This is a genomic window from Streptomyces sp. NPDC025806, assembly GCF_055558275.1.
Map to the genome: position 1 here is coordinate 132536 of NZ_JBVHMU010000014.1, position 57671 is coordinate 190206.

Consider the following 57671-nt stretch of genomic DNA (forward strand, 5'->3'; position numbering starts at 1 on the left):
GGGCAGGCCGTCGGGCTGCCAGCCGCCGTGCCAGAGGTTGAGGACCCGGTCGTCGCGGAAGGCCTCGGGGGCGGTCGCGAGGCAGCGCCGCCAGGCATCGTCCCAGGACGTTCCGGCTTTGAGGGTGGTCGGGGTGGCGGGTGTGGTGAGGGTGGTGGTGGCCATTATTCGGTCTCCGCTCACGGTGCACAGTCGGGGCGGGGGACGTCTCATGGCGTGCGGTCGAGACATCTCTGGAGGGGTGTACGTGTGGGGGTGGGGCCGGGAGGTGCCCGCTCGGCACCTCCCGGAGCGCGCGGGCGTTCGGGAGGCGCCGGGGTCAGCTCTCGGCTTCAAGCCGGTCGAGCACCAGGCGGGCGGTCTCGGTCGGAGTCGCGCCGACGCGGACGCCGGCCGCCTCCAGTGCCTCCTTCTTGGCCTGGGCGGTGCCGGAGGAGCCGGAGACGATCGCGCCGGCGTGCCCCATGGTCTTGCCCTCGGGCGCGGTGAACCCGGCGATGTAGGCGACGACGGGCTTGGTGACGTGGTCGCGTACGTACGCCGCGGCGCGTTCCTCCGCGTCACCGCCGATCTCGCCGATGAGCACGACGAGTTCGGTCTCCGGATCGTTCTCGAAGGCTTCCAGGCAGTCGATGTGGGTGGTGCCGATGACGGGGTCGCCGCCGATGCCGACGCAGGTCGTGAAGCCGATGTCGCGCAGCTCGTACATGAGTTGGTAGGTGAGCGTGCCCGACTTGGAGACGAGGCCGATGCGGCCGGGTTTGGTGATGTCGGCGGGGATGATGCCGGCGTTGGACTGTCCGGGGCTGATGAGGCCGGGGCAGTTGGGGCCGATGACGCGGGTGCCTTTGCGGCGCGCGTGGGCGTGGAAGGCGACGGCGTCGTGGACGGGGATGCCCTCGGTGATGACGACGGCGAGCGGGATGCCCGCGTCGGCCGCTTCGAGGACGGCGGCCTTGGCGAAGGCGGGCGGGACGAAGACGACGCTGACGTCGGCGCCGGTGGCGCGCATGCCCTCGGCGACGCTCCCGAAGACGGGGACGGCGCGGTCGTCGAAGTCGACGGTGCGGCCGGCCTTGCGGGGGTTGACCCCGCCGACCACGTCGGTGCCCGCGGCCAGCATGCGCCGGGTGTGCTTCATGCCCTCGGCCCCGGTCATGCCCTGGACGAGGACCTTGCTCTCCTTGGTGAGATAGATGGCCATGTCCGGGCTCCTTAGCGGGAAGAGACGGCCAGGTCCGCGGCGCACTGCGCGGCGCCGTCCATGGTGGTGGCCTGCTGGACGAGGGGGTGGGCGCGTTCGTCGAGGATGGCGCGGCCGCGGGCGGCGTTGTTGCCGTCGAGGCGGACGACGAGCGGTTTGACGAGGCGGACGCTGTCGAGGGCCTTGACGATGCCGTCGGCGACGGCGTCGCAGGCGGTGATGCCGCCGAAGACGTTGACGAAGACGGACTGGACGGCCGGGTCGGACAGGATGACGTTCAGGCCGTCGGCCATGGTCCGGGCTGAGGCTCCGCCGCCGATGTCGAGAAAGTTGGCGGGGCGTGCGCCGCAGCCGGCGACGACGTCGAGGGTGGACATGACGAGCCCGGCGCCGTTGCCGATGATGCCGACCTCGCCGTCGAGCTTCACGTAGTTGAGGCCCTTGGCCGCCGCCTCGGCTTCGAGTGGGTCGTCGTGGGTGACCTCGTTCGCGCCCCAGCGTTCGCGCCGGAAGCGGGCGTTGTCGTCGAGGGTGACTTTGCCGTCGAGCGCGAGGATCTGACCCTGCGCGGTGCGCACGAGGGGGTTCACCTCGACGAGGACGGCGTCCTCGCGGGTGAGGACGCCCCACAGGCGCACGAGGACGTCGGCGGTCTGCGCCGGCAGTCCGGCCGCCTCGGCGATCTCGGCGGCCTTGGCGCCGGTCACGCCCTCCGCGGGGTCCACCGGGATCCGCGCGACGGCCTCGGGCCGGGTCGCGGCCACCTCCTCGATGTCCATGCCGCCCTCGGCGGAGGCGATGGCGAGGAAGGTGCCGGCCGCGCGGTCGAGCACGTAGGAGACATAGAACTCTGTCTCTATGTCGACGGGTTGGGCCAGCATGACGCTGCGCACGGTGTGGCCCTTGATGTCCATGCCGAGGATCTGACGTGCCGTGAGTTCGGCGGCGGCCGGGTCGGCGGCGAGTTTGACGCCACCCGCCTTGCCGCGGCCTCCGGTCTTCACCTGCGCCTTGACGACGACGCGGCCGCCGAGCCTGCGGGCGATCTCCCGGGCCTCCTTGGCGGACGTGGTGACCTCGGCCCGGGGCACCAAGATGCCGTGTTCCTCGAAGAGTTCCCTTGCCTGGTGTTCGTACAGGTCCATTCCGGCTCCTGACTCGAAAGTGCCGCACGCCCCCTGGACACCACCCACCGGATGCGGGATAACAAGGTTCATACAGTATTCGTCGACTGTATGCAATGTACGAGCGACGCACGAGAACCCGTGCCTCAGTCGTGCTCGGCACGGCTCGCGGTGTCGCTCCAATCCCCCAGGAAGGGACGGGACTTCGCCATGCCCCAGTCCAATGCGGACAACGGCCAGGAGCAGATCTCAGGTGGGCACCTGGTCGCCAAGGCACTCAAGGCGGAGGGTGTGGAGGTCATCTACACCCTCTGCGGCGGCCACATCATCGACATCTACGACGGCTGCGTCGACGAGGGCATCGAAGTCGTCGACGTACGTCACGAGCAGGTCGCCGCGCACGCCGCCGACGGATACGCGCGGCTGACCGGCAAGCCCGGATGCGCCGTCGTGACGGCGGGCCCCGGCACCACGGACGCCGTCACCGGCGTCGCCAACGCCTTCCGGGCCGAGTCACCGATGCTGCTCATCGGCGGCCAGGGCGCCCACACACAGCACAAGATGGGATCGCTCCAGGACCTGCCGCATGTCGACATGATGACGCCCATCACCAAGTTCGCCGCGACCGTGCCGGACACCGCGCGGGCCGCCGACATGGTGTCCATGGCGTTCCGCGAGTGCTACCACGGTGCTCCCGGGCCGTCCTTCCTGGAGATCCCGCGCGACGTCCTGGACGCCAAGGTGCCCGTCGAGAAGGCGCGCGTGCCCGAGGCCGGCCGGTATCGCGCCTCCACCCGGTCGGCCGGCGACCCCGAAGCGATCGAGAAGCTCGCCGACCTGCTGGTCCACTCGGAGAAGCCGGCGATCCTGCTCGGCGGCCAGGTGTGGACGACCCGCGCCACGGAGTCGGCCATCCAGCTGGTGCGCACCCTGAACGTGCCCGCCTACATGAACGGCGCCGGACGCGGCACCCTGCCGCCCGGCGACCCGCACCACTTCCAGCTGTCGCGCCGCTACGCGTTCTCCAACGCGGACCTCATCATCATCGTCGGCACGCCCTTCGACTTCCGCATGGGCTACGGCAAGCGGCTCTCCCCCGACGCGACCGTCGTGCAGATCGACCTCGACTACCGCACGGTCGGCAAGAACCGCGACATCGACCTCGGCATCGTCGGCGACGCGAACCTCGTCCTCCAGCAGGTCACCGAGGCCGCCTCCGGGCGCGTCAACGGGGGCGCGGCCAAGCGCAAGGAGTGGCTCGACGAGCTGCGCGCCGCCGAGCAGACGGCGCTGGAGAAGCGGCTGCCGAGCCTGCGCTCCGACGCCTCCCCCATCCACCCGTACCGGCTCGTCAGCGAGATCAACGACTTCCTCACCGAGGACTCGATCTACATCGGCGACGGCGGCGACATCGTCACCTTCTCCGGCCAGGTCGTGCAGCCCAAGTCTCCCGGCCACTGGATGGACCCGGGACCGCTCGGCACCCTCGGCGTCGGCATCCCCTTCGTGCTCGCCGCCAAGCAGGCACGGCCCGACAAGGAGGTCGTGGCCCTCTTCGGCGACGGCGCCTTCTCCCTGACCGGCTGGGACTTCGAGACGCTGGTGCGCTACGACCTCCCCTTCGTCGGCATCGTCGGCAACAACTCCTCGATGAACCAGATCCGGTACGGCCAGAAGGCCAAGTACGGCGAGGAGCGCGAGCGCGTCGGCAACACCCTCGGTGACGTCCACTACGACAAGTTCGCCCAGATGCTGGGCGGTTACGGCGAAGAGGTCCGCGACCCCGCCGACATCGGCCCGGCCCTGCGCCGCGCCCGCGAGTCCGGCAAGCCGTCCCTGATCAACGTGTGGGTCGATCCGGACGCGTACGCCCCCGGAACCATGAACCAGACCATGTACAAGTAGGGAGGTGCCCGGGATATGACATCCGCGACCAAGGCGCTCGAAGGCATCCGCGTCCTCGACATGACCCACGTCCAGTCGGGCCCCTCCGCGACCCAGATCCTCGCGTGGCTCGGCGCCGACGTGGTCAAGCTGGAGGCGCCGTCCGGCGACATCACGCGCAAGCAGCTGCGTGATCTCCCCGACGTCGACTCCCTCTACTTCACGATGCTCAACTGCAACAAGCGGAGCATCACCCTCAACACCAAGTCGGAGCGCGGCAAGGAACTCCTCACCGAGCTGATCCGCCGCTCCGACGTGATGGTCGAGAACTTCGGCCCCGGCGCCGTCGACCGCATGGGCTTCACCTGGGAACGCATCCAGGAGATCAACCCGCGCATCGTCTACGCCTCCATCAAGGGCTTCGGCGAGGGCCCGTACACCAACTTCAAGGCGTACGAGGTCGTCGCGCAGGCCATGGGCGGCTCCATGGCGACGACCGGCTTCGAGGACGGACCGCCGCTCGCGACCGGGGCCCAGATCGGTGACTCCGGGACCGGCATCCACGCCGTCGCCGGCATCCTGGCCGCCCTCTTCCAGCGGGAGAGCACCGGGCGCGGTCAGCGGGTCAACGTGGCCATGCAGCACGCCGTCCTGAACCTGTGCCGCGTCAAACTGCGCGACCAGCAGCGGCTCACGCACGGCCCGCTGGCCGAGTACCCGAACGAGGACTTCGGCGACGAGGTGCCGCGCTCGGGCAACGCCTCCGGCGGCGGGCAGCCCGGCTGGGCCGTCAAGTGCGCGCCGGGCGGCCCGAACGACTACGTGTACGTCATCGTGCAGCCCGTGGGCTGGCAGCCGCTGAGCGCGCTCATAGGCCGCCCTGAGCTCGCCGACGACCCCGAGTGGGCGACGCCGGAATCGCGGCTGCCGAAGCTCAACAAGATGTTCCAGCTCATCGAGGAATGGTCCTCGACGCTCCCCAAGTGGGAGGTCCTGGAGAAGCTCAACGCGCACAACATCCCGTGCGGCCCGATCCTCTCCACCAAGGAGATCATCGAGGACGCCTCCCTCGTGGCGAACGACATGGTCGTCGAGGTCCCGCACCCGCAGCGCGGCTCCTTCACGACCGTCGGCTCCCCGCTCAAGCTCTCCGACTCCCCCGTGGACATCACCAGTTCGCCCCTTCTCGGTGAGCACAACGAGGAGGTCTTCGTCGGCGAACTCGGCCTCGGGGACGAGGAACTGCGTCTGCTCAAGTCGAACGGAGTGATCTGATTGATGGCCGAGGACCGGACGCTGACGGTGCGGGCGCTGCTCGACACCGTGCGGGCCGAGGGGCGCACGGCGCTCACCGCTCCGGAGGGGAAGGTGATCGCCGACGCGTACGGGATCGCCGTCCCCGGTGAGGAGCTGGCCACCGACGTGGACGCGGCCGTCGCCGCGGCGGCGCGTTTCGGCAAGCCCGTCGTGCTGAAGATCGTCTCCCCCGACATCCTGCACAAGACCGACGCCGGCGGTGTCGTGGTCGGTGTGGAAGGCGCGGCCGCCGTACGCGAGGCGTTCTGCCGGATCGTGAAGAACGCGCGGGCCTACGCGCCGGACGCCCGCGTCGAGGGCGTCCAGGTGCAGGAGCTGCTGCCGACGGGCGCGGACTCGCAGGAGGTCATCGTCGGGGCCGTCACCGACCCCACCTTCGGCAAGGTCGTCGCCTTCGGGCTGGGCGGCGTGCTGGTGGAGGTGCTCAAGGACATCACCTTCCGGCTCGCCCCCGTGACCCCGGACGAGGCGGTCGGGATGCTCGACTCCATCGGTGCGGCGGAGGTCCTGCGCGGGGTGCGGGGCGCCCGGGGCGTGGACCGGTGGGCGCTCGCCGAGCAGATCCGGCGCGTCTCCCAACTGGTCACGGACTTCCCGGAGATCGCGGAGGTCGACCTCAACCCGGTGATCGCGACACCGGAGGGCGCCGTCGCCGCGGACATCCGGGTGATCCTCGCCGAGGGCGTGCCCCCGCAGCGCCGCACGTACACGCGCGTGCAGATCCTGGCATCCATGAAGCGGCTCATGCAGCCGCGCTCCGTCGCCGTGATCGGCGCGTCCAACGAGCAGGGCAAGATCGGCAATTCGGTGATGCGCAACCTCGTCGACGGCGGGTTCTCCGGCGAGATCCATCCGGTGAACCCCAAGGCCGATGACATTCTGGGCCGCAAGGCGTACAAGAGTGTCACGGACGTGCCCGGTGAGGTGGATGTGGCGGTCTTCGCGATCCCTGCCAAGTTCGTGGCGGCGGCCTTGGAGGAGGTGGGGCGCAAGGGCATCCCGAACGCGGTGTTGATCCCGTCCGGTTTCGCCGAGACCGGCGAGCACGAGCTCCAGGCGGAGATCGTGGCCATCGCCGAACACCACGGGGTGCGCCTGCTGGGCCCGAACATCTACGGCTACTACTCGACGTGGCAGGACCTGTGCGCCACGTTCTGCACGCCGTACGACGTGAAGGGCGGGGTGGCGCTGACCTCGCAGTCCGGCGGCATCGGGATGGCGATCCTCGGCTTCGCGCGGACGACGAAGACGGGCGTCTCGGCGATCGTCGGGCTCGGCAACAAGTCGGACCTGGACGAGGACGATCTGCTCACCTGGTTCGGCGAGGACCCCCACACGCAGTGCATCGCCATGCACCTGGAGGACCTCAAGGACGGGCGCGCCTTCGTGGAGGCCGCGCGCGCCACCGTGCCCAAGAAGCCCGTCGTCGTGCTCAAGGCCGGACGCACGGCCGCCGGCGCGAAGGCCGCGGGCTCGCACACCGGCGCGCTCGCGGGCGACGACGCCGTGTACGACGACATCCTGCGGCAGGCAGGCGTCATCCGGGCCCCGGGCCTGAACGACATGCTGGAGTACGCGCGGGCGCTGCCCGTGCTGCCGACACCGCAGGGCGACAACATCGTCATCATCACCGGAGCGGGCGGCTCGGGTGTGCTGCTCTCGGACGCCGTGACCGACAACGGGCTGCGGCTGATGGAGATCCCGGACGACCTCGACGCGGCCTTCCGGCAGTTCATCCCGCCGTTCGGAGCCGCGGGCAACCCCGTCGACATCACGGGCGGCGAGCCGCCGTCGACGTACGAGGCGACGATCCGCCTCGGGCTCGAGGACCCGCGCATCCACGCACTCGTGCTGGGCTACTGGCACACCATCGTCACCCCTCCCATGGTCTTCGCGGAGGTAACGGCCCGCGTCGTCCAGGAGTTCCGCGAGCGCGGGATCGAGAAGCCGGTCGTCGCGTCGCTGGCCGGGGACGTCGAGGTCGAGGAGGCGTGCCAGTACCTCTTCGACCGCGGGGTCGTCGCGTACCCGTACACGACCGAGAAGCCGGTCGCGGTGCTCGGGGCCAAGTACCGGTGGGCCCGTGCGGCAGGGCTGTTGGGGGGCGGTCGATGAGGTGAGCGATGGCGGGTCCGGCCGGCGGTGCGCGCCGGCCGGACCCAGGACCCGTGCGCACACGAAAGCATTTTGGACAGGGGGCGCTGGCCAGATCTTTCGACGCAAGGGATGCGACCGTCATGACCGCAACCGAACTGTCAAGTTCCGTCCCTTACAGGGAGGTGACGGACGCCAACGGCCGGGTCTACCGGGTTGGCGAGCGCGACATCGACATCATGGGGCGCAAGCGCAAGTGGATGGTGATCCTGCCCTGGGTGGGCATGATGGGGATCTCCTCCGCCGAGTACGCGTTCGCGTCCGCGGAAGACACTCTGCACACCGCGCACAGCTGGAACAGTCAGCACATCTTCTGGATGATGACGGTCTGGGTCTTCTTCCAGGCCGCGGTCGCCTTCCCGGCGGGAAGGCTGCGTGAGAGCGGCAGGCTGCCGGCCCGCTGGGCGATGATGCTCGGCGCGCTGGGCACGCTGCTCGGCTATCTGTCCCTCGCCTACGCGCCGCACGTCGTGTTCGCCTACATAGGCTTCAGCGTCTTCAGCGGTATGGGCGCCGGCATGGTGTACGCCACGTGCGTCAACATGGTCGGCAAGTGGTATCCGGAGCGCCGGGGCGGCAAGACGGGCTTCGTGAACGGCGGATTCGCCTACGGCTCCGTGCCGTTCGTGTTCCTGTTCACCGGTTTCATGGACCTGACCAACTTCCGCTGGGTGCTGGTCTCCGTGGGTCTGCTCCTGGCCACGATGGTCGCCACCGCCGGCTTCTTCTTCCGGGACCCGCCGAAGAACTGGTGGCCCGCCGAGATCGACCCGCTCAATCCCCCGGAGGACCCGCGGGCCCGCCGTTCTCTGCAGAAGAACCCTCCGGCGGTGAAGCAGTACACCCCCATGGAGGCGTGGCGGACGGGCCGGGTCGCCCTGATGTGGTTCTGCCTTGCGTGTACCTCCGGCGTGAACATCTTCGGCATCGCCTTCCAGGTCGACATCGGCAAGGAGGCCGGTTTCGCGGGCGGGATCGTGGCGACCGCGATGTCCCTCAAGGCGGTCGTCAACGGCACGGGGCGCGGTGTCATCGGCTGGCTCTCCGACCGGTACGGCCGCAAGCAGTGTCTGCTCGCGGTCTGCGTCATTCTGGGCGCCGCCCAGTTCGGCATCCTCTGGTCGGCGCAGGCGCAGAACCTTCCGTTCTTCCTGATCTTCTCCGCGATCTCCGGATTCGGCGGCGGCGCCATCTTCCCGATGTTCGCCGCGCTCACCGCCGACTATTTCGGCGAGAACAACAACGCGACGAACTACGGGATGGTCTACAGCTCCAAGCTCGTCTCCGGTCTGGGCGCGGGTATGGGCTCGATGGTCGTCGCGGCGTGGGGGCACTCGGGCGCCTTCATCCTCGCCGGCTGCATCTCGTTCTTCGCGGGAATCGTCGCGATCTTCCTGTCGCCGCCCGGTCGGCCCAAGTCCCGTGACATTCGCCCCAATCCGCAACCGCTCGGTGAGGAGATGGCCTGATATGACGGCGGAGCCCATCGCCGAAGGAACACACGCGTCGGAGTACGGCGCGGGGTACGAAGAGGTCACCGACGAGAACGGCCGCGTCTACCGTGTCGGGGAGACGGACCGCGACATCCTCGGCCATTCCCGTAAGTTCATGGTGTATCTGCCGTGGATCGCGATGATGGCCATCAGCGTCTCCGAGTACGCGTACGGCTCGGCGGAGGACACACTGTCCAGCGCCCACGGCTGGACGCAGTCCAACACCTTCTGGATCCTCAGCGTCTGGGTGTTCTTCCAGGCGGGCATCGCCTTCCCGGCCGGATGGCTGCGCGAGAAGGGCATCATGACCGCGCGGCGGGCCATGTCCATCGGCTCGTTCCTGTGCCTGCTCGGCTTTCTCGCGCTCTCCCATCTGAGCAATGTGTGGCTGGCCATCATCGGATTCGGCGTCATAGGCGGTCTGGGCTCCGGGCTCGTCTACTCGACCTGCATCAACATGGTCGGGAAGTGGTATCCGGAACGAAAGGGCGGCCGCACGGGGTTCGTCAACGGTGGTTTCGCCTACGGGTCGTTGCCGTTCATCTTCATCTTCAACTACGGCTTCGACACGTCGAACTACCACCGGGTTCTCGACATGATCGGCGCCTACGTTCTCGTCGTGGTGCTCGTCTGCGCCTTCTTCTTCAAGGACCCGCCGAAGAACTGGTGGCCTTCGGACATCGACCCGCTGGTCACGTCGGGTGTCGGGAAGAGCGCGCGGTCACTCGCGAAGAATCCGCCCGCGGTGCGGCAGTTCACGCCGAAGGAGGCCATCAGGACGGGAATGCTGCCGCTGATGTGGCTCAGTCTGGTGCTGACGGCCGGGGTGTCGATCTTCGGAATCTCGTTCCAGGTCGACTTCGCCAAGGAGGTCGGATTCGGTCCTCTGGTGGCGGCGTCCTCCATGGGCGTGATGGCAGTCATCAACGGGGTGGGGCGCGCGGTCGTCGGCTGGATGTCGGACGTCATGGGCCGCAAGCCGAGCCTGGTGTTCGTCATCGTCGTCCTGGGGCTCGCCCAGTTCGGCGTCATCTGGGCGGGCGACATCCGCAGCGAAGGGCTGTTCCTGGTCTTCGCGTTCCTCTCCGGATTCGGCGGCGGCGCCTTCTATCCGATGTTCGCCGCCCTGACGCCCGACTATTTCGGGGAGAACTACAACGCCACGAACTACGGGCTCGTCTACAGCGGGAAGCTCGTCAGTGGCCTGTTCGGCGGCGGTCTCGGCTCGATGGTGGTCGCCGCGTGGGGGTACAACGGGGCGTACGCGCTGGCCGGCGGGATCTCCATGGTGGCCGCCGCGGTGGCGCTGCTCCTGAAGCAGCCGGGGCGGGCCGGCACGGCCTAGTTCGCGCTCGTCCCAGTCACACATGAGTGGGGCCCGGCCACATCGGCCGGGCCCCACTCATGTGCCCGGCGTCAGTGCCGCTCGCGCAGTGCCGCCATGTTGTCGTAGCCGGTCTTCGCGTACTTCAGCGACTGTCCGAGGTCGGTGCCGCTGGGCGCGTTGTCCTGCTCGACCATCGGGTTGTGGTAGTTCTTCCGGCCGACGCGGCTGAAGAACGTGGTGTAGTCGATGACCCCCTCGCCGAAGGGAACCATGTCGTAGCCCATGCCGTTGGTGTCGTTGCGGGTGCCGTCCTTGGCGTGGAACAGCGGGTAGCGCTTGTTGTGGGCGCGGACCAGGGCCGCCGGGTCGAAGACGTTCTCCTGCGGGGAGCCGTCGTGCGCGGTGTAGGTGTGGAACTTGTACTGGGCGACATGCGCCCAGAAGATGTCCATCTCCAGCCACACCGTGCGCGGGTCGCTGACCTGGAGGAAGTACTCCAGCTTGCGGATGCCGGAGCTGCGCGTCGGCCGGCCCTGGGCGTCGAGCGGGCCGCCGTCGAGCAGGAAGCCGTACGCGGCGTCGTGGTTGTGGGTGTAGAGCTTGAGGCCGGCCCGGTGGGCGATCTCGCCGAGCGCGTTCCACTTGTCGGCGGCGACGTCCCAGTCCGCCTTGTACGAGCTGCCGGTGGGGTCGCCGCCGGTGCCCATGTGGTCCATGCCGAGGATGTTGGCGATCTCGAGGTGCTTCTTGAACGTGTCGATGTCGGACGCGCTGAGCGGCCAGGACGACGGGATGAAGCCGTGGTTGCCCTGGGCCCGCAGGCCGTACTCGTCGAGCCAGCCGCGCAGCAGCTTGGCACCGGCGACGGATTCCAGGTTCGCGCCGCCGGGCGCGTTGGCGTGCTGGCCGTACCCGGCGAACTCGACCTGCTTGTAGCCGTAGCGGGCGAGTTCCTTGAACACCTCGCGGAAGCCGCTGGGCAGGTCGCTGGAGAGCGGGTCGCGGCCGGTCGCGTCGCGGACGGTGTAGAGGATGATGCCGCGCTTGTGGGCGGGCACCAGGTCCTGTCCCTGGCCGTCTCCTGCGCTCTCGCTCTCGCTCGGGATCTGGGTCCCGCTCTGGGCGAAGGAGGGTGCGGCGCCGAGGACGGGGGCGGCTATCGCGCCCGCGGCGACGGCAGTGCAGGTGCTGAGGAAGCGGCGGCGGTCGATGCCGAGTCGGGATCTGAGGGCCTCGTCGGCGGGGGTCTCGCGGAAGTCGGTCACGGGATGCCTCTCTTCGATGTGCGGAACTTCGCGGTGCGGATCCTCGAAGTGCGGAATTTCGCGGAGCGGAATTTCGCGGAGCGGAATTTCGCGGAGCGGGTCGAATGCCACTGGCGCGTTGTCAGTGACGTGTGCTTCACTCTCTGTAACTGCTCCTGGTCAGGAGGGCTTCAGGCCCGCCAGATCCAGCAGCAGGGCTTTCACATCGGTGGCCGCGACACGGCCGGGGAACGCATGGGGGGTGGAGCTGATGATGAGCGGACCGTCGTCGTCGCTCGCGGGAAGGCGGCCGTGGCTGCCGCGAAGAGGTGAGGGGTCCAGAGGCACGACCGCCATCCGGTAGCGCATGCCGAGTTTCTTGCGGGCGAGCGCGCCGGCGGCCTTGACCTTGACGTAGGGGTCGAGGGGGTCCATGAACAGTTCGACCGGGTCGTAGCCGGGTTTGCGGTGGATCTCGACGAGCTGCGCGAAGTCGGGGGCGCGGTCGTCGTCGAGCCAGTAGTAGTACGTGAACCAGGCGTCCGGCTCGGCAACGGCGACGAGTTCGCCCGAGCGCGGGTGGTCGAGGTGGTGGGCCTTCTTGCCCTCGTCGTCGAGGAGCCGGTCGATGCCGGGCAGTCCGGCCAGGGCGGCCCGGGTGGCGTCGAGATCCTCGGGGCGGCGGACGTAGACGTGGGCGATCTGGTGGTCGGCGACCGCGAAGGCGCGGGAGGCCATCGGGTCGAGGTACTCCATGCCGTCCTGCGTGTGCACTTCGAGCAGGCCGGCGCGGCGCAGGGCCCGGTTGATGTCGACGGGGCGCTCGACGCGGGTGATGCCGTACTCGGACAGGGCGACGACGGTGCGGCCGGTGGCGCGGGCGTCGGAGAGGAGCGGGGCGAGGGCGGTGTCGATCTCGGCGGCGGCCCGGTGGGAGCGCGGGTCGTCGGGGCCGAAGCGCTGCAGGTCGTAGTCGAGGTGAGGGAGGTAGCACAGGGTGAGATCGGGGTCGCGGGTGTCGATGACGTGCCGGGTGGCGTCGATGATCCACTGGCTGGACACGATGTCGGCGCCGGGTCCCCAGAAGTGGAAGAGGGGGAACGTGCCGAGTTTCTCGGTGAGTTCGTCGTGCAGGGCCGGGGGCCGGGTGTAGCAGTCGGGTTCCTTGCGGCCGTCGGCGTAGTAGACGGGGCGGGGGGTGAGGGTGATGTCGGTGTCGGCGCCCATGGCGTACCACCAGCAGATGTTGGCGACGGTGTAGCCGGGGTGCGCGCGGCGGGCCGCGTCCCAGAGTTTGTCGCCGGACACGAGGCCGTTGTGCTGGCGCCACAGGAGGACGTCGCCGAGTTCGCGGAAGTACCAGCCGTTGCCGACGATGCCGTGTTCGGAGGGCATGGTGCCGGTGAGGAAGGTCGACTGGGCGGCGCAGGTGACGGCCGGCAGCACGGTGCTCAGCGGGGCCTTGGTGCCGGATCGGGCCAGCGCCTTGAGGTTCGGCATGTGGTCGAGGAGGCGGGGGGTGAGTCCGACGACGTCCAGGACGAGAAGTGGGGTCGGCCGGGGGTGTGCGTCCGTCACGGCAGCTCCTTCAGGCCGAGGTGGGTCAGCAGGTCGCGGGCGAGGGTGAGTTCGGCGGCGATGCCGTCGGCGAGCTGGGAGCGGGCGCGTGGGCGCAGCTCGGGCGGGAGGGCCTGCCAGGTGTAGGTCTCGACCTCCAGGTGGTGGGTGCGGGGGTGCTCGCCGCCGACGAGCCGGGTCAGCGTGTCCTGGAGGACGGGGAGTGTGGAGGTGAGGGGCGCGGCGGGGGCCGCGTGCAGGGGGACGTGGAAGTGGGCGCGCCAGGGTGTCGCGTCCGGGAGTCCGGCGCCGTCGAGGGCGGGGCCGAGGTCGTCGGTGCCGTGCAGGGTGCCGGCGGCGACGGTGCGGGTCTGGTGCAGGAAGCGGGGTTCGTCGAAGGCGGCGAGGGCCTCGCGGACTTCGGGGAGGTGGGGGTGTTCGGCGTGCAGGGCGGCGGAGAGCTGGGATTTGACGACGGGTATGCGGGCGGCGGCGAGGGCGTCGAGCGCGGTGGCGGGGTCTTCGAAGGAGGTGGCGAGGTGACAGGTGTCGAGGCACAGGCCGATGCGGTCGGGTCGTCCGATCCGGGTGAGCGGTGCGATGGCGTCGGCGGTGGTCTCGACGACGCAGCCGGGTTCGGGCTCCAGGCCGACGCGGACGGAGCGGCCGGTGAGGTCCTGGAGCGCGTCGAGGCGGTCGGCGAGGGTGGTGAGGGCGGCTGTGGCCGTGTCGGCGCGCCGGGGGTCGTGGGCGGTGCGCCAGGCGAGCGGCAGGGTGGAGACGGTGCCTTCGGTGACGTCGGCGGGGAGGAGGGCGGCGAGCAGCCGGGCGAGGTCGGCGGTGTGGGCGAGGCGTTCGAGGTCGGCCCAGTCCGGCTTGTAGACGCGGTACTTGACCTCCTCGGCGCCGAATCCTTCGTAGGGGAAGCCGTTGAGGGTGACGACCTCGAGGCCGCGCCGGTCGAGTTCGGTGCGCAGGCCGCGCAGGGCCACCGGGTCGGTGATCAGGGTGCGGGCGGCGTCCTTGGCGAGCCAGAGTCCGATGCCGAGGCGGTCGCGGCCCAGGCGTTTGCGTACGGGTTCGCAATGGTCGCGGAGCTGGGCGAGGACGCCGTCGAGGGTCTCGGCGGGGTGCACGTTGGTGCAGTACGCGAGGTGGACGGTCGAGCCGTCGGGGTGGCGGAAGCGCATGGGTCACGCTCCGCCGCGGAGGATGGAGTTGCCCTCGTGGGTGGCCTCGGGCGGTGCGGGCGCGTCGGGTTGGAGGCGTCCGCTGAGTCCGTAGAAGGCGACAGGGTTGCGCCACAGGACCAGGTCGACGTCGTCGTCGGTGAAGCCGGCGGCGAGCATGGCGTCGGCGACCTTGCGGGTCTTGAGCGGGTCGCTCTTTCCCCAGTCGGCCGCGGAGTTGACGAGGACCTTCTCGGGGCCGTAGGTCCGCAGGATGTCGACCATGCGGTCCTCGTCCATCTTGGTGTCGGGATAGACGGAGAAGCCGAGCCAGCTGCCGGCGTCCTTGGCCTCCTTGACGGTGGTCTCGTTGAGATGGTCGACGAGGACACGGTCGAGGGGCAGCGCGGATTCTCGGACGACGTCGAGGGTGCGGCGCAGTCCGGCGAGCTTGTCGCGGTGCGGGGTGTGCACGAGGGCGGGCAGTTCGTGGTCGGCGGCGAGTTGGAGCTGGGTGGCCAGGGCGGTGTCCTCGGCGGGGGTCATGGAGTCGTAGCCGATCTCGCCGACGGCGACGACGTTGTCCTTGACGAGGTAGCGCGGCAGTGCGTCGAGGACAGGAGTGCAGCGCGGGTCGTTGGCCTCTTTGGGGTTGAGGGCGATCGTGCAGTGGTGGGTGATGCCGTACTGGGCCGCGCGGAAGGGTTCCCAGCCGAGGAGTGCGTCGAAGTAGTCGAAGAAGGAGGCGGGCGAGGTGCGCGGCTGGCCGAGCCAGAAGGCGGGTTCGACGAGGGCGCGGACGCCCGCGGCGTGCATGGCCTCGTAGTCGTCGGTGGTGCGCGAGGTCATGTGGATGTGCGGGTCGAAGATGCGCATCAGGACTCCTTCGCCTCGGTGCCCGGGTCGTGGGGTGCGGGCTCGGTCAGGGCCAGGACGCGGTGCAGGTCCTCGGGGACGGTCCGGCCGGCGGCGGTGCGTTCGGCGGCGAAGTCGCCGAGCATGCGGGCGAGTTCGGCGTCGCCGTGGGCACGTCGGGGCAGTTCGGCGACGGCGTCCACGGGCACACCGGTGAACAGGCACTTCAGGACGGCGTGCCGCCAGTGGTGGGCGGGCAGGTGCTCGGCTGCGTACGGACCGACGGCGGCGGCGACGAGCCGGGTGTCGTTGGTGCGCAGCGCGTCCTCGACGAGGGGCAGTCCCTCGGGGCCCGGCACGAGGTGGGGCAGGGCGTGGAGGACGGCGCGGCGTTCGGCGGCGGTGCCCTCGCTGTACAGCCGTCGGAGCGTGACGAGATCGGCACGGGCGGCGTGCAGGAGGAGGACGCGGGTGGCGTCGGCGTGGTCCCGGCCGGTGCGGCGGCCGGCCTCGGCGAAGCGGGTCTCCCAGGCCTGGGGTGCCGTGTCGGGGGCGGTGCGGGCGGCGGTCAGGGCCTGGTCGAGCCAGTCGCGCGCGGTGTCGGTGAGATGCGCGTCGAGGTGGGCGCGCAGCGCGGTGAAGGTGCTGGTGCTGGTCATGAGCTGCCTCCTCGTGCTGCGGCGCGGAGGAACGGGAGGGAGCGAGTGGCCTGTTCGGGTCCCGCGTGCGAGTGGCGCGGGAGTTCGACGACGACGAGGCCCTGGTAGCCGGTGTCGGCCAGGGCGTCGAGCACCGGCGGGAAGTCGATCTCTCCGTCGCCGAACGGGAGGTGTTCGTGGACGCCTCGCCTCATGTCCTCGATCTGGACGTGGCGCAGCCAGGGCGCCGCCGCGCGGACGCAATCGGCGGGCGACGCGGGTTCCAGGCACTGGCAGTGGCCGATGTCCAGGGTGAGTCCGAGGGCGTCGGGGCCTCCGAGCAGGCCGCGCAGGTGGTGGAAGTCGTCGAGTGCGGCGAGGAGATGGCCGGGCTCCGGTTCGACGGCGAGCGGGACGCCTGCACCGGTGGCGGCTTCGATGAGCGGTGCGAGTTCGTCGGTGAGGCGCTTCCAGGCGGTGTCCCGGTCGGTGCCGGCCGGGGTGACGCCGCTGAAGCAGTGCACGGCGTGGGCGCCCAGGTCGGCGGCGACCTGGACGGAGCGTAGGAGGAGTCGGCCGCGGGCCGCGCGGGCGTCGGGATCGGGGTCGAGGAGGGAGGGGCCGTGTTTGCGGCGGGGATCGAGGACGTAGCGGGCGCCGGTCTCGACGGTGGCTGTCATCCCGTACCGGTCCAGGGCTCGGGCGACCTGACGGGTGCGGGCCGCCAGGTCCGGGAGCAGGGGATCGAGGTGCATGTGGTCGAGGGTGAGGCCGACACCGTCGTAGCCGAGGTCGGCGAGGAGGGCGAGGGCGTCGTCGAGGCGGAGGTCGGTGAGTCCGTTGGTGCCGTAGCCCCAGCGCAGGGTCATGTGACGCTCACCTTCCGGGAGAAGCGGCGGGCGAGAGGGGCGAGGGCGGCGGTGAGCAGTGCGGTTCCGGGGTGGCCCGCGCGGGCGGCCAGGGCGGCCTGGAGCGGGATCATCGCGCGGATCCCGGCGCCGACCGCGCGCTGGGTCAGGGGTGGTGACGGGTTGAGTGCGGCGTGCAGAAGGGAGTGGGTCGCCGTGACCGCGTACGCGGTGGGACCCGGCAGGCCGAGGGGGGCTGCGGCGCCTCGGCCTGCCGGGGGTCTGGTGAGGTGTGCGGCGATGGCCGCGGTGGCGGCCAGGGCCGCGGCCGGTACGTGGGGGCGTCCGCCGGTGGTCTCGTTCCGGGAGACCGTGGTGACGGCGACGGTGTGGCCGGCGAGGGTCAGGGCTGAGGGGAGGGCGGCGCTGAGCGGGGCCGACGAGGCGGATCGATCACGGCTTCGGCGCGGGGTGGTGGGCCGGGCGGTGGTCCGGGCGCTGGCAGTGGTCGCTTCCGTGGCCCGGCGGGCGGAACGGATCGGTGTCGCGCCGGCTCCGGGGGCAGCGGCGCTGAGGAGGATGTGCGACCGGAGTGCGGTGGGCCGGGGTGTTCCGTTGCCGGTCGATGCCCGGCGGCCAGGTTCGGCGCCCGGTGCCGGGGCGGCCGAGGGTGCGGCCGGCCGCCGAGGGGCGGTACGGGTGGCCGAGGCGCCGAGGAGGAGGTCGAGGCCGCGGGCCGCGCCCATGGCCAGGGGGCCGGCGGGTGTGCGCTTCAGCCCCAGGTCGTACGCCCAGACCGTCGCGGCCAGGGCTCCGGCGAGGGCGCCGGGGACGCGTCCTGCGCGGAAGGCCAGGCCCACGCCCGCTGCCGTGAAGGTGCCCGCCGCCGCCAGTGCCGCGGCGGGACGGATGCGGCCCGAGGGGATCGGGCGGTGGGGGCGGTCGACGGCGTCCTCGGCACGGTCCGCCCAGTCGTTGAGGGCCATGCCCGCCTCGTACAGGCACAGGGAGGAGGCGACGGCCAGGAGGGTACGGCGGTTCGGGCGGGCTCCGACGGCGGCGGCGCCGGCGAGAGCGTCGCCGGGGACCGTGAACAGGGCGGGCAGGCGCAGGAGTTCGGCCCAGGCGCGGGCGCGGGAGGTGGCACCGGGCCGGGATCGGTTTCGGGCTCGGGCTCGGGCTCGGGCTCGGGCTCGGGCTCGGGCTCGGGCTCGGGCTCGGGCTCGGGCTCGGGCTCCCGTGGCTGCGGGCGCGCCGGCGTCTCCGCGGCGGGTGATGGGGCCGGGCGCGGTGGGCCGCCCGTACCTGTCACCCGCCATGACCCCGTCGGCCGCGTCGGCCCCGGCGGGCCTGCCGGTTCCGTTCCGCGGGCCGGTCGCCCCCGGCTCGGCCGCGCTCATGACCGGCCTCGCAGGCGTTCCGCGAAGTCGACCAGGGCGGCGTACTGCTCACCGAGGGACGAGGACGCGCCCTGGTCGGGGTCCTTGAAGTAGAAGCCGAGTTCGGGGCGCGGGCCGGTCAGGCCTACGGCGTGGGACCGCAGGAGGAGGCGGGCCAGGTCGAGGACGAGGGGGGCGGCGAGAGCGGAGTCGCAGCCCTGCCAGGTGGTCTGCAGCACCATGCGGGCGCCGAGGAAGCCGTCGAAGGCGATGTGGTCCCAGGCGGTCTTCCAGTCGCCGAGGGCGGGCACGTCGTCGATGTGGACCTCGCCCTGGGGGGCGGTGCCGAGGGTGTCGGCGAGGACGCGTTCCTTGCCCGCGTTCTTGGCGGCCGCCGCGGCCGGGTCGGCGAGGGCGGCGCCGTCGCCTCCGCCGAGGAGGTTGGTGCCGGACCAGGCGCGGACGTCGAGGGCGCGCTGCAGGAACATCGGGCCGAGTACGGAGCGCAGGAGGGTCTGCCCGGTCTTGCCGTCGCGGCCGGCGTGGGGCACGGGCGCGGTGGCGGCGTGTTCGGCGAGGGCGGGGTGGTGGAGGCCCGTCGAGGGGGTGAAGTTGACGTAGGGGCAGCCGGCGCGGAGTGCGGCGGCGGCGTAGAGGGAGCTCGGGGGGAGGTGTCCGTCGGGGGGTGCCGGTTCGGTGGAGGCGACGTTGACGACGACGGCGCCGGCGAGGTTCTCACGGCGGACGAAGTCGGTGAGGTCGGCGGCGAACGTGTCGATGAGGGCGTCGGTCGCGCGGTCGTCGTGCCGGCCGGGCAGGGGGCCGCCCGGGCGGATCGCGCGGTCGGCGGCGGTGAGTTCGGCGTGCACGGCGGACGGCAGGCCGTGGGGCAGGACGCCACCGGCGGCGAGGTGTTCGGCGCGCTTGGGCAGCGGGCAGTCGACGGTGTCGTGGCCACCGAAGACGAGTGAGGTCAGGGGCGGGAGCCCGGAGTCGGTGAAGGGGGTGGTCTCGGTGACCATGCCGGTCGGGGGATGGAGTCCGGCGGCGACGGCGGCGCAGCCGGCGACGGCGGTGGTGGCGACGGAGCCGCGGGCGCCGATGAGCCAGACGCCGAAGCGCGGGGCGGCGACGGTGTCGGGGGTGGGGGTGGTGGTGGTGGAGGACGGTTCGGTGGACATGGGCAGCCTCCTTGTCGAACGCGAACCGGGGGTGGTGGCCGGAGTGGTGAGGGCCGGGCGGGACGGCGGGCGGAGGTCCGGCGTCCTCCGCCCGCCGCCGATCGGTGGGCCCGGGGTGCCGCCGCGGGGGCGGCTCTCCGGGCTCTACGGCCCGGGCCCGAGGACCCGGGAGCCGGCCCGGTCGTGGTGCGGGGTGTTGCTCTGGGTGCCCTGGGTGACCTTGGTGTCCTGGGTGCTCAGGGTGATCGGGGTGTTGCTGACCCAGGTGGTCTGCGCCCGCCCGGGGTGCCAGGCCCCCGGGAGCCCCGGGGGATTCCCGGGACTCACCCGGTGGTGCTCGCCGGAGCACCACCGGACAGGTCGGGCGAGGACGGGTCGGACGAGGACGGGTGGGGCCGGGCCGCCGGGGCATGTGTGGATGGCGGCGGTGCCGGGTCGCCCGAGGGGCGGCCCGGGGTGCCGGGGTGGGCTAGTCGCTCAGTTCCTTGAGTTGGATGTCGCGGAAGGAGACATGGTCGGCGTCACCGTGGTTCTGGATGCCGATGTAGCCGTTCTTGAGGCTGCGCTCGGGGTCCGCGTTGGTGAAGTCGTTGATCTTGACTCCGTTGAGGAAGACCTGAAGGCGTTCGCCCTCGACCCTGATCTCGTAGGAGTTCCACTCGCCGGGCGGCTTCAGGGCCGCGTCGCGGGCCTCGATGTCCGCCGCCTTGAACGTGTAGACGGACCCGGTGGTGCGGTCGGGCGCGTCCGTGGCGTCGATCTGGACCTCGTAGCCCTTGTTCACGGCGGACCAGGGGTCGTCGGAGGCGGGGAAGCCCACGAAGACGCCGGAGTTGTCGTCGCCCTGCATCTTCCAGTCGAGCTTGAGGGAGTACGACGAGAGCTCGTGGGCCTGGTACCAGAGCAGGCCCATGCCGCCGTGGGACGCGAGCGTGCCGTCCTTGATGTCGAACCCGCCGGGGCCGGCCTGCTTCCAGCCGTCCAGGGTCTGACCGTTGAAGATCGGCCGGTAGCCCTTGTCCGGCTTGCAGTCCGCCGCGGTCTGGCCGGTGGCGTACTTCAGACCCCCGAGGAGGTGCTTGCGGTAGGCGTCGTCCGTGTAGGACTCCTTGGTGTGACCGAGGCCGGTGTAGAAGGAGCGGCCCCCGCCGTAGTTCTGGCACCAGGCGATCGGGTGGTCGCCCTTCATGGTGCCGCCCTGGTAGGTCGTCTCGTCGAGCGAGGCGAGGACGTGGACCTTTCCGCGCGAGTTGGTGCGGTAGTTGTACAGCTCGTCGGTGCGCTCCCAGGTGGCGTCGAGGTGCTTGGTCGCCGGGTTGTCCCGGTCCTCGACGCGGACGGTGGCCTTCTGGATGGCCGGGTGGGAGGCGAACCAGGCGCCGACGAGGTTGCCGTAGTACGGCCAGTCGTACTCGGTGTCGGCGGCGGCGTGGATGCCCATGTAGCCGCCGCCCTCGGCGATGTAGTCCTCGAAGGCCTTCTGCTGGGTGTCGTCGAGGACGTCGCCGGTGGTGGAGAGGAAGACGACGGCGTCGTAGCGGGCGAGGTTGTCGGGGGTGAACTGGGCGGCGTTCTCGGTGGTGTCGACGGTCATGTCGCTGCCCGCGCCGAGTTCCTTGAGGGCGGCGATGCCGTCCGGGATGGCGTCGTGGCGGAAGCCGGCCGTCTTGGAGAAGACCAGGACCCGCTTGGCGTCCTTCGCGGGGGCCTGGGTGGAGAGCTCGAAGGAGTCCAGGTCGTAGAGGGCGCCGGTGCCGCCCTTGAAGACGAGGTAGAGGTCGGTGGTCTTCGTCGGGACCTTCGTCAGGGCGACGTCGACGTTCTGGAAGGTGGCCCAGCCGCCGGTGACGGGGACGGTGGTGGAGCCCAGGAGGGGTCCGGTCGCGGAGCCGGTGCGCACTTCGAGGACGCCGCCGGCGCCGCCGGAGGAGACGCGGGCGGTGAGCTTCTTGACGCCGGTGAGGTTGTAGGGCGTGAAGGAGATCCAGTCGCCGTTGTTGATGTCGCCGACGGTCTTGCCGCCCTCGGCCTCCGTCTTGCTCTGCTGGGCCGTGCCCTGCTGCTTGCTGTAGTGCTCGGCCTGGCGGTGCGGAGGCTGGACGACGGCGCGGGCGGTGCCGGTGAGCGCCTCCTGGCCGTTGGCCCCCTTGTCGGTGTAGCTCGCGCCGACGACGCCGTAGATGTTGGCGTTGGGGTCGTGTCCGCCGTCACCGGCGGGCGGCTTCAGGGTGCCCTCGCAACCCATCTCACTGGTGAGCTCGTGGGCGTGGGAGTCGTGGCCGAGGCTGTAGGCGACCTTGACCTTGGAGCAGTCGATCTGCTCCTCGGGGTCGGTGACCGTCACCTTGAAGGGGACGGGGTCGCCGAGCTTGGCGAGGGTGCCGTTGGCCGGGAGGTCGATCTTCACCTTGGGTTCGGTGTTGCCGACGACGATCCGAGTGCTGGCGTTGCCGGTGTTGCCCTCGGGGTCCTTGGCGGTGAAGGTCGCGGTGTAGGTGCCGACCTTCTTGTACTGGTGGGTCGGGGTGAGGCCCTCGCCCTTGGTGCCGTCGCCGAAGTCCCAGCCGTAGGTCAGGTTCGGCGAGTCGGCGTCCTTGGCGCTGCCGGTGAAGGCGACCTTCATCCCGGCCGCGCCGGAGGTCCTGTCGGCCTTGACCTCGGCGATCGGGGAGAAGCCGTCGGCGGCGTTCTCGATCCGGTACAGGGCGGAGTTGTCGTCGCCCTGGAACCAGGAGACGCCGTAGTCGAGGACGTAGAGGGCGCCGTCGGGGCCGAACTCCATGTCCATGATCTGGGTGCCGGTCCACGGGAAGTCGTTGATCTTCGCGACCGTGCCGTCCTCGTTCTGCTCGATCCGCTTGATCCAGCGGCGGCCGAACTCGCCGGCGAAGAAGTCCCCGTCGTAGGCCTCGGGGAACTTCACCTTGGAGTCGAGGTTCGGGTCGTAACGGTAGACCGGGCCGCCCATCGGGGACTCGGAGCCGGAGCCGAACTCGGGTACGGAGCCGCCGTCGTAGGGGATCCAGGCGGCCTGCGCGGGCGGCAGGTCGACGAGGCCCGTGTTGTGCCGCGAGGTGTTCTTGGGTGCGGCGCAGTCGAAGGTCGCGCCGGACTCCTTGGTGGCGAAGTCGTAGTCGACGTACGGGTCGTTGTCGCCGGTGCAGAAGGGCCAGCCGAAGTTGGCGGCCTTGGTGACCTTGGCGAACTCGACCTGACCGCCCGGGCCGCGCTTCGGGTCCGCGGCGCCCGCGTCGGGGCCGTAGTCGCCGACGTAGACGGTGCCGGTCTTGTCGTCGACGCTCATCCGGAACGGGTTGCGGAAGCCCATCGCGTAGATCTCGGGGCGGGTCTTCTCGGTGCCGGGGGCGAAGAGGTTGCCCTCGGGGACCGTGTACGAGCCGTCCTCGGCGACCTTGATGCGCAGGATCTTGCCGCGCAGGTCGTTGGTGTTGCCGGCGGAGCGGCGGGCGTCGAAGGCGGGGTTGCGGTCGGGCCGCTCGTCGATCGGGGTGAAGCCGTCGGAGGCGAAGGGGTTGGAGTCGTCGCCGGTCGAGAGGTACAGGTTGCCCTGCGCGTCGAAGTCGATGTCGCCGCCGACGTGGCAGCAGATGCCGCGGGACGCGGCGACGTCGATGACCTTCTTCTCGCTCGCCATGTCGAGGGTGCCGTTGCTGTTGAGGACGAAGCGGGACAGGCGGTTGACGCCGTCGAACTTCTTGAAGTCTTCGGCGGTGCCGGTCTCCGGGGCGTCGCCGGCGGGCGTGTCGAGCGGCGGCGCGTAGTAGAGGTAGACGGCCCGGTTGTTCTTGAAGTCGGGGTCGATGCCGACGCCCTGCAGGCCTTCCTCGTCGTGGTTGTAGACGGGGATCTTGCCGGCGACCTTGGTGACGCCGCCCTGGTCGGTGAGGCGGAGCGTGCCGTCGCGGGCGGTGTGCAGGACGCTGCGGTCGGGGAGCACGGCGAGCGACATCGGCTCGCCCATCTCGGGCTCGCCCTTGGCCAGGGGGACCTGCTGGAACTGGCCCTCGGCTGCCGCGGCGGACGAGGTGGCGGCGGGCGAGGCGGCCGGCGCGACGTTGTCGGCGGGCTGGGCCGCGACGGCTGTCAGCGTCGGGGTGCCCGCGGCGAGCAGGGTGCCGGTGAGCAGGGCGAGGGCGGTGCGGAGTCGGGGGCGACGCAAGGCTCCGCTGCTTCTGGATCGGGTTCTGTGCACGAAGTCCCTCCGGGAACGGGTGGGCCGTACGGAACGGGTGCTCGGACGTGCGGTGCGGGCGCCGGGGTGCGCCGTCACCCCGGAGGTGCGGGTGTCCCGGAGTGCTCGGGGCGACTGCGGGGACACGTCTGGGACCGTAGCGGCGTTTGTCCGGGGCGAACACCCCTTGCGCCACTGTTGGTTGAGCTTTCTCCCATCGCAGGACAAAGCCGGTTCGGGGCAGCCCGGATCAGGGACCGGCGCGCGGCGCCGGTCCCTCCCCCCGTGGCGATGTCTAGCCGGGTGCCGGGTCGGTCAGCTGTTGAAGGCGGCGTCGAAGGACGCGGTGGGCGGTTCGAAGTCGAACGCCTTCAGGCTGCGCAGGGCCTCGGGGGCCCCTTGCAGGCGGTCCATGCCGGCGTCCTCCCACTCCACGGAGATCGGCCCCGTGTAGTCGATGGAGCGCAGCATGCGGAAGACGTCCTCCCAGGGCACGTCCCCGTGTCCGGCCGACACGAAGTCCCAGCCGCGGCGCGGGTCGCCCCAGGGCAGGTGGGAGCCGAGGCGTCCGTTGCGGCCGTCGAGGCGACGCCGGGCCTCCTTGCAGTCGACGTGGTAGATCCGGTCCCGGAAGTCCCACAGGAAGCCGACCGGGTCCAGGTCCTGCCACACGAAGTGCGAGGGGTCGAAGTTGAGGCCGAACGCGGGCCGATGGCCGACCGCTTCGAGCGCCTTGTGCGTCGTCCAGTAGTCGTAGGCGATCTCGCTGGGGTGGACCTCGTGGGCGAAGCGGACGCCCTCGGCGTCGAACACGTCGAGGATCGGGTTCCACCGCTCGGCGAAGTCCTCGTAGCCGCGCTCGATCATCGACTCGGGGGCCGGGGGGAACATGGCGACGAGATGCCAGATCGAGGATCCGGTGAAGCCGATGACGGTGTCGACGCCGAAGGCCGCGGCGGCGCGCGCCGTGTCCTTGATCTCGGCGGCGGCCCGCTGCCGCACTCCTTCGGCGTCCCCGTCGCCCCAGATGCGGGCGGGCAGGATGCCCTGGTGCCGTTCGTCGATGATGGCGTCGCAGACAGCCTGGCCGACCAGGTGGTTGGAGATCGCCCAGCACTTGAGCCCGTACTTGTCGAGCAGGGCGTGGCGGGAGTCCAGGTAGGACGGGTCGGCGAGGGCCTTGTCGACCTCGAAGTGGTCGCCCCAGCAGGCGAGTTCCAGGCCGTCGTAGCCGAAGTCGCGGGCCAGGCGGCAGACTTCCTCGAGCGGCAGGTCCGCCCATTGTCCGGTGAAGAGCGTGAACTGGCGTGGCACGGTGTGCGGACCTCCTCAGGCCGGTACGGGGGTGTAGACGGAGTTCTTCGCCGCGCTCTCCTCCACGGCGGCGAGGACCCGCTGCACCTGGAGCCCGTCGGCGAACGACGGGGCGGGCGCCGTGCGGGCGGCGATCGCGTGGACCAGGTCGCGGGCCTGGTGCGCGAAGGTGTGCTCGTAGCCGAGGCCGTGGCCCGGCGGCCACCAGCCCTCCAGGTAGGGGTGCTCGGGTTCGGTGACGAGGATGCGGCGGAAGCCGGCGCTGACGCCGGGTTCGGTGTGGTCGTGGAAGTACAGCTCGTTGAGGCGCTCCAGGTCGAAGGCCAGCGAGCCGCGTTCACCGTTGAGTTCGGCCTTCAGGGCGTTCTTGCGGCCGGACGCGAAGCGGGTCGCCTCGAAGGAGGCGAGCGCCCCGGAGGCGAAGCGGCCGGTGAACACGGCGGCGTCGTCCACGGTGACCTGACCGACGCCGCCGGCGCCGGTCGCCGACAGGCCCGACGTAGCGCCGGCGGGCAGGGGGCGTTCCTTGACGAAGGTCTCGGTGAGCGCGGAGACCCCGGCTACGGGCTCCCCCGCGAGGAACTGGGCGAGGTCGACGGCGTGTGCCCCGAGGTCGCCGAGCGCGCCCGAGCCGGCGTAGGGCTTCTGGAGGCGCCAGGTGAGCGGGAAGGCGGGGTCGACGAGCCAGTCCTGGAGGTAGCTGACGCGGACGTGACGCAGGGTGCCGAGGCGGCCCTCGGCGATCATCCGGCGGGCCAGGGCGATGGCCGGGACCCGCCGGTAGTTGAAGCCGGTCATGGCCAGCTGGCCGCGTGCGGCGGCGGCGCGCGCGGCCTCGGTCATCGCCTCGGCCTCCTCGACGGTGTTGGCGAGCGGCTTCTCGCACAGCACGTGCTTGCCGGCTTCGAGGGCGGCGACGGCGATCTCGGCGTGGCTGTCGCCGGGGGTGCAGATGTCGACGAGGTCGACGTCGTCCCGGGCGATCAGCGCGCGCCAGTCGGTCTCGGCCGCGGCCCAGCCGAGCCGGTCGGCCGCGGCGCGCACGGCCTGCGCGTCACGCCCGCAGACCGCGGCGAGCCGGGGCCTGAGCGGGAGGTCGAAGGCGTGTCCGACCGTGCGCCACCCCTGGGAGTGGGCGGCGCCCATGAACGCGTAGCCGACCATGCCGACGCCGAGCACGGGCCTGTGCCCGGGCGCGCCGCTCCCCTCTCCGCCGCCGTCCCCCGTCGCTTCCCGGACCGTCGTCGGGCCCGTGCTGCTGCCTGCCATGCGGAAGTCCTCCTCGTCCACGCCGTGATCGCCAGGTGCCTCGTGCCGGCACCCGTCACCTGAAGCCGGTCGGCATGTACTGGCCGACGTTCTTCTTGTCGACGACCGCCGAGTAGAGGGTCACGTGCGCGGGGATCTCGAACTCGGCCATGCCGCCGATCCCCTTGCCCTGGCCGAGGGCGCGGGCGAGGTCGATCGCGGACGCGGCCATCGTCGGCGGGTACAGGACGGTCGCCTTCAGCACGCTGTCGTCGGCCTCGATGGCCTGCATGGCGGAGAGCGCCCCCGCGCCGCCGACCATCAGGAAGTCGTCGCGGCCCGCCTGCTTGATGGCGCGCAGGGCGCCCACGCCCTGGTCGTCGTCGTGGTTCCACAGGGCGTCGAAGTTCTTCTGCGCCTGGAGCAGCTGGGACATCTTGGCCTGCCCCGACTCGACGGTGAAGTCGGCCGCCTGGCGGGCCACCTTCTTGATGTTCGGGAAGTTCTTGAGGGCGTCGTCGAAGCCCTGGCTGCGCTGCTTGGTCAGTTCCAGGTTGTCGAGTCCGGCGAGCTCGACGACCGTCGCGTTCTTCTTGTCCTTGAGCTGCTCGCCGATGTAGTTGCCGGCGCTGAGGCCCATGCCGTAGTTGTCGCCGCCGATCCAGCAGCGGTAGGCCTGCGGGGTGTTGAAGATGCGGTCCAGGTTCACCACGGGGATCCCGGCGCGCATGGCCTTGAGGCCGACCTGGGTGAGGGCCTTGCCGTCGGCGGGCAGGATGACGAGGACGTCGACCTTCTTGTTGATGAGGGTCTCGACCTGGCCGATCTGCGCGGCGGTGTCGTTGGAGCCCTCCGTCGCCTCCAGGGTGACGTCGGAGTACTTCTTCGCCCGCTCCTTGGCGTTGTCGTTGATCGCGTTGAGCCAGCCGTGGTCGGCCTGCGGGCCCGCGAAGCCGATGGTGACCTGCTTGCCCGGCTTGTCGTCGGCGACCGGCTGGTCGGCGGCCTTGCCGCCCGAACCGCCCTTGTCGCTGGGCTCGTTACTGGTGCAGGCGGTGAGCAGGCCGCCCGTGGTGACGGCTGCGGCCGCGCCGAACAGGATGTTTCTGCGGCTCGTCATGTCTGGCATGGCGTCGTCCCTTCCCGGGGCACGAGAGGTGGTGGGCTGGGGGTCAGGTGGTGGAGTGGGCGTCACGTCGCTGGACCAGGACCGCAGCGACGATGATCGCGCCCTTGGCGATCTGCTGGACGTCGCTCTGGAGGTTGTTCAGCGCGAAGATGTTGGTGATCGTCGTGAAGATCAGGACGCCGAGCACCGAGCCGACGATGGTGCCGCGGCCACCCGTGAGGAGGGTGCCGCCGATGATCGCGGCGGCGATGGCGTCGAGCTCGTAGAGGTTGCCGTTGGTGTTCTGGCCGGAGCCGGAGAGCACGATCAGCAGGAACGCGGCGATGCCGCAGCACAGTCCGGACAGCAGGTACAGGTAGAGCCGCTGGCGGCGTACGTCGATGCCGGCGAGGCGGGCGGCCTCCGCGTTGCCGCCGACGGCGACGGAGCGGCGGCCGAAGGTGGTGCGGTTGAGGACGAGCCAGCCGATGACGGTGACCGCGGCGAAGACCAGGACGAGGGGCGGGACGCCGAGGATGTAGGAGTCCCGTTCGCCGAGGCTCAGCACGCCGTCGACCGTGACGACCTGCGTCTTTCCGTCCGTGATCTGGAGGGCGAGGCCGCGGCCGGAGGCGAGCATCGCGAGGGTGGCGATGAACGGGACCATGCCGCCGTACGCGATGAGGAGGCCGTTGACCAGGCCGCAGGCGACGCCCACGACGATCGCGGTGAACAGGATGCCGACGAAGCCGTACTCCTGCGTCGCGACGGTCGTGGCCCAGACGCTGGCCAGGGCGACGATCGCGCCCACGGAGAGGTCGATGCCGCCGGAGATGATCACGAAGGTCATGCCGACGGTGACGACGCCGATGACGCTGGCCTGGGTGAGGATCAGCTGGACGTTGTCCGTGTCCAGGAAGCTGTCGGGCTGAGTGATGCCGCCGATGACGATGAGGGCGGCGAGGACGCCCAGGAGGGAGAGGGTGCGGAGGTCTGCCCTCAGGAGGGTCTTGGGCGGGGACTTGTGCGGGGATGTGGCGCGTTTCGGCTCCGCCGGGCGGGCGGGGGTGGCGGGGTGCGTCATGGCGCCGTCCCTTCTGGGTGGGGAGTTCTCCGGTGCGGGTCTTCTGGTGTGCGGGTTGTCCACTCGCCGTGGGGCGGATGGTTGTCGGCGGGTGCGGGTTCGTCGTGGCTGGTCGCGCCCCGCGGCGGAGCCGCTGAAAGACACAGCCCCGCGCCCCTGAGGGGCACACTCCGTGCGCCCTCAGGGGCGCTCACGCGGAAGCCCCCTCCATCACCAGGTCCAGGACCTCGTGTTCCGTCAGGGACTGGGCTCGGGACGCGTGGACGACCTTGCCCTCCCTCAGGACCAGGACGCGGTCCGCGAGGCCGAGGACCTCGGGGACCTCGCTGGAGACGAGGAGGACGGCCAGGCCTTCGTCGGCGAGACGGCGGATGACGGCGTAGAGCTCGGCGCGGGCGCCGACGTCGACGCCGCGCGTCGGCTCGTCGAGGAGCAGGACCTTGCAGCCGCGCAGCAGCCAGCGGGCCAGGACCGCCTTCTGCTGGTTGCCGCCGGAGAGGGTGCGCACGGGGACGGAGGGGTCGTCGGGGCGCAGGGAGAGGTCGCGGGTCGCGCGGTGCGCCGCGTCCCGTTCCGCCGCCCGGTTCAGCCAGCCGCCGCGCGCGAAGCGGGACATGGAGGAGACGGAGACGTTCCGGGTCACGGATTCGAGCATCAGGAGGGCCTGCGCCTTGCGTTCCTCGGGGGCGAGCCCGAGGCCGGCGCGGACCGCCGAGCGGACACTGCCCGGGCGCAGGGCCGTACCGGCGACGGTGACCGTGCCGCTGCTCGGCCGCCGGGCCCCGTAGATCGTCTCCAGGATCTCGGAGCGGCCGGAGCCGACCAGTCCGGCGAGGCCGACGATCTCGCCGGGGCGGACGTCCAGGTCGAGCGGGGCGAACTCGCCGTGCCGGGAGAGGTCACGGACCGTCAGGACGGGTTCGGCGACGGGCTCTTCGGTGGGGCGGTCGGGGAAGACGTACTCGACGTTGCGGCCGGTCATCAGGGCGACGACGTCGCGCGTCGGGGTGTCCTTCGCGGGGAGGCCGACGGCGACGGCGCGTCCGTCCTTGAGGACGGTGACGCGGTCGCCGATGCGGCGGATCTCCTCCAGGCGGTGCGAGATGTAGACGACGGCGACGCCGTCGGCGGTGAGGTCGCCGACGATGCGGAAGAGGTTGTCCGTCTCGTCGGGGTCGAGTGCCGCGGAGGGCTCGTCCATCACGATGAGGCGCACGTCGTGGGAGAGGGCGCGGGCCATGGAGACGATCTGCTGGTGCGCGGCGGAGAGGTCGCCGACGAGCGTGCCGGGGTCGATCTCGCCGTGCCCGAGCCGCTGGAGCAGGGCGGCCGTCGACGCCTTGGCCTCGCGTCCTCGTACGACGAAGCCGGCGGAGGTCGGCTCATGGCCCAGGTGGACGTTCTCGGCGACGGACAGGCCTTCCACCAGGTCGAGTTCCTGGTAGATCGTGGCGATGCCGAGGCGCATGGCGGCGATCGGGGACCGCAGAGTGACCGTCTCACCGGCCCAGGTGATGGCGCCGTCGTCGGGCTGGTGGGCGCCGGCGAGCACTTTGATGAGCGTGGACTTGCCCGCGCCGTTCTGCCCGAGGAGGCAGTGCACCTCACCGGCCCGGACCTCCAGGTCCACTCCGTCGAGGGCGCGGACGCCGGGGAACGATTTGGTGATGCCGGACATGGTGAGCAGCGGTGACGCGGATGCCGAGGGTGCCATGGCTGTTCCCTTGTGAACGGGTGCGGGCCGGTTTCAGGGCAGGGCGGAGCAGAGCTCTGTGCTGTGCGGGAGAGCGGCGGCCTCGATGGGCGCGCGGAGACAGGGGCTACGGAAAAAAGGGGCTACGGAAAAACGGCGTGCGGCGGCTCGTGGTGACACGTGTGCACGCGACGGGAACGCGAAGGTCCCACGGGTACGGGTGCGGGTGGCGCTGTTCCGGAGCCGGGCGGCGGCGTGCGCCCGGGCGTGGCGTGAGGAGCCCCGGGAGGGGCTACGCGGGGGAGAACAGGTGGTCGCTGATGAGGCGGGCGCCGCCGATGACTCCGGCGGTGGGGCCGAGCTCCCCCAGGACGATGGGCAGGTTGCCGGTCGCCAGGGGCAGCGACTGGCGGTAGACCTGGGTGCGCAGGGCGGCGAGCAGCGTGTGGCCGAGGCCGGTGACCCCGCCGCCGATGACGACGAGGCCGGGGTTGAAGAAACTGACGAGGGACGCGATGACCTGGCCGGTGCGGTTTCCGCCTTCGCGGATCAGGTCGAGGGCGGTGGCGTCGCCGGCCGCGGCGGCCACCGCTACGTCCGCCGCGCTGAGCTTCCCGGCCGACTCGAGTCGTCCGGCGAGCTCGGGCGAGCGTCCGTCCCGTGCGGCGTCCTCGGCGTCGCGGGCGAGTGCCGCGCCGCTGAAGTACGCCTCCAGGCAGCCCTTGTTGCCGCAGGCGCAGGGCCTGCCGTCGGGTTCGACCTGGATGTGCCCGATGTCGCCGGCCGAACCGGTCGTCCCGCGGTACACCTCACCGCCGACGACGATCCCGCAGCCGATACCGGTGCCGATCTTGACGCAGAGGAAGTCGCGCGCCTGGCGGGCCACGCCCGCGTGCTGCTCCCCCATCGCCATGAGGTTCACGTCGTTGTCGACCATGACGGGGCAGCCCAGTTCCTGGCTGAGCGCCTCGCGGACCGGGAAGCCGTCCCAGCCGGGCATGATCGGTGGCGCGACGGGCACGCCCTCGGGGAAGCGGACGGGACCGGGCACACCGATGCCCGCCCCGTCGAACCCCTCGGCGAGCCCGGACGCCTTCAACTTGGCGGCCATGGCGAGGACTTGCTCGAAGACCGCGACCGGACCCTCTCGCACGTCCATGGGCTGCGTGATGTGCCCGAGGACCTCCAGCTCGGCGTTGGTGACGGCGACGTCGACCGAGGTCGCGCCGATGTCGACGCCGAGGAAACGGAGTTCGGGAGCGAGCCGGATGTTGTGGGAGCGGCGACCGCCGCGCGAGGCGGCGAGTCCGTCGGCGACCACGAGTCCGGTCTCCAGGAGCCGGTCCACCTCGACGGCCAGCTTCGACCGGGAGAGGTCGACCTGATCGCCGAGCTGAGCCCGGGAGTTGGGCCCTCCGTCGCGCAGCAGGCGCAGCAGGCGCGCCTGATGCGCGTTCGCGGGTCGAGCCGTCATGCGTCTCACGTGCCCCTCCCCGCCTCTTCGGGCTCCAGTGGCCTTGCTCCGGCAGCGCCTTGCTCGCGGCACTGCCCTGCTTGCGGCAGTGGCCTTGCTTGCGGCAGTGCCTTGCTTTCGACGGTGAACGTAGCAGCGCCTGCCGGGTGTGGGAAGAAGTTGCGCAGGAATCACCCACGACTTTCTCCCGTCACAGGACAAAGCCCGGTGCGACAGCGACGGTTCACCGGCCGCCGACGATCTCTGTCCCGGGCCGCCGTGACCTCATTACGCTGCGGGGATGGAGCAGGAGCAGCTGCGGATGGCCGGGCTCGGGTCGGGTCCCGACGCGATGATGCGGATCGTCGCGTTCTTCGACGGGCTCGGGGAGTCGGCGGCCGACGCGGACACCGTCGTACGGCGGACGGCCGCGCTCGCGCAGTGCGGCGTCGGCGGCCGGCTGTCCTCGGGAGCCGTCGTCCGGGGCGGCCCGCAGGGCGACCGGCTCGACGGGCCGCCCCGGGGAACCCCCGCCGGGGACCCGGAGGTCTGGCTGGAGCGGACGGGCCCCGCGCACCCCCTGGACCCCGTGCTCCTGAACCGCCTGTCGCACACGTTGCGCATGCTGGACCTCCGCCCGCCGGCCCGCACCGATCTGCGCCTGGGCGACCCGGCCCTGGTCGAGGTCCTCCTCTCCGACACCGAGCAGCGCACCGACCGGGTCCGCGCCGTCGAACTGTCGGGCCTCGACCCGGGCCGCGACGTACGCGTCCTCGCGCTGTACGCGGACCGGGTCGGCCCCGTGCTCGACCTGATCGAGCGGCTGTGCCCGGGGCGGCTCGTCCGCTCGGCGCCGATCGGCGGGCTGACCGCGGTGCTCACGCAGACGCCGGTCGAGGACCGCGCGCTGTGCGACGCCCTGCACGCGGCGCTCGCGGACGCGGCCCCCGCACCACAGCGCCCCGGGAACGGACGCGGGCGCGGCCCCTGGGTCGGCGTCGGCGAACGGATGAGCGTGTACGCGGCGCCGGCCTCGTGGGCGCAGGCGCGGCGCGCCCTGCGGTTCGCGTCGTCCACCGTGTACGGGCGGCGGGCGGTGGCGTTCGGCCGGCTCGGGCCGCTCGACCTGCTGGCGGACGTGCCGCCGGGCCGGTTGCTCGGGGCGCGCGGGATCGCGCACATCAACGCGCCGGCGGCGACGGCGGCGGGCGCCCAGGACGTGGACACGCTGGAGGCGTTCTGCGTCTACGGCTCGCTGCGCAGGACCGCCGCCGAACTGCATGTGCACCACAGCACGGTGGCGAGCCGACTGGCCCGGGTGGAGGCGGAGACGGACTGGGACCTGGGCAACTCGATCGACCGGTTCGTGGCGACGCTGGTGCTGATGATGCGGCGAATGGCGCTCTCCTCGGCGGAGCTGGCAGCGGCGGAAGAGGGGGCGGAGGAGGAGGGGGCAGCGGCCGAAAGGCGTAGGCGGACCCGGCGAACACCCGGCGGACACCCGACAGGAGTCGGCTGTCACCCGCTGATCCGCCGACGGCCGTCTGCTGCCCGCGCCGGGCCGCGCTGAGCAGAATCGGGCCCACCCCCAGAGCCCTTCTCCAGAAGAGGAACCCCCCTATGGCCGTCATCGATGCGCAGCGCACCTGGGCCCCGCTCGAGGAGCGTCTCGCCGTCACGAAGGACGAGCGGCACCGTGTGGTGCTGCGTGCGGTGATCGAGCACATGAAGGCCGAGGCCGAGCCGGACCTCGACCGGCTGATGGCCACCCTGTCCCCCGAGCCGGACTACCACTTCTGGTCCAGCGGCAAGGACATCGGCCCGAAGACGACGGACGGCGTGCGCACGTACTACGCCGCGTTCGTCGCCTCGCGGAGCAACGTGCTGGAGTACGAGATCGAGCGCCTCGTCCTCGACGACCACTGCCTGGTCACCGAGGGGAACCTGAAGCAGGTCTACCCGGGCTCGTACGCGGCGCGTCTCGGCTTCCCCGTCGACGACGAGTCCGCCGACTACCTGATCGTGAACCGGCAGCTGCTGTTGTGGCCGGTGGACGAGAACGGCCTGATCCAGGGCGAGGACTCGTACAGCTCGGGACCGATGAGCATCACGAAGCTGTCGTTCGACGAACTGCCGCAGCAGTACGTCGACATGGTGCACGCCGACCGCGGCGCGCAGGCCTAGCAGGCCCGGCGAGCCGCGCGGAAGAACCCTAGTCGCGGTCCCGGTGGTGGTAGGTCGTGCGGGTGTGCTCGGTGTGCGCCCGCATGATCTCCGTGGCCCGCGCCTCGTCGCGGGCGGAGATCGCCGCGATGAGGTCGCGGTGCTCGATCCAGGACTGACGGCCGCGCTGCCGGGCGACCGGCTGGTAGTACCAGCGCACGCGGCGGTCGACCTGGCCGGCCAGTTCGGCCAGGACGACGTTGCCCGCGAGCTCCATGACCTTGGCGTGGAAGGCCGCGTTCGTCGCGACGACCTGCTCCACGTCCCCGTCGGCGACCGCCTGCTCGCCCTGGGCGCACAGCTCCTCCAGGGCCGTGATGCCGCTCTTGCCCGCGTTGGCCGCGGCGAGGCGGGCGGCCTCCGCCTCCAACAGCGTGCGCACCGACAGGAGTTGGTCCGCCTCGGCCTCGGTCGGCTCGTGCACGAAGGCGCCCTGCGCGGGGCGCAGATCGACCCAGCCGTCCGTGTTCAGCCGCTGGAGCGCCTCGCGGACCGGCTGCCGGGACACCCCCAGGTGCCCGGCGAGCTCGCTCTCGACCAGGTGCTGGCCGGGCCGGAGCGCGCGCGTGGTGATGAGTTCGAGCAGGGCCTCGTAGACACGCTCGCGCAGCGGTCCGGGGCGCTCGAGCTTGGGCACCGCACCCTGCGGCAGTCCTGTGGACAACATCGGGTCCCCCTCGCACACGACACGGGATGGCTCGTCGGACTGGATTGTCTTTGGAATACAGTCTACCGAGCACAATCGCCAGCGCCATGGGGAGTTGACCTCGTCACACCGATGGCACCCAGGCGCCGACGGCGTCCCCCGCCTCAGGGGCAGCGCACGACCTGACCGGCGTAGGAGAGGTTCCCGCCGAAGCCGAAGAGCAGGGCGGGCTGCCCGCTGACGAGTTCGCCGCGCTCCACGAGCTTGGACAGGGCCATCGGGATGCTGGCGGCCGAGGTGTTGCCGGAGTCGACGACGTCACGGGCGACGACGGCGTTCACCGCGCCGATCTTCTCGGCGAGCGGCTCGATGATGCGCAGGTTGGCCTGGTGCAGGACGACGGCGCCGAGGTCGGCCGGGTCGAGCCCCGCCTTCGCGCAGGCCTCGCGGGCGAGCGGGGGCAGCTGCCGGGTGGCCCAGCGGTAGACGGACTGACCCTCCTGGGCGAAGCGCGGGGGCTCGCCCTCGATACGGACCGCGTTGCCCATCTCGGGGACCGAGCCCCACAGGACGGGGCCGATGCCGGGCTCCTGGCCGTCGGCGCAGGTCTCGATCACCACGGCGCCCGCGCCGTCGCCGACGAGGACGCAGGTGGAGCGGTCGCTCCAGTCGACGACGGCGGACATCTTGTCGGCGCCGATCACCAGGGCGCGGGTGGCGGCGCCGGCCCGCAGGGTGTGGTCGGCGGTGGCCAGGGCGTGGGTGAAGCCGGCGCACACGACGTTCAGGTCGAGGGCGGCCGGGGACGGGATCCCGAGCCGGCGGGCGACGCGGGCGGCCGTGTTCGGGGAGCGGTCGGTGGCCGTGGAGGTGGCGACGACGACCAGGTCGATCGCGTCGGCGGTCAGGCCCGCGGCGGCGAGCGCCTTGGCGGCGGCGTGCGCGGCGAGCTCGTCGACCGGCTCGTCGGGCCCCGCGATGTGCCGGGTGCGGATGCCGACGCGCGAGCGGATCCACTCGTCGTCGGTGTCGACCATCTCCGCGAGGTCCTCGTTGGTGAGGACGCGCGCGGGCTGGTAATGGCCGATGCCGACGATGCGTGAACCGTTCATGGGGCCCCCTTGGCCGATCAGTGGGCCCTCCAGTCTGGTCAGCGACTGACGAGTACGAGGTGACGTAAAGCGACAGGATTGGGGCGGGCCTGTTGGAGAGTTCCACCCGGTCACCCGACGAACGCGTGTGCACCTTTTGTGGCGGTTGGGGCGCTCATCGAACCCTCGCCGGACGGGCGCCGGAACCGGTCGCTGCACGGACCCTTGTCGACCCAACTTCCATACTGTAGACAATATTCCATCGACCGTTCAACGGTCCTCCGTGCTTCCCGGACCGCCACTGCCCGTGCGAGCGGGGCGTATCCGGCACCCTCGACGAACGGAGCTCCAGTGAAAGTCGCAGTCCTCGGCGCCGGTGCGATCGGCGCGTATGTCGGAGCCGCTCTGCACCGGGCCGGCGCCGACGTCCATCTCGTGGCCCGTGGACCGCACCTCGCGGCCATGAGGCGCGACGGCGTGCGGGTCCTCAGCCCGCGCGGTGACTTCACCGCACGGGTGCACGCCACCGACGACCCGGCCGACATCGGCCCCGTCGACCATGTCTTCCTCGGCCTCAAGGCGAACTCGTACGCGGCGTGCGGGCCGCTCATCGAGCCGCTGCTGCACGAGGGCACCTCGGTGATCGCCGCGCAGAACGGCATCCCGTGGTGGTACTTCCACGGGCACGGCGGGCCGCACGACGGGCACCGCCTGGAGAGCGTCGACCCCGGCAGCGCGGTCAGCGCCGTGCTCGCGCCCGAGCGGGCCGTCGGCTGTGTCGTCTACGCGGCGACGGAGCTGGAGGGCCCCGGGGTCGTGCGCCACCTGGAAGGCACCCGGTTCTCGATCGGGGAGCCGGACCGGACCGTCTCGGCGCGCTGCACCGAGTTCAGCGAGGCGATGAAGGCCGGCGGGCTCAAGTGCCCCGTCGAGCCGGATCTGCGCGCCGACATCTGGATCAAGCTGCTCGGCAACATCTCGTTCAACCCCATCAGCGCGCTCGTGCGGGCCACGATGCGGCAGATGTGCCTGCACGGCGGCACCCGCCGGGTCATCGAGATCATGATGACCGAGACGCTCGCCGTCGCCGGAGCCCTCGGCTGCAAGCCCGACATCTCGGTGGAGCGCCGCCTCGCCGGCGCCGAGCGCGTCGGCGACCACCGCACCTCCACGCTCCAGGACCTGGAGCGCGGCAAGCCGCTGGAGCTCGACGTGCTGCTCGCCGCGGTGGTGGAGCTGGCGGACATCACGGGCGTCGAGGTGCCGACCCTGCGCACCGTGCACGCCCTCTCGGACCTGCTCGCCCACGGTATGAGGAGGGACGCCGCATGAAGCAGAAGCGGCGCGACCGCACCCCGAAGACCTACACCCGGCTCACCCGCCCCCTGGTGCGGGAGGTGCCCGGCGACCGCACCTCGCCCTTCCGGACGGCCACCTGGGACGAGGCGCTCGACGCGGCGGCCGGCGGTTTCGCCCGCACCCGCGCCGCGCACGGCCCGGACGCCTTCGCGATGCTGTCCTGCTCCCGCGCCACGAACGAGATGAACTTCGTGGCGCAGAAGTTCACCCGCGTCGTCATGGGCACCAACAACGTCGACTCCTGCAACCGCACGTGTCATGCCCCGAGCGTCGCCGGACTCTCCGCGGTCTTCGGATCGGGCGGGGGCACGTCCTCGTACGAGGAGGTCGAGCACACCGATCTGATCCTGATGTGGGGATCCAACGCCCGCTTCGCGCACCCGATCTTCTTCCAGCACGTCCTGAGGGGGATACGGAACGGGGCGCGGATGTACGCCGTCGATCCGCGCCGCACGTCGACCGGCGAGTGGGCGGAGAGCTGGCTCGGGCTGAACGTGGGGACCGACATCCCGCTCGCGCACGCCGTGGCCCGCGAGATCATCGCGGCCGATCTGCACAACAAGGCGTTCGTCGAGCGCGCGACGACCGGCTTCGAGGAGTTCAAGGCGCTCGTCGAACCGTGGACGCTGTCCCTCGCCGAGAAGGTGACGGGGGTGCCCGCCGCCGCGATCAGGCAGCTCGCCCACGCCTACGCGACCGCCGAGCGCGCCCAGTTGTGCTGGACCCTCGGCATCACCGAGCACCACAACGGGACGGACAACGTCCGGGCGCTCATCAACCTCGCCCTGCTGACCGGGCACGTCGGCCGGTACGGCGCGGGCGTGCAGCCGCTGCGCGGGCAGAACAACGTGCAGGGCGGCGGCGACATGGGCGCCATCCCCAACCGGCTGCCCGGCTTCCAGGATCTCCTCGACGACGGGCTGCGGCTCAAGTTCGAGAAGGCCTGGGAGACGGTCATCCCGCCGCGCTACGGCATGACGCTCACCGACATGTTCGAGGCCATGGAGGAGGGCTCGCTGCACGCGGTGTACTGCGTCGGCGAGAACCCGGCGCAGTCCGAGGCCGACAGCGAGCAGGCGATCCGGCGCCTGTCCTCCCTCGACCACCTGGTCGTCCAGGACATCTTCCTGACCAAGACCGCGGAACTCGCCGACGTGGTGCTGCCCGCGACCGCCTCCTGGGCCGAGACGGAGGGCACCACCACCAACAGCGAGCGGCGCGTGCAGCGGGTGCGGGCCGCGCTCGCCCCGCCGGGCGAGGCACGCGAGGACATCGACATCATCTGCGCGGTCGCGGGGCGGCTCGGCCACGACTGGAAGTACCCGGACGCGGAGACGGTGTGGAACGAGCTGCGGTCCCTGTCCCCGGACCACTTCGGCATGACCTACGACCGGCTCGCCGAGCACCAGGGCCTCCAGTGGCCGTGCCCCGACACCGAGCGACTGCCGTCCCCGTACCTGCACGGCCGACTGTGGGAGAGCGACCCGGCGCGGCGCGGGCGACTCGCTCCGTTCGGGCTCGTGCAGCACGATCCGCCGGTCGACCTGACCGACGAGTCCTACCCGATCCGGCTCACCACCGGCCGCCGCCTCGACTCGTACAACACGGGCGTGCAGAGCAGCGGGTTCGCGTCCCCGCTGCGGCGCGGTGAGTACGTGGAACTGTGCCCGGAGGACGCCGAGCGGTACGGGGTCGTGGTCGGCGAGGAGGTCCGGGTGTCCTCGCGGCGCGGGACCGTGACCGCGCCGGTGTGGGTCGATCCGGGGCTGCGGCCCGGGCTCGCGTTCATGACCATGCACTTCCCCGACGAGGTGGACACCAACGCGCTGACGATCGAGGCGAACTGCCCGATCGCCGGGACGGCGGAGTTCAAGGCGTCGGCCATCCGCATCGAGAAGCTGACGGATATCGAGAAGCTGACGGTTAGGGGCTGAGCGGGCGTGGATCTGCGCTTCGGTGACAGCAAGCCGACGGACGAGGAACGGGCGGCGGTCGACGCGGTGCTCGGGCCGCCGGAGTCCGCCTGGGAGGGGGCCGACGACCGGTCGGACGCCGATCTGCGCTGGGCGCGTGGGGGGCGGGCCGCCCGGGACCGGCGGGATCAGCTGTTGCCGGGGCTGCACGCGATCAACGACCGGGTCGGCTGGATCAGCGAGGGGGCGCTCGCCTATCTGTGCCGGCGGCTCACGGTGCCGCCCGCGGAGGCTTATGGGGTGGCCACGTTCTACTCCATGTTCTCGGTGCGGCCTCGTCCTTCGACGGTGCTGCACGTGTGTACGGATCTGGCCTGTGCGGGGGCCTCCGGCGGTTTGCCGGACGTTCCCGGGGTGCATATCGAGGAGTCGCCCTGTCTCGGGATGTGCGAGCGGGCGCCGGCGGCGCTTCTTGTGCGGGCCGGGGCTTCGGCGTCGGCCACGCCTCTGGCGCCGTTTCGGGGCTCCGCCCCGGACCCCGCTCCTCAATCGCCGGAGGGGCTTGAATATGCGGAGGCAGGACAGTCGGTCCCCCAACGCGGCTCACCTGACTTGGTGTTGCTCCGCCGCATCGGCACCGTCGACCCCGCCTCGCTCGACGACTACCGTGCCGAGGGTGGGTATGCCGCCCTGCGGCGGGCGTTCGCGCTCGGGCCCGCCGGGGTCATCCGGGAGGTGACCGACGCGGGGCTCGTGGGGCGGGGCGGTGCCGCGTTCCCGACCGGGCGGAAGTGGCAGGCAACCGCCGCGCAGCCCGACGGACCGCACTATCTCGTGTGCAACGCCGACGAGTCGGAGCCCGGCACCTTCAAGGACCGGGTGGTGATGGAGGGCGACCCGTACGCGCTCGTCGAGGCGATGACGATCGCCGCGTACGCCACCGGCGCCCACCACGGCTACCTCTATCTGCGCGGCGAGTACCCGACCGCCCTCGCGCGGATGAGCCACGCCATCGAACAGGCCCGCGCGCGCGGCCTGTTGGGGGACGACATCCTCGGCCAGGGCTTCTCCTTCGACATCGAGATCCGGCGCGGGGCGGGCGCGTACATCTGCGGTGAGGAGACGGCCCTCTTCCAGTCCATCGAGGGGTATCGCGGGGAGCCGCGCTCCAAGCCGCCGTTCCCGGTCGAGAAGGGCCTGTTCGGCAAGCCGACCGCCGCGAACAACGTCGAGACGCTCGTCAACGTCCTGCCGATCCTGACCCTGGGCGCCCCGGCGTACGCGGCGGTCGGCACCGGACGGTCGACGGGGCCGAAGCTGTTCTGCGTGTCCGGCGCCGTCGAGCGGCCCGGCGTGTACGAACTGCCCTTCGGGGCCACGCTCGGCGACCTGCTCGCCCTGGCCGGCACCCCGAACCCGCTGAAGGCGATCCTGCTCGGCGGCGCGGCGGGCGGCTTCGTACGGCCCGACGAGCTGGACATCCCGCTCACGTTCGAGGGAACGCGCGAGGCCGGCACGACGCTCGGCTCGGGTGTCGTCATGGCCTTCGACGACACGCTGCCGCTGCCCCGGATCCTGTTGCGCATCGCGCAGTTCTTCCGCGACGAGTCCTGCGGGCAGTGCGTGCCGTGCCGGGTCGGGACCGTACGGCAGCAGGAGGCGCTGGAGCGGATCGCGGCGCGCGAGGGCCTCGCGGCCGACGACGACATCGCCCTGCTGCGCGAGGTGGGCCGCACCATGCGGGACGCCTCCATCTGCGGTCTCGGGCAGACCGCCTGGAACGCCATCGAGTCCGCGATCGACCGTCTGGGGGCGTACGCGTCATGACCGCTGTCGAGCTGGGGATCCCCCGGCGGCTGCTCGAGTTCACGATCGACGGGGAGGCCGTGCGGGCGCCGGAGGGGTCGACGATCCTCGACGCCTGCCGGGCCGCGGGCAAGGACGTCCCGACGCTGTGCCAGGGCGACACGCTCACCCCGAAGAACGCCTGCCGGGTGTGTGTCGTCGAGGTCGAGGGCTCGCGCACCCTGGTGCCGGCCTGCTCGCGCAAGGCCGAGCCTGGCATGGAGGTGCGCACGGACACCGAGCGGGCCCGGCACAGCCGCAAGGTCGTCATCGAACTCCTCGCGTCCTCGGTCGACTTGTCGACGACTCCGCGGATCGAGGAGTGGATCGCGGAGTACGACGCGAAGCCGGACCGGTTCGGTCCGGACGCGGCGCGGCTCGGCGAGGAACCGCGCGTCGACAACGACCTCTACGTCCGCGACTACGACAAGTGCATCCTCTGCTACAAGTGCGTGGACGCGTGCGGCGACCAGTGGCAGAACACGTTCGCGATCTCGGTCGCGGGCCGTGGCTTCGACGCGCGGATCGCCGTCGAGCACGACGCCCCGCTCACCGACTCGGCGTGCGTGTACTGCGGGAACTGCGTCGAGGTGTGCCCGACGGGCGCCCTGTCGTTCAAGTCGGAGTTCGACATGAGGGCAGCCGGGACGTGGAACGAGGCGGCGCAGACGGAGACGACGACGGTGTGCGCGTACTGCGGCGTCGGCTGCAATCTCACCCTTCACGTCCAGGACAATGAGATCGTTAAGGTCACGTCGCCGCACGACAATCCGGTGACCCACGGCAACCTCTGCATCAAGGGCCGCTTCGGCTACCAGCACGTACAGAACCGGGACTGATCGGGACATGGGACGAGTCACACAGCGGCGCAAGGTGATCCGGATCCGGGACGGCCACGTGTCGTCGCGGCCGGACACCCTGGTCGCCGAGGAACCCCTGGAGATCCGGCTGAACGGGAAGCCGCTCGCCATCACGATGCGCACCCCGGGCGACGACTTCGCGCTCGCGGCGGGCTTCCTCGTGAGCGAAGGGGTACTGGGCGCCGCCGAGGAGCTCCAGAACATCGTGTACTGCGCCGGTGCCACGCAGGACGGTTCCAACACGTACAACGTGGTGGACGTGCGGACCGCGCCCGGTGTCGTCCTGCCGGACATCACGCTGGAGCGGAACGTGTACACGACGTCCTCGTGCGGGCTGTGCGGCAAGGCGAGTCTCGACGCGGTGCGGACGACGGCCCGGTTCCCGATCTCCGACACTCCCCCGGTCCGGCTCGAACCGGAGGTGCTGGCGTCGCTCCCCGACCGGCTGCGCGAGCGCCAACGGGTCTTCGACCGGACCGGGGGCCTGCACGCGGCAGCGCTCTTCGACGAGGAGGGGAACCTGCTCGACGTGCGGGAGGACGTGGGCCGGCACAACGCGGTCGACAAACTGGTCGGCCGCGCCCTGCGGGAGGGCGGCCTGCCCTTGTCGCGCTCGGTCCTGATGGTCTCGGGCCGGGCCTCGTTCGAGCTGGCGCAGAAGGCGGTCATGGCCGGCATCCCGATGCTGGCGGCGGTCTCCGCTCCGTCGTCGCTGGCCGTCGACCTCGCGGCCGAGACGGGGCTGACGCTGATCGGCTTCCTGCGGGGCTCCTCCATGAACGTGTACGCGGGCGAACACCGGGTCGCGCTGCGGGCCGCGGCCGCTCACTGATCCCGGTGCCTCCCGCTGCACGGCGGCGGGGGCCCGGACCGGCGGGGAGCGCCCCCTGCGCCGGCCGGGCCCCTACGCCGACGTCCGCGCCTGCGCCTGCGCCTGCGCCTGCGCGGGCGCCTGAGGGGTGATCCGTCGCAGCATGTCCAGGAAGGCCGCTCGCTCGTCCTCGTCGAGCGGGGCGAGGAGTGCGTCGTTCGCGGTGCGGGCGGCGCGGGCGCAGGTGGCGACGAGCCGGGTGCCGTCCTCGGTGGCGGTGACCGCGTTCTTGCGGCGGTCCCGCGGGTCCGGACGGCGTTCGACGAGGCCCGCCGCCTGAAGGTCGTTGAGGACTCCGACCATGTCCTTCGGGTCCAGTTGGACGCTGCGCACGAGATCGGCCTGGGCGACGGGCTGTTGATCGACGACGGCGCACAGGACGACGTGGTGCCACATCTTCAGTCCGTGTTCGGCGAGCGCCTCGGCGACGAGGGCGCGGCCTCGTGCGGCGGCGCGGCCGAGCAGCCAGCTGGGCAGGTCGCGGATGGTGCTCGGGGCGGCGTTCATGGACCCATCCTAACGAGAATTCATTGGACTCCCCAATGAACTTACCCTATCGTTGGTTCTCCCAATGAATGGCGTTCCAGACCTGACCTGAGGCGGTGACGGCGCATGCGTCGTGTCCGGTACGAGCACAGCGGCGGGCCGGAGGCCCTGTTCCTGGAGCAGGCACCCGTTCCCGAGCCCGGTCCGGGTGAACTCCTCGTCCGCACCGAGGCGATCGGGGTGACGCTGCCCGTCGTGCGCAAGGTCCGCGAGGCCCGGGAGCCGATTCCGCTCGGCGGGGAGGTCGCGGGCGAGGTGGTGGCGGTCGGGGCGGGCGTGACGCGGTTCGGCATCGGCGACCGGGTCACGGGGCTGGTGTTCGGGCACGGCTACGCGGAGTTCGCGGTGTTGCGGGACGCCATGGCCTCGCCGGTGCCGGAGGGGGCGTCTGCGGTCGCCGCGGTGGCTCTCGTCCGCAGCGGTCTCGTCGCGTACGGGGCCCTGCGGGCGGCGCGGCCGGAGCCGGGCGAGCGGGCGCTCGTGACGGCGGCGGCGAGCGGGGTCGGCCACCTGGCCCTCCAACTGGCCCGGATCCAGGGGGCGTCGTGGGTCACCGCGGCGGTGTCCGACGCGGGGAAGGCGGACCTTCTGCGCGGGCTCGGTGCGGACGCGGTGGTCACGTACGACGCGGAGTCCTGGGGTGAGCCGGTGGACTACGCGCTGGACGCGGTGGGCGGAGCGCTGCTGAAACCGGCGGTCGGGGCACTGGGCGCGTACGGGCGGCTCGTGGCGTACAGCTCGGGGGGCGGGACGGTCGAGGCGTACGACCTGCTGGTCGGGGCGAAGTCGGTGATCGGGTTCCAGATGGCGCTGATCGCGCGGGAGCGACCGGATCTGTACGAGGCGTGGCGCGTGGAGCTCTGGGATCTCTATCTGACGGGCCGTCTGACGCCGGTGGTGCACGGCAAGTTCGCCCTGGAGGAGGCTGCTTCCGCGCACGCCCTGATCGAGTCCCGCGGCAATCTGGGCAAGGTGGTCCTGGTTCCTTAGGGCTCGGCCCATTCGGCACGGTGCTCGACCAGCGGACCCCTGGGGCACACGAAGTGTGCCTTCAGGGGCGCGGGGAACTGCGCGACCAGCCACGACGACGCGACAACCGGCGACGATCCTCCGCCCCTACGGCGGCGGCGCCGTAGCCGGGGCCGACTGGAACGCGCACCCGGCACTGGGGTGCTGCCCGTGGCGAGGCCGCGGGAGGGCCGGGAATCGGCGCGGGCGGTGGGCTGACCGAGGTCCGGCGGAGCCACTAGCGTGGCCGGCGTGGCGGACGAGCCGGGGACAGCGCGGGCATGGGTGGCGGTGATCGCCGCGGCCGTGTTGCTCGGCGGGCTGGTCGCATGGCTCGGGGAGCGGCCCGGGGACACCGTGGACGGCGCCCGCTCCTGCGCCGGGCGGGCCGTCACCTCCTGGCGGGAGGAGCGCGCGCTGACCGGGGACTTCGCCCGGTACGGGGACGATCCGGCGCGGGTCGACGACTGGTCGGGCGGGGACGGGACGCATTCCGTGCGGCTGCCGGACGGACGGACCCTGTGGCTGTTCTCGGACACGTTCCTGGACGCGGTGCACGCGCCGCCCAACCCCGCCGGGGAGCCGTACACCTGGCGGGACCCGAGCGCCCCCTTCGTACGGAACTCGGCCGTCGTCATGACCCCGGCCGGCCGCGTCGAGCGGACCCTCCCCGCTCCCCTGTTCCCCGACACCGGCGTGGGCGAATGGCGCTGGCCCGTGTCCGCGCGGGTCGAACCGCGTGCGCCGGGCTCACGCGAGAAGGTCGTGCGGGTCCTGCTGTGGACCCGGGCCAAGGGCGTGGCGCCGTACGTCTACGGCGTGCCGGCGGCGACCGAGGTGGCCACCTTGTCGCTGCCGGACCTGCGTCTGACCGGCATCACCCAGGTGCTCGACCAGCGGCGGGTGGCCGACCCCGCGCGGCGCGTGCTGTTCGGCACGGCGGCGGTCGACGCGGGCCGCTGGACGTACGTGTTCGGCGCGGACGACGGCCAGGCCCCGGCCCACCGGGCCTACGCGGCGCGGGCCCCCCGCGGCCGGCTCGGCGACGTATCGGCCTGGGAGTACTGGGACGGCGACCGCTGGCGGGCGGATGGAGGACGCCCCGCGCCGGTGCTCGGCGACGGGCGGCGCCGCGGTGTGGGCAGCGCGTTCACGGTCGTCCGGGACGCCGGGACGTACGTGCTGTTCACGATGGCGGCGGGCCCGGCGGGGCTGCGGACGATCACCTCGTACTGGTCCTGCTCCCCCATCGGCCCCTGGCACGGCCCCGCGCGGGGCATCACGCCACCGCTGCCGGACGCGACGGTCGCCGCGTACAACCCGCAGGCGCACCCGGCGCTCGGCGCCGGAGGCCGCGTCGTGCTCAGTTACGACGTGAACCGGCTCGACGCGGCGCCCGGCGCCGGGCAGGCAGAACTCAACGCGAACGTGGCCCGCTACCGGCCGCGGTTCGTGTCCGTGCGGCTGGGGCCTCCGGCGCCGGGCTGAGCACGGCCTCCTGCGGCTCCTCCGGATCGTGCGAGCGGCGTTTGGCGATGACGGCGCAGACCATGAGCTGCATCTGGTGGAACAACATCAGCGGCAGCACGGCGAGGGAGGCGTGCGCCCCGAACAGCACGGTGGCCATGGGCAGTCCGGACGCGAGGGACTTCTTCGATCCGGCGAACTGGATCGCGATGCGGTCGGCGCGGCCGAAGCCGAGCGCCTTGGCCCCGTACCAGGTCACGGCCAGCATCACGGCGAGGAGCACCGCCTCGACGGCGAGGAGCCCGGCCAGGCGCACGGCGCTGACCTGGTGCCAGATGCCCTGGACCATGCCTTCGCTGAACGCGGTGTAGACGACGAGGAGGATCGAGCCGCGGTCGACGTAGCCGAGGACCTTCTTGTGGCGGGTGATGAACCCGCCGACCCAGCGCCGCAGCAACTGGCCCGCCACGAACGGCACGAGCAGTTGCAGCACGATCTTGACGAGCGAGTCGGCGGAGAAGCCGCCGCCGGTGCCGCCGAGCAGCGCGGCGGCGAGCAGCGGGGTGAGGACGATACCGGCGAGCGAGGAGAAGGAGCCCGCGCAGATGGCCGCCGGGACGTTGCCCCGTGCGATCGAGGTGAACGCGATCGAGGACTGGATGGTGGAGGGGACGAGGGTGAGGAAGAGCAGGCCCTCGTACAGGTTCTGCGGCAGGAGCACCGGGACGAGTCCGCGGGCGGCCAGGCCGAGCAGCGGGAACAGCACGAAGGTGCAGGCGAGGACGGCGACGTGGAGGCGCCAGTGGCGCAGTCCGTCGAGGGCCTCGCGGGTGGAGAGCCGGGCCCCGTACAGGAAGAAGAGGAAGGCGACGGCCACGGTGGAGGCGCCGGAGGCCACGTCGGCCGCGCCGCCTCGGGCGGGGAGGAGCGCGGCGACGCCGACCGTCGCGATCAACGCCAGGATGTACGGGTCGATCGGCATCCAGGACGGCCAGGTCAGGCGTTTCATCGGTTCCTTGCTCTCGGTTCAGGTCGTGCCCTCTCCATGGTCCCCCTCCGGGCTGTGATCGGGAATCCTGCATACCGCTCTGACTGTCATCACGTCGCGCGATGACCGGGGGTAGGGTGGCGGAATGTACGACCCGGGGCAGTTGAGGACGTTTCTGGCCGTCGCGCAGACGCTGAGCTTCACGCAGGCGGCGCGCCGGCTCGGGCTGCGGCAGTCGACGGTGAGCCAGCACGTGCGGCGCCTGGAGGACGCGACGGGCCGCACCCTGTTCACGCGGGACACGCACTCGGTGGAGCTGACGGAGGACGGGGAGGCGATGCTCGGCTTCGCCCGCCGGATCCTGGAGGTGCACGAGCAGGCGACGTCCTTCTTCACGGGGACGCGGCTGCGCGGACGCCTCCGGTTCGGGGCGTCGGAGGACTTCGTGCTGACGCGGCTGCCGGAGATCCTGGAGGCGTTCCGCGTCGAGCACCCCGAGGTCGATCTGGAACTGACGGTCGAGCTGTCGGGGACGCTGCACGAGCAGCTGGACGCGGGCCGGCTCGACCTGGTGCTCGCCAAGCGGCGCCCGCAGGACCCGCGGGGCACCCCGGTGTGGCGGGACCGGCTGGTGTGGATCGGTTCGGAGCGGCTGCGGATCGACCCGGAGCGCCCGGTGCCGCTGATCGTGTATCCGCCGCCGGGGATCTCGCGGGCGCTGGCCATGGAGGCGCTGGAGCGGCACGGCCGGGCCTGGCGGATCGCCTGCACGAGCGGCTCGCTGAACGGGCTCGTGGCGGCGGCCCGGGCCGGCCTCGGCGTGATGGCCCACTCGCGCGGCCTTGTGCCGCCGGGCCTGGTGCGGGTCCCGGAGCGGGCCGGACTGCCGGAGCTCGGCGAGGTCGACTTCGTCCTGCGCGGGACCAAGGAGGAGGGTCCCGCGCGGGCCCTGGGCACGGCGATCCTCGCGGGCGGCGACCGGCTGCGCTGACACCGACCGCCGTCGCGACTCGTGATCATGGACCTGGTACTGTCCTGCCGACCCGTAGCGGAACTGACCACTCCGTCCAAAAGCGCGGGTGAACGGGCCGGGGTGCCCTCTCCGTACAGATTCGGTGGAGACCCGTGAAGGCGGCCGGGAGATTGCGGCACCGAAACTTACTGATGCGTAAGTAATCTGTCCCGCGCCTTCCCTTGTGGCCCCATTTAAATGGCTGACCTGTGCATATTCCGGGTGTCCGGGAACGGAGGCTCCCCCTCCCGCCGGACCGCGCGGTCCGGTACCGTCACCGACGCTGTGCGGAGCGCCACAAGGAGCAACATGCGCGAGATCACCACCCCTGCCCTGGCGTCGGCGCCGCCGGTGGGCGGCCTGGCCGACGCCGTGTTCGACCGCGCCCTGGACGACCCGGGGCACATCGCCCTCGGCCGCAAGGACGCCGCGGGCCAGTGGCACGACGTCACCCAGGCCCGGTTCCGCGACGAGGTCCTCGCGCTGGCCAAGGGCCTGCTCGCCCAGGGCATCCGGTTCGGCGACCGCGTCGCCATCATGTCCCGCACACGCTACGAGTGGACCCTGTTCGACTTCGCGCTGTGGACCATCGGCGCCCAGGTCGTCCCGGTGTACCCGACCTCGTCCGCCGAGCAGGTCTTCTGGATGATGTACGACGCCCAGGTGACGGCGGCGATCGTGGAGCACGAGGACCACGCGATGACGATCGCCACGGTCATCGACCGGCTCCCGCACCTGCGCCGGCTGTGGCAGCTGGACGGCGGCGCGGCCGACGAGGTCGCCGCGTCGGGCACCCACATCGACGACGAGACGGTGCAGCGGCACCGCCGCGCGGTCACCCCAGAGTCCGTCGCCACGGTCATCTACACCTCGGGCACGACGGGCCGCCCCAAGGGCTGCGTCATCTCGCACGGCAACTTCATGTTCGAGGCGGACACGGTCATCGAGCGCTGGGAGCCCGTGTTCGCCTCCAAGCGCGAACGCATCCCCTCCACCCTCCTCTTCCTGCCGCTCGCGCACGTCTTCGGGCGGATGGTGCAGGTCGCGGCGGTGCGCGGCGGGGTGAAGCTCGGCCACCAGCCGCAGCTGAACGCGGCGGCCCTGCTCCCCGACCTCCAGGCGTTCAAGCCCACCTTCATCCTCGCGGTGCCGTACATCTTCGAGAAGGTGTTCAACGCGGCCCGCCGCAAGGCGGAGAAGGAGGGTCGCGCCGGCGCCTTCGACAAGGCCGTGGAGTGCGCGGTCAAGTACGCGGACGCCCAGGAGGCCAAGGCCTTCGGGACCGGCCCCGGCCCCTCCGCGTCCCTGCGCATGCAGCACTCCCTGTTCGACAAGCTCGTCTACTCCAAGGTGCGCGAGGCGATGGGCGGGCGCGTGCGGCACGCGATGTCCGGCGGCTCGGGCATGGACCGCCGGCTCGGCCTGTTCTTCGCGGGCGCCGGGGTCGCGATCTACGAGGGCTACGGCCTGACCGAGTCGACCGCCGCGGCCACCGCGAACCCGCCCGAGCAGACCCGCTACGGCACGGTCGGCAAGGCGATCCCGGGCACCACCGTGCACATCGCGGACGACGGCGAGGTCTGGCTGTACGGGGGCAATGTCTTCCAGGGCTACCTCAACGACCCCAAGGCCACCGACGCCACCCTCCACGAGGGCTGGCTCGCCACGGGCGACCTGGGCGCGCTCGACGAGGACGGCTATCTGACCATCACCGGCCGCAAGAAGGAGATCCTCGTGACCTCCGGCGGCAAGAGCGTCTCGCCGCAGCAGCTCGAGGAGCGGGTGCGCGACCATCCGCTGGTCGCGCAGTGCATCGTCGTCGGCAACGACCGCCCGTACATCGCGGCGCTCGTCACGCTGGACTCCGAGGCCGTCGAGCACTGGCTCGGCATGCGCCACAAGCAGCCGATGAGCCCCGCGGACCTGGTGCGCGACCCGGATCTGGAGATGGAGGTGCGGCGCGCCGTCGTCGCCGCCAACACCCTGGTCTCGCAGGCCGAGTCGATCCGAACCTTCCGGATCCTGGCCCACCAGTTCACCGAGGAGCACGGGCTGCTCACGCCCTCGCTGAAGCTGAAGCGGAAGGCGATCGAGACCGTGTACTCGGCCGAGGTGGAGGCCCTCTACCACGCATGATGACCGGAAACCACGGTTACTGACGGTTCATCATTTTTCGATGCGTCAGTTATTGACGGTTCATCAGGTCGCCCACAGAATCACCCTCACTCCGACGGAGGGGGCTCGACCGTGTCGCGACCGATCCGCGCCATCACCGCCACCGTGGCGGCACTTCTGCTCGCCACCGCCTGCAACTCCACCGCCACGAACAACTCCCCCGACAGCAAAGGGGGTTCGGCGCGCGGGGTGACCGCCGACAGCATCAAGGTCGGCGGCATCGTCTCGATGACGACCGCGAGCGGTTACAGCAAGAAGGACACCGACCTGGGCGCGAAGGCCCGCTTCGCGCGGGCCGACGCCGAGGGCGGGGTCAACGGCCGCCGCATCGACTACCTGGGCGCCGAGGACGACGGGCAGGACCCGGCGAAGAACCTCGCCGCGGCCCGCAAACTCGTCCAGCAGGACAAGGTCTTCGCCATCGCGCCGATGAGCTCGGTGACCTTCTCCGGTGCCGACTTCCTGCAGAAGCAGCGCGTCCCCACCTTCGGCTGGGGCACCCTGCCGTCCTTCTGCGGGCCCACCTACATCTACGGGTTCAGCGGCTGCCTCGTGCCGATGCCGGGCGGCACCATCTCGCAGACCTGGCCCGAGGGCCTCAAGAACGTCACGGGCGGCTCCAAGGGCAAAACCGTGGCGATCCTCGCCAACGACAACGACGCGGGCACCTTCGCCATCCGCACCTACAAACAGTCCTTCGCGTCCGCCGGCTACAAGGTCACCTACGCCAAGGCCGCCGTGCCCGCGACCTCCGTGCCGAGCGACTGGTCGGCGTACACGAAGGAGATGCTGCGCAGTGACGGCGGCAAGGCGCCCGACGCGGTCGTCTCCGTGATGCAGACGCCGTACAACATCGGTCTGTTCACGGCGGTCAAGCGCACGGGGTTCAAGGGCGTGCTCAGCGACCCGACCGACTACGACCCGGGGCTGCTGTCCAAGAGCGCGACCCGGCAGGCGCTCGACGGGGTGCACGTGCTGCTGTCCTTCGAGCCGTTCGAGTCGGCGACGGCGGACATGAAGCAGTTCAAGGCCGACATCAAGAAGGCGGCCGGCGGCAAGGACGTGCCGCTCAACATGCACATGCTGACGGGCTACATGTCGGCGGACCTCTTCCTCGCCATCGCCGAGAAGGCCGGCAAGGACCTCACCGTCGCCTCCTTCCAGCAGGCCGCGAAGGGCTTCTCCGACACGAAGACGCTCGTCGGCGACCGGCAACTGCCGCGCGGCCAGAAGGAGTCCTTCGGCTGCGGCGCGCTCGTGCAGCTCAAGGACGGCAAGTACCGGGTGTCGTCCCCCTTCGAGTGCTATCCGCCGATCCCGTTCAAGTAGGAGGGCACCGGCATGGCTGACCTGCTCGCCTTCGTCCTCAGCGGGCTGGTGTCGGGCGCCCTGTACGCGCTGCTCGCCACCGGGCTCGTCCTGTCCTACACCGCGTCCGGGCTGTTCAACTTCGCGCACGGCGCCACCGCCTACGTGTGCGCGCTCGGTTTCTACGAACTGCACTCGGGCTTCGGCTGGCCCGCGGTGCCCACCGCGCTGATCCTCGTCCTCGTGGTGGCGCCGCTCATCGGCTGGGGCCTGGACCGGCTGATGTTCCGCAAACTGGCGCGGGTCGGCGAGACCGCGCAGATCGTCGCCACGATCGGGCTGCTCGTGGCGCTGCCCGCGCTCGGCCTGTGGCTGGTCGAGCTGCTCGACGACCTGGGCGCGCCCGTGAAGCCCGCCGAGAACCAGTTCGGACTGCCCGGCGTCGGACCGAGCCCGGCGAAGAACTGGCAGCTCATGGACGGGGTCGGTATCGACACCGACCAGCTCATCACGTGGGTCACGACGGCCGTCGTCGCGCTCGGCCTGTGGGTCCTGCTGCGCCGCACGGCGCTCGGCCTGCGGCTGCGCGCCGTGGTCGACGACCGCACCCTGGTCGAGCTGCGCGGGCTGAGCGCCGACCGGCTGTCGTCCGTCGCATGGATGCTGTCGTCCGGGCTCGCCGGGCTCGCGGGCGTCCTCGCCACTCCCCTGCTCGGCCTGTCCGCGCACGACTTCACCCTGTTCCTGTTCGTGTCGGCCACCGCCGCCGTGCTCGGCCGCTTCCTGTCGATCCCGCTCGCCTTCGCGGGCGGGCTCGGCCTCGGCGTGCTGCAGAACCTGGTCGCGGGGTACGCGTCGTTCGCCGAGAAGATCACCGGGTTCCGCACGGCCGTGCCGTTCCTGATCCTGTTCGCCGGGCTGCTGCTGCTCACGCGGCGGCAGCGGACGGCCGGGACGGCGGCCACGGACGTGCCGCCGGTGGACTATCTGGCGGGTCGGCCCTGGCTGCGCCGCTGGGGTCCGTGGACGGTCGCCGGGCTGCTGCTCGGGGTCGCCTTCTACACGGTGACCACCCCGTTCTGGAGCGGCATCCTCGCGCAGGGACTCGCGATCTCCCTCGTCTTCATGTCGTTCACCGTCGTGACCGGGCTCGGCGCGATGGTCTCGCTCGCGCAGGCCACGTTCGTGACGGGCGCGGCGCTGGTGGCCGGGCTGCTGATGAGTCACGGCTGGCCGTTCCTCGGAGCCGCGCTCGTCGGCACCTGCGCGGCGGCGGTCCTCGGCGCCCTTGTGGCGCTGCCCGCGCTGCGGCTCGGCGGCCGCTCCCTTGCGCTCGCCACCCTCGCCCTGGCGTTCCTGGCCGATCAAGTCCTGTTCCAGACCGGCTGGTTGAGGAACGGCGACACCGGCTGGGAGATCCCGCGCGCCGTGTTCGGGCCCGTCGACCTCGGCGACGACCGGGCGATGGGCGTGGCCATGCTCGTGCTGTGCGCGGCGGCGGTGGCGGGGCTCAGCGCGCTGCGCGGCTCGCGGGCCGGCCGGGCGATGCTCGCGGTGCGCTCGGCGCCCGCCGCGGCGATGGCCTCCGGTGTCTCCGTCGTCCGCACGAAACTGCTCCTGTTCACGCTGTCCGCCGGGCTCGCCGGCTTCGGCGGCGTGATGTACGCGTCGTACAACACGCGGATCACCGCGACCGACTTCACCGCGATGACCGGCCTGATCTGGCTCGCCGTGGTCGTCGCGGCGGGGGTGCGGCGGCCCCAGTTCGCGGTGGTCGCGGGGCTGACCTTCGCGGTGGTGCCGCATCTGCTGGCGGACCACGTCACCGAGTCGGCCCAACTGCCGGTGATCCTCTTCGGCCTGGCCGGGCTCGCGCTCGCCAACGATCCGGACGGGTACTGCGCCGCGTTCTCCGTGCGCCGCCACCGGCGCGCGGCCGTGTCCGCCCACCCCGAGCCGGCGCAGGGGCCGGGCCCCGCGGATCCGGACGCCGCGCTCCAGCTCAGCGGGGTGCACGCCGGGTACGACGGGGCGCCGGTCCTCCAGGGCGTCGACCTGACCGTGCGACCCGGCGAGATCGTCGCCCTGCTCGGACCGAACGGCGCCGGCAAGTCGACGGCGTGCAAGGTCGCGGCCGGACTCATGGCACCGCTGCACGGCGAGGTGCACGTGGCCGGGCGCGCCGCCGGCCGGGAGGGCGCCGTACGCCGGGCCCGCTCCGGGGTGGTGCTCGCGCCCGAGGGGCGGGGCGTCTTCCCGTCGCTCACCGTCGACGAGAACCTCGCCCTGCGCCTGCCGGCGAAGACGGACCGCGCCGCCGTCTACGAGCGCTTCACGGCGCTCGCGGCCCGGCGCACCGTACCGGCCGGGTCGTTGTCCGGCGGCGAGCAGCAACTCCTGGCGCTGGCACCGCTGTTGCACCGGCCGCCGCGCGTGCTGATCGCGGACGAGCCCTCGCTCGGGCTCGCGCCGCAGGTCGTCGACGAGGTGTACCGGCTGCTCGCCGAGCTGCGCGACGCGGGCACGGGCCTGCTGCTCGTCGAGGAGAAGGCGTCGGAGATCCTCGGCGTCGCGGACACCGTCGCGTACCTCGCGCAGGGGCGGGTCACCTGGTGCGGGCCGCGCGACCAGGTCGAGGAGCAGCGGCTGACGGACGCGTACCTGGGGATCGCGGAGGAGGCGGAGAAGGCATGAGCGGCACGAGTGGCACGAGTGGCACGAGTGGCACGAGTGTGCTCCGGGCCGAGGGCGTCGGCGTCCGTTTCGGCGGGGTGCGCGCCCTGGACGGCGTCGGGCTGGCGCTCGCGGCGGGCGAGGTGTGCGGCCTGATCGGGCCGAACGGGGCGGGCAAGACGACCCTGTTCGACGTCCTGTCGGGAATCCGGCGGCCGGACGCGGGCCGGGTCCTGCTCGACGGGGCCGAGGTCACGCGGCGCTCACCGGTGTGGCGGGCGCGGCACGGGATGCGGCGCACGTTCCAGCGCCGGCAGCTGTTCGGGCAGCTGACGGTCGCCGACAACCTGCTCGTGGCGCAGGAGTCGCGGCGCGGCGGCGCGGACGCCGGGCGGGCGGGTGAACTGCTGCGCGCCTGCGGTCTGGAGGCGCTGTCCGGCACGTACGCGGGGACCCTGCCGGTCGGGCAGGCGCGGATGGTGGAGCTGGCGCGGGCCGCCGCCGACCGGCCCCGGGTGCTGCTGCTGGACGAGCCGGCGTCCGGGATGACCGGCGACGAGCGGGAGCGGCTCGCCGCCGTGGTGCGGGAGCTCGCCGCGGACGGTTGCGCGGTGCTGCTGGTGGAGCACAACGTGGCGTTCGTGATGGAGCTGTGCGCGCGGGTCGTGGTGCTCGACCTGGGGCGGGTCCTCGCCGAGGGCACCCCGGCCGAGGTGCGCGCGGACGCACGGGTCCGCGAGGCGTATCTGGGCACCCGGAACCCCGCGCGGACGGCGCCGGACGCCCCAGGAATGCGCGGACGCGCGTGATCGTTGACGATGGGAGTACGCGGCGCGGACCTCCGCGCGCCTCTGAAGACCAGACGACCTAAGGACCGACACCTCGTGAGCAAGGTTCCCCCGATCATCCTGAACAACGGCGTCGAGATGCCCCAGCTCGGCTTCGGCGTGTGGCAGGTGCCGGACGACGAGGCCGAGAAGGCGGTCGCGACGGCCCTGGAGGCCGGGTACCGCAGCATCGACACCGCCGCGATCTACGGCAACGAGGAGGGCACGGGCCGCGCCCTCGCGAAGTCGGGCGTGCCCCGCGAGGACCTCTTCGTCACGACGAAGCTGTGGAACGCCGACCAGGGCCGCGACGCGACGCTCCGCGCGTTCGACGCGTCGCTGGCCAAGCTGGGCCTCGACCGTGTGGACCTGTACCTGATCCACTGGCCGCTGCCGTCCAAGGGCCTGTACGTGGAGACGTACAAGGCGCTGGAGGAGATCTACGCGGACGGGCGGGCGCGCGCCATCGGCGTCTCGAACTTCCTGCCCGAGCACCTCGACCGGCTGACCGACGAGACGAACGTGATCCCGGCCGTCAACCAGATCGAGCTGCACCCGCAGCTGCAGCAGCGGGTCGCCCGTGAGCGGCACGGGGAGCTGGGCATCGCGACCGAGGCCTGGTCGCCGCTCGGTTCCGGCAAGGGCCTCCTGGAGGTCCCGGCGATCATCGCGATCGCGCAGAAGCACGGCCGCACGCCCGCGCAGGTCGTGCTCCGCTGGCACGTCCAGACGGGCAACGTGGTGATCCCCAAGTCCGTGACCCCGTCGCGGATCAAGGAGAACATCGACGTGTTCAGCTTCGAGCTGGACGCCGAGGACCTCGGTGCGATCAGCGCGCTCAACGAGGACCGGCGCCTGGGCCCGGACCCGGCCACGTTCGACGTCGTCTGAGCGGCGCGCACGAGGAGGCCCGGACCGGTACGCGGTCCGGGCCTCCGGCACGTCCGGAGAAGGCCGGGCCGCCGGTCGACCCTCCGGTCAGCCCTCCTTCACGGCCGTGTGGACCGTGTGCGCCGTCAGCAGGAAAAGGTCCTCGCGGCGGTGCAGGCTCCGCGGGTCCTCCGGGTCGAGCAGGCGGTCGAGCACGGCCGCGTCCTCGGCCGGGACGCCCTCCGGGAGCATGTCGCGGCGGCGGCGCCACAGCTCGACGACCAGCTCGCGGGCGCGGGGATCGAGCGGCGCGGGCAGGTCGAGCAGGAAGGTGCGGGAGGCCGGACGCACCAGGCCCGCGTCCGTGAGCAGCTCCGCCCAGTCCTCGGTGTCGGGCTTGGAGTCCGGGACGGACGCGCGCATGTCGGCGAACCAGTCCTCCTCCAGGACGTCCATCCGGGTCTGCAACCCGGCCCGGCCCATGCCGAAGTCGCGCGGCAGGCTGCGCCAGGGCAGCCCGCCCTCGATCAGCGCGAGGGTGCCGCCGGGGGCGAGCCGGCCGGCCAGCGCGGCGATCGCGGCCCGCTGGTCACCCACGTGGTGCAGGGAGCGCGCCGCCCACATCAGGTCGGCGGCCGGCAGCTCGTCCAGCGCGTGCGGCAGCTCGACGCGCAGGGTGCTCACACGGTCGGCGAGCCCCTCGCGCTCCGCCCGCTCGGCGGCGCGGGCGAGCAGTCCCTCCTCGGGGTCCGCGGCGACGACCTTCGCCTGCGGGAACTCCTCGGCGAGCCGGCAGGAGACCACACCCGGGCCGCTGCCCACGTCGACGATCACCCCGGTGCCGCCCGGTCGCGTCCCGCGCAGCCACGCCATGGCCTGCGTGTACAGGGGCGCGTAGACCTCCGCGTTGCGCTCCAGGTGCGGGATCATGGCGACCCAGTCCGGGTGCGTGCTGTCGTGCCCGCCGTGACCGTGGCCCTGGTGACCGTGGTCCTGGTGTCCGTGCTGGTGCCGGCCCTCTGCCATGCGTGCGTCGCCGCCTTCCTCGCTCACCGGTCTCGTCCCGCCCAGCGTGCGCCGCACGCCCGGTCAGGGCAAGCACGTTTGCCGAGTGAGCAAATTCGAGGCCCGGGGGCCGGTGCCGGGAGCCTGGCCGCGAGGCGCGCCTGATCGGGGAAATGCCGCCCGCAGGGCGTGCATTTCAGGGGCGCGGGGAACGGCGCGCTCAGCCGCGACGCCGGTGTCACCCGGCGACGAAACCGCGCCCCACAACGGCGGCACCCCCCGGGGCTCCGCCCCGGCCCCCGCCCCTCAATCGCCGGAGAGGCTTGATATGCCGACCCACCCCTGTCCAGCGCGCGACACGGCGGCGCTTGACTTCGAGTGGGCTCCAACGCGTTGACTCCTGTCCGTCGCCCGGCGCGCAGCAGGCCGCCGGGCCCGGCGAGGGGGCACCGCATGAAGTACCGCACGATCGGCACCGACCCGGCGAACCGGATCGAGGTGAGCGTGCTCAGCCTGGGCGCCATGCTGTTCGGCACGGCGACCGACGAGCGGACCGCGTTCGCGCTCCTCGACCGGTACGTGGAGGCCGGCGGCACGTTCGTCGACACGTCGAACACGTACGCCTACTGGTTCCACGACACGGTCGGCGGCGAGAGCGAGACCGTGCTGGGCAACTGGCGGCGCAGCCGGGGCGTCGGGGACGAGGTCGTGGTCGCGACGAAGGTGGGGGCGGCGCCGCGGAAGGCCGGTACGGGGTTCGTCGACAACCGCGAGGGCCTGTCCGGGCCGACGATCCGGGCGGCCGTCGAGGGCAGCAGGAAGCGGCTCGGGCTCGACCGGCTCCCCGTGCTCTACGCCCATGTGCCGGACCCAGAGACCGAACTCGCGGAGACGGTACGGGAGTTCGGGGCGCTGGTCCGGGAGGGCGCGGTCGGACTGCTCGGGGTGTCCAACCACTGGGCGTGGCAGGTGGAGCGGTGCCGGGCGATCGCGCGGGCCGAGGGGCTGCCCGGGTACGAACTGCTCCAGTACCAGCACAGCTATCTGCGGCACCGCACCGACCTGCCCAGCCCGCTCTCCCCGGACGGCGAACTCGGCACGGCCGACGGCAATCTGCTGAGCATGGTGCGCGCGGAGCGGGACCTGACATTGGTCGCGTACTCGCCGCTCCTGTCGGGCGGTTATGTGCGCGAGGACAAGCCGCTGGGCCCCGGGCACGACCACGGCAGCCGGGACGCGCGCCTCGCGGCGCTGCGCGAGGTCGCGAAGGAGACGGGGGCGACGGTGAACCAGGTGGTGCTCGCCTGGCTGATCGGCGCGGACGTCCCGGCGATCCCGCTGGTCGGGGCGTCGTCGGTGGCCCAGCTGGAGGAGAGCCTCGCGGCGGTCGACCTGGAGCTGACCGAGGATCAGCGGGCGCGACTCGCGGCGGCCGGCTGAACGCGGCCGGGGCGGGCCCGGCCGCGCGGGGTCAGCTCGCCTGGTGGCCGGGGGCCAGCGCCTCCACCCTGCGGGCCA

General features: G+C 71.7%; 46 protein-coding genes and 1 pseudogene (2 of these 47 running past the window's edge). 22 read left to right on the forward strand and 25 right to left on the reverse strand.

Features of this window, described 5'->3' with window-relative positions:
- The 3 genes from ACZ4E1_RS28680 to sucC all read right to left on the reverse strand — a co-directional run.
- Positions 1-165, reverse strand: partial view of an aldehyde dehydrogenase family protein gene (locus ACZ4E1_RS28680; protein WP_467544632.1) — the beginning only. The gene continues 1401 nt to the left of window position 1, outside the view; 165 of the gene's 1566 nt are visible here — the first part of the coding sequence; its start codon is at positions 163-165; its stop codon lies off the left edge, out of view.
- A 154-nt stretch (positions 166-319) separates the two neighbouring features.
- On the reverse strand, positions 320-1204 hold the full coding sequence (gene sucD, locus ACZ4E1_RS28685; RefSeq protein WP_467544635.1) for a succinate--CoA ligase subunit alpha: 885 nt from the start codon (positions 1202-1204) through the stop codon (positions 320-322).
- An 11-nt stretch (positions 1205-1215) separates the two neighbouring features.
- A complete protein-coding gene (sucC, locus tag ACZ4E1_RS28690; RefSeq protein ID WP_467544637.1) occupies positions 1216-2349 on the reverse strand; it encodes an ADP-forming succinate--CoA ligase subunit beta in 1134 nt (377 codons plus the stop codon).
- Between the two features lie 189 nt (positions 2350-2538).
- Here sucC and ACZ4E1_RS28695 point away from each other — a divergent pair, with 189 nt between their 5' ends.
- From ACZ4E1_RS28695 to ACZ4E1_RS28715, 5 genes are all read left to right on the forward strand, one after another.
- Complete coding sequence (locus ACZ4E1_RS28695) at positions 2539-4233, forward strand: thiamine pyrophosphate-binding protein (protein ID WP_467544639.1); 1695 nt, start codon at positions 2539-2541, stop codon at positions 4231-4233.
- Positions 4234-4248: 15 nt separating this feature from the next.
- Positions 4249-5487, forward strand: coding sequence for a formyl-CoA transferase (frc, locus tag ACZ4E1_RS28700; protein ID WP_467544641.1), 1239 nt, complete (start codon positions 4249-4251; stop codon positions 5485-5487).
- 3 nt (positions 5488-5490) lie between these two features.
- The gene (locus ACZ4E1_RS28705; RefSeq protein ID WP_467544643.1) at positions 5491-7644 is read left to right on the forward strand and encodes an acetate--CoA ligase family protein; all 2154 of its coding nucleotides are present in this window, start codon (positions 5491-5493) and stop codon (positions 7642-7644) included.
- A gap of 122 nt (positions 7645-7766) precedes the next feature.
- A complete protein-coding gene (locus tag ACZ4E1_RS28710; protein ID WP_467544646.1) occupies positions 7767-9152 on the forward strand; it encodes an OFA family MFS transporter in 1386 nt (461 codons plus the stop codon).
- 1 nt (position 9153) lies between these two features.
- Positions 9154-10521, forward strand: a complete 1368-nt coding sequence (locus ACZ4E1_RS28715; protein WP_467544648.1) for an OFA family MFS transporter — start codon at positions 9154-9156, stop codon at positions 10519-10521.
- Between the two features lie 71 nt (positions 10522-10592).
- Here the strand turns inward: ACZ4E1_RS28715 and ACZ4E1_RS28720 are convergent, their stop codons facing one another.
- Positions 10593-11768 carry a sugar phosphate isomerase/epimerase family protein gene (locus tag ACZ4E1_RS28720; protein WP_467544651.1) on the reverse strand — a complete coding sequence of 392 codons (1176 nt, stop codon included), beginning with the start codon at positions 11766-11768 and terminating at the stop codon, positions 10593-10595.
- A 14-nt stretch (positions 11769-11782) separates the two neighbouring features.
- On the opposite strand from ACZ4E1_RS28720, the pseudogene ACZ4E1_RS28725 reads away from it, so the two are divergent.
- Positions 11783-11896, forward strand: a pseudogene (locus ACZ4E1_RS28725) (pentapeptide repeat-containing protein); the annotation flags it as partial.
- Positions 11897-11927: 31 nt separating this feature from the next.
- Here the strand turns inward: ACZ4E1_RS28725 and ACZ4E1_RS28730 are convergent.
- The 15 genes from ACZ4E1_RS28730 to ACZ4E1_RS28800 form a co-directional block, all read right to left on the reverse strand.
- Positions 11928-13325 (reverse strand): nucleotide pyrophosphatase/phosphodiesterase family protein, encoded by a 1398-nt coding sequence (locus ACZ4E1_RS28730; RefSeq protein WP_467544654.1) that lies wholly within the window; start codon positions 13323-13325, stop codon positions 11928-11930.
- Positions 13322-14494: a metabolite traffic protein EboE gene (gene eboE, locus ACZ4E1_RS28735; RefSeq protein ID WP_467544657.1), complete on the reverse strand. Its 1173-nt coding sequence runs from the start codon at positions 14492-14494 to the stop codon at positions 13322-13324. Before eboE ends, ACZ4E1_RS28730 begins: the two co-directional genes overlap by 4 nt.
- 3 nt (positions 14495-14497) lie before the next feature.
- Entirely contained in the window at positions 14498-15349 is an 852-nt protein-coding gene (locus ACZ4E1_RS28740; protein WP_467544659.1) for a TatD family hydrolase, read from the reverse strand.
- Positions 15349-15987 carry an EboA domain-containing protein gene (locus ACZ4E1_RS28745; protein WP_467544662.1) on the reverse strand — a complete coding sequence of 213 codons (639 nt, stop codon included), beginning with the start codon at positions 15985-15987 and terminating at the stop codon, positions 15349-15351. The genes ACZ4E1_RS28740 and ACZ4E1_RS28745 overlap by 1 nt, the downstream gene beginning before the upstream one ends.
- The gene (locus tag ACZ4E1_RS28750; RefSeq protein ID WP_467544665.1) at positions 15984-16835 is read right to left on the reverse strand and encodes a sugar phosphate isomerase/epimerase family protein; all 852 of its coding nucleotides are present in this window, start codon (positions 16833-16835) and stop codon (positions 15984-15986) included. Before ACZ4E1_RS28750 ends, ACZ4E1_RS28745 begins: the two co-directional genes overlap by 4 nt.
- Positions 16832-18133, reverse strand: a complete 1302-nt coding sequence (locus ACZ4E1_RS28755; protein ID WP_467544793.1) for an SCO3242 family prenyltransferase — start codon at positions 18131-18133, stop codon at positions 16832-16834. The genes ACZ4E1_RS28750 and ACZ4E1_RS28755 overlap by 4 nt, the downstream gene beginning before the upstream one ends.
- A 77-nt stretch (positions 18134-18210) precedes the next feature.
- A complete protein-coding gene (locus ACZ4E1_RS28760; RefSeq protein ID WP_467544668.1) occupies positions 18211-19374 on the reverse strand; it encodes an inositol-3-phosphate synthase in 1164 nt (387 codons plus the stop codon).
- Between the two features lie 144 nt (positions 19375-19518).
- Positions 19519-19701, reverse strand: a complete 183-nt coding sequence (locus ACZ4E1_RS28765; RefSeq protein ID WP_467544670.1) for a hypothetical protein — start codon at positions 19699-19701, stop codon at positions 19519-19521.
- Positions 19702-19843: 142 nt separating this feature from the next.
- On the reverse strand, positions 19844-23587 hold the full coding sequence (locus ACZ4E1_RS28770; RefSeq protein WP_467544673.1) for a ThuA domain-containing protein: 3744 nt from the start codon (positions 23585-23587) through the stop codon (positions 19844-19846).
- Between the two features lie 294 nt (positions 23588-23881).
- Positions 23882-24880 (reverse strand): sugar phosphate isomerase/epimerase family protein, encoded by a 999-nt coding sequence (locus tag ACZ4E1_RS28775; RefSeq protein WP_467544676.1) that lies wholly within the window; start codon positions 24878-24880, stop codon positions 23882-23884.
- A 15-nt stretch (positions 24881-24895) separates the two neighbouring features.
- Entirely contained in the window at positions 24896-26044 is a 1149-nt protein-coding gene (locus tag ACZ4E1_RS28780; protein ID WP_467544796.1) for a Gfo/Idh/MocA family protein, read from the reverse strand.
- 160 nt (positions 26045-26204) lie between these two features.
- Positions 26205-27257: a substrate-binding domain-containing protein gene (locus ACZ4E1_RS28785; protein WP_467544679.1), complete on the reverse strand. Its 1053-nt coding sequence runs from the start codon at positions 27255-27257 to the stop codon at positions 26205-26207.
- Between the two features lie 43 nt (positions 27258-27300).
- A complete protein-coding gene (locus ACZ4E1_RS28790; RefSeq protein WP_467544681.1) occupies positions 27301-28320 on the reverse strand; it encodes an ABC transporter permease in 1020 nt (339 codons plus the stop codon).
- Between the two features lie 190 nt (positions 28321-28510).
- Positions 28511-29998 carry a sugar ABC transporter ATP-binding protein gene (locus tag ACZ4E1_RS28795; protein WP_467544799.1) on the reverse strand — a complete coding sequence of 496 codons (1488 nt, stop codon included), beginning with the start codon at positions 29996-29998 and terminating at the stop codon, positions 28511-28513.
- 307 nt (positions 29999-30305) lie between these two features.
- Complete coding sequence (locus tag ACZ4E1_RS28800) at positions 30306-31487, reverse strand: ROK family transcriptional regulator (RefSeq protein WP_399126473.1); 1182 nt, start codon at positions 31485-31487, stop codon at positions 30306-30308.
- Positions 31488-31767: 280 nt separating this feature from the next.
- Here ACZ4E1_RS28800 and ACZ4E1_RS28805 point away from each other — a divergent pair, with 280 nt between their 5' ends.
- Together ACZ4E1_RS28805 and ACZ4E1_RS28810 are read left to right on the forward strand one after the other, a co-directional pair.
- A complete protein-coding gene (locus ACZ4E1_RS28805) occupies positions 31768-33036 on the forward strand; it encodes a PucR family transcriptional regulator (protein ID WP_467544684.1) in 1269 nt (422 codons plus the stop codon).
- Between the two features lie 50 nt (positions 33037-33086).
- Positions 33087-33650, forward strand: a complete 564-nt coding sequence (locus tag ACZ4E1_RS28810; RefSeq protein ID WP_467544686.1) for a hypothetical protein — start codon at positions 33087-33089, stop codon at positions 33648-33650.
- Positions 33651-33678: 28 nt separating this feature from the next.
- Here ACZ4E1_RS28810 and ACZ4E1_RS28815 read toward each other — a convergent pair whose 3' ends face one another.
- The gene (locus ACZ4E1_RS28815) at positions 33679-34356 is read right to left on the reverse strand and encodes a GntR family transcriptional regulator (protein WP_467544689.1); all 678 of its coding nucleotides are present in this window, start codon (positions 34354-34356) and stop codon (positions 33679-33681) included.
- A gap of 143 nt (positions 34357-34499) precedes the next feature.
- Positions 34500-35447: a beta-ketoacyl-ACP synthase III gene (locus ACZ4E1_RS28820; RefSeq protein ID WP_467544692.1), complete on the reverse strand. Its 948-nt coding sequence runs from the start codon at positions 35445-35447 to the stop codon at positions 34500-34502.
- 330 nt (positions 35448-35777) lie between these two features.
- Between ACZ4E1_RS28820 and ACZ4E1_RS28825 the strand changes: the two genes are divergently transcribed.
- Genes ACZ4E1_RS28825 through fdhD form a run of 5 tightly spaced genes read left to right on the forward strand, consistent with a single transcriptional unit; the run spans position 35778 to position 42235 of the window.
- Positions 35778-36758 (forward strand): 2-dehydropantoate 2-reductase, encoded by a 981-nt coding sequence (locus ACZ4E1_RS28825; RefSeq protein WP_467544695.1) that lies wholly within the window; start codon positions 35778-35780, stop codon positions 36756-36758.
- A complete protein-coding gene (locus ACZ4E1_RS28830) occupies positions 36755-38719 on the forward strand; it encodes a molybdopterin oxidoreductase family protein (RefSeq protein WP_467544698.1) in 1965 nt (654 codons plus the stop codon). The genes ACZ4E1_RS28825 and ACZ4E1_RS28830 overlap by 4 nt, the downstream gene beginning before the upstream one ends.
- Positions 38720-38725: 6 nt before the next feature.
- A complete protein-coding gene (locus ACZ4E1_RS28835) occupies positions 38726-40525 on the forward strand; it encodes an NADH-ubiquinone oxidoreductase-F iron-sulfur binding region domain-containing protein (RefSeq protein WP_467544702.1) in 1800 nt (599 codons plus the stop codon).
- Complete coding sequence (locus ACZ4E1_RS28840) at positions 40522-41382, forward strand: 2Fe-2S iron-sulfur cluster-binding protein (RefSeq protein ID WP_467544705.1); 861 nt, start codon at positions 40522-40524, stop codon at positions 41380-41382. The genes ACZ4E1_RS28835 and ACZ4E1_RS28840 overlap by 4 nt, the downstream gene beginning before the upstream one ends.
- A 7-nt stretch (positions 41383-41389) precedes the next feature.
- Positions 41390-42235 (forward strand): formate dehydrogenase accessory sulfurtransferase FdhD, encoded by an 846-nt coding sequence (fdhD, locus tag ACZ4E1_RS28845; protein ID WP_467544708.1) that lies wholly within the window; start codon positions 41390-41392, stop codon positions 42233-42235.
- A gap of 72 nt (positions 42236-42307) precedes the next feature.
- Here fdhD and ACZ4E1_RS28850 read toward each other — a convergent pair whose 3' ends face one another.
- Positions 42308-42781, reverse strand: coding sequence for a MarR family winged helix-turn-helix transcriptional regulator (locus ACZ4E1_RS28850; protein WP_467544711.1), 474 nt, complete (start codon positions 42779-42781; stop codon positions 42308-42310).
- A gap of 105 nt (positions 42782-42886) precedes the next feature.
- Between ACZ4E1_RS28850 and ACZ4E1_RS28855 the strand changes: the two genes are divergently transcribed.
- Together ACZ4E1_RS28855 and ACZ4E1_RS28860 are read left to right on the forward strand one after the other, a co-directional pair.
- Positions 42887-43810, forward strand: coding sequence for a quinone oxidoreductase family protein (locus ACZ4E1_RS28855; RefSeq protein WP_467544714.1), 924 nt, complete (start codon positions 42887-42889; stop codon positions 43808-43810).
- A gap of 270 nt (positions 43811-44080) precedes the next feature.
- Positions 44081-45316 (forward strand): hypothetical protein, encoded by a 1236-nt coding sequence (locus tag ACZ4E1_RS28860; protein ID WP_467544717.1) that lies wholly within the window; start codon positions 44081-44083, stop codon positions 45314-45316.
- Here the strand turns inward: ACZ4E1_RS28860 and ACZ4E1_RS28865 are convergent.
- Complete coding sequence (locus ACZ4E1_RS28865; protein ID WP_467544721.1) at positions 45246-46304, reverse strand: bile acid:sodium symporter family protein; 1059 nt, start codon at positions 46302-46304, stop codon at positions 45246-45248. The two genes, ACZ4E1_RS28860 and ACZ4E1_RS28865, sit on opposite strands and share 71 nt — an antisense overlap.
- A gap of 124 nt (positions 46305-46428) precedes the next feature.
- Here ACZ4E1_RS28865 and ACZ4E1_RS28870 point away from each other — a divergent pair, with 124 nt between their 5' ends.
- The 6 genes from ACZ4E1_RS28870 to ACZ4E1_RS28895 all read left to right on the forward strand — a co-directional run bounded on the left by ACZ4E1_RS28870 (position 46429) and on the right by ACZ4E1_RS28895 (position 55169).
- Positions 46429-47274, forward strand: coding sequence for a LysR substrate-binding domain-containing protein (locus tag ACZ4E1_RS28870; protein WP_467544724.1), 846 nt, complete (start codon positions 46429-46431; stop codon positions 47272-47274).
- A 330-nt stretch (positions 47275-47604) separates the two neighbouring features.
- The gene (locus ACZ4E1_RS28875; protein ID WP_467544727.1) at positions 47605-49431 is read left to right on the forward strand and encodes an AMP-dependent synthetase/ligase; all 1827 of its coding nucleotides are present in this window, start codon (positions 47605-47607) and stop codon (positions 49429-49431) included.
- A 111-nt stretch (positions 49432-49542) separates the two neighbouring features.
- A complete protein-coding gene (locus tag ACZ4E1_RS28880; protein WP_467544729.1) occupies positions 49543-50799 on the forward strand; it encodes an ABC transporter substrate-binding protein in 1257 nt (418 codons plus the stop codon).
- 12 nt (positions 50800-50811) lie between these two features.
- Complete coding sequence (locus tag ACZ4E1_RS28885; protein WP_467544732.1) at positions 50812-53472, forward strand: ABC transporter permease subunit; 2661 nt, start codon at positions 50812-50814, stop codon at positions 53470-53472.
- Positions 53469-54260, forward strand: a complete 792-nt coding sequence (locus ACZ4E1_RS28890; RefSeq protein WP_467544735.1) for an ABC transporter ATP-binding protein — start codon at positions 53469-53471, stop codon at positions 54258-54260. The genes ACZ4E1_RS28885 and ACZ4E1_RS28890 overlap by 4 nt, the downstream gene beginning before the upstream one ends.
- Positions 54261-54335: 75 nt before the next feature.
- Positions 54336-55169: an aldo/keto reductase gene (locus ACZ4E1_RS28895; RefSeq protein WP_467544736.1), complete on the forward strand. Its 834-nt coding sequence runs from the start codon at positions 54336-54338 to the stop codon at positions 55167-55169.
- Between the two features lie 87 nt (positions 55170-55256).
- On the opposite strand, the gene ACZ4E1_RS28900 is transcribed toward ACZ4E1_RS28895, so the two are convergent.
- Positions 55257-56174, reverse strand: a complete 918-nt coding sequence (locus ACZ4E1_RS28900; RefSeq protein WP_467544740.1) for a class I SAM-dependent methyltransferase — start codon at positions 56172-56174, stop codon at positions 55257-55259.
- 432 nt (positions 56175-56606) lie between these two features.
- On the opposite strand from ACZ4E1_RS28900, the gene ACZ4E1_RS28905 reads away from it, so the two are divergent.
- On the forward strand, positions 56607-57593 hold the full coding sequence (locus tag ACZ4E1_RS28905; RefSeq protein ID WP_467544743.1) for an aldo/keto reductase: 987 nt from the start codon (positions 56607-56609) through the stop codon (positions 57591-57593).
- A gap of 31 nt (positions 57594-57624) precedes the next feature.
- Here the strand turns inward: ACZ4E1_RS28905 and ACZ4E1_RS28910 are convergent, their stop codons facing one another.
- Positions 57625-57671, reverse strand: partial view of a 4a-hydroxytetrahydrobiopterin dehydratase gene (locus ACZ4E1_RS28910; RefSeq protein WP_188335993.1) — the final stretch only. Its footprint extends 259 nt past the window's final position; only the last 47 of its 306 coding nucleotides appear in the window; the start codon falls outside the window, past its right edge; the stop codon is at positions 57625-57627.

Coding starts and splice junctions, on each gene's coding strand:
- ACZ4E1_RS28745 (WP_467544662.1), bottom strand. CDS start 15,987: ATGACCAGCACCAGCACCTTCACCGCGCTGCGCGCCCACCTCGACGCG.
- ACZ4E1_RS28790 (WP_467544681.1), bottom strand. CDS start 28,320: ATGACGCACCCCGCCACCCCCGCCCGCCCGGCGGAGCCGAAACGCGCC.
- ACZ4E1_RS28695 (WP_467544639.1), top strand. CDS start 2,539: ATGCCCCAGTCCAATGCGGACAACGGCCAGGAGCAGATCTCAGGTGGG.
- ACZ4E1_RS28705 (WP_467544643.1), top strand. CDS start 5,491: ATGGCCGAGGACCGGACGCTGACGGTGCGGGCGCTGCTCGACACCGTG.
- ACZ4E1_RS28815 (WP_467544689.1), bottom strand. CDS start 34,356: ATGTTGTCCACAGGACTGCCGCAGGGTGCGGTGCCCAAGCTCGAGCGC.
- ACZ4E1_RS28785 (WP_467544679.1), bottom strand. CDS start 27,257: ATGCCAGACATGACGAGCCGCAGAAACATCCTGTTCGGCGCGGCCGCA.
- ACZ4E1_RS28710 (WP_467544646.1), top strand. CDS start 7,767: ATGACCGCAACCGAACTGTCAAGTTCCGTCCCTTACAGGGAGGTGACG.
- ACZ4E1_RS28805 (WP_467544684.1), top strand. CDS start 31,768: ATGGAGCAGGAGCAGCTGCGGATGGCCGGGCTCGGGTCGGGTCCCGAC.
- ACZ4E1_RS28715 (WP_467544648.1), top strand. CDS start 9,154: ATGACGGCGGAGCCCATCGCCGAAGGAACACACGCGTCGGAGTACGGC.
- fdhD (WP_467544708.1), top strand. CDS start 41,390: ATGGGACGAGTCACACAGCGGCGCAAGGTGATCCGGATCCGGGACGGC.
- ACZ4E1_RS28750 (WP_467544665.1), bottom strand. CDS start 16,835: ATGACCCTGCGCTGGGGCTACGGCACCAACGGACTCACCGACCTCCGC.
- ACZ4E1_RS28760 (WP_467544668.1), bottom strand. CDS start 19,374: ATGTCCACCGAACCGTCCTCCACCACCACCACCCCCACCCCCGACACC.
- ACZ4E1_RS28850 (WP_467544711.1), bottom strand. CDS start 42,781: ATGAACGCCGCCCCGAGCACCATCCGCGACCTGCCCAGCTGGCTGCTC.
- ACZ4E1_RS28855 (WP_467544714.1), top strand. CDS start 42,887: ATGCGTCGTGTCCGGTACGAGCACAGCGGCGGGCCGGAGGCCCTGTTC.
- ACZ4E1_RS28800 (WP_399126473.1), bottom strand. CDS start 31,487: ATGACGGCTCGACCCGCGAACGCGCATCAGGCGCGCCTGCTGCGCCTG.
- ACZ4E1_RS28755 (WP_467544793.1), bottom strand. CDS start 18,133: ATGGCGGGTGACAGGTACGGGCGGCCCACCGCGCCCGGCCCCATCACC.
- sucD (WP_467544635.1), bottom strand. CDS start 1,204: ATGGCCATCTATCTCACCAAGGAGAGCAAGGTCCTCGTCCAGGGCATG.
- ACZ4E1_RS28820 (WP_467544692.1), bottom strand. CDS start 35,447: ATGAACGGTTCACGCATCGTCGGCATCGGCCATTACCAGCCCGCGCGC.
- ACZ4E1_RS28870 (WP_467544724.1), top strand. CDS start 46,429: ATGTACGACCCGGGGCAGTTGAGGACGTTTCTGGCCGTCGCGCAGACG.
- ACZ4E1_RS28830 (WP_467544698.1), top strand. CDS start 36,755: ATGAAGCAGAAGCGGCGCGACCGCACCCCGAAGACCTACACCCGGCTC.
- ACZ4E1_RS28875 (WP_467544727.1), top strand. CDS start 47,605: ATGCGCGAGATCACCACCCCTGCCCTGGCGTCGGCGCCGCCGGTGGGC.
- ACZ4E1_RS28905 (WP_467544743.1), top strand. CDS start 56,607: ATGAAGTACCGCACGATCGGCACCGACCCGGCGAACCGGATCGAGGTG.
- sucC (WP_467544637.1), bottom strand. CDS start 2,349: ATGGACCTGTACGAACACCAGGCAAGGGAACTCTTCGAGGAACACGGC.
- ACZ4E1_RS28865 (WP_467544721.1), bottom strand. CDS start 46,304: ATGAAACGCCTGACCTGGCCGTCCTGGATGCCGATCGACCCGTACATC.
- ACZ4E1_RS28810 (WP_467544686.1), top strand. CDS start 33,087: ATGGCCGTCATCGATGCGCAGCGCACCTGGGCCCCGCTCGAGGAGCGT.
- ACZ4E1_RS28780 (WP_467544796.1), bottom strand. CDS start 26,044: ATGGTCGGCTACGCGTTCATGGGCGCCGCCCACTCCCAGGGGTGGCGC.
- frc (WP_467544641.1), top strand. CDS start 4,249: ATGACATCCGCGACCAAGGCGCTCGAAGGCATCCGCGTCCTCGACATG.
- ACZ4E1_RS28885 (WP_467544732.1), top strand. CDS start 50,812: ATGGCTGACCTGCTCGCCTTCGTCCTCAGCGGGCTGGTGTCGGGCGCC.
- ACZ4E1_RS28890 (WP_467544735.1), top strand. CDS start 53,469: ATGAGCGGCACGAGTGGCACGAGTGGCACGAGTGGCACGAGTGTGCTC.
- eboE (WP_467544657.1), bottom strand. CDS start 14,494: ATGCGCTTCCGCCACCCCGACGGCTCGACCGTCCACCTCGCGTACTGC.
- ACZ4E1_RS28740 (WP_467544659.1), bottom strand. CDS start 15,349: ATGCGCATCTTCGACCCGCACATCCACATGACCTCGCGCACCACCGAC.
- ACZ4E1_RS28900 (WP_467544740.1), bottom strand. CDS start 56,174: ATGGCAGAGGGCCGGCACCAGCACGGACACCAGGACCACGGTCACCAG.
- ACZ4E1_RS28795 (WP_467544799.1), bottom strand. CDS start 29,998: ATGTCCGGCATCACCAAATCGTTCCCCGGCGTCCGCGCCCTCGACGGA.
- ACZ4E1_RS28840 (WP_467544705.1), top strand. CDS start 40,522: ATGACCGCTGTCGAGCTGGGGATCCCCCGGCGGCTGCTCGAGTTCACG.